Source organism: Amycolatopsis sp. NPDC114503 (genome assembly GCF_055633655.1).
The window spans coordinates 551,238-592,401 of record NZ_JBVKDT010000006.1 but is presented as its reverse complement, the minus strand read 5'-3'; the positions used below and the strand labels follow the sequence as shown (position 1 = coordinate 592,401).

General features: G+C 68.2%; 35 protein-coding genes. 22 read left to right on the top strand and 13 right to left on the bottom strand.

Features of this window, described 5'->3' with window-relative positions:
* The first annotated feature begins 476 nt into the window (after positions 1-476).
* Positions 477-2,456: a S53 family peptidase gene (locus ACZ7OI_RS28150; RefSeq protein WP_470267148.1), complete on the top strand. Its 1,980-nt coding sequence runs from the start codon at positions 477-479 to the stop codon at positions 2,454-2,456.
* A gap of 55 nt (positions 2,457-2,511) precedes the next feature.
* Here ACZ7OI_RS28150 and ACZ7OI_RS28145 read toward each other — a convergent pair whose 3' ends face one another.
* Complete coding sequence (locus ACZ7OI_RS28145; protein WP_470267147.1) at positions 2,512-3,732, bottom strand: MFS transporter; 1,221 nt, start codon at positions 3,730-3,732, stop codon at positions 2,512-2,514.
* Between the two features lie 101 nt (positions 3,733-3,833).
* On the opposite strand from ACZ7OI_RS28145, the gene ACZ7OI_RS28140 reads away from it, so the two are divergent.
* From ACZ7OI_RS28140 to ACZ7OI_RS28100, 9 genes are all read left to right on the top strand, one after another.
* The gene (locus ACZ7OI_RS28140; RefSeq protein ID WP_470267146.1) at positions 3,834-5,207 is read left to right on the top strand and encodes a purine-cytosine permease family protein; all 1,374 of its coding nucleotides are present in this window, start codon (positions 3,834-3,836) and stop codon (positions 5,205-5,207) included.
* A gap of 44 nt (positions 5,208-5,251) precedes the next feature.
* Complete coding sequence (locus tag ACZ7OI_RS28135) at positions 5,252-5,926, top strand: SDR family NAD(P)-dependent oxidoreductase (RefSeq protein ID WP_470267145.1); 675 nt, start codon at positions 5,252-5,254, stop codon at positions 5,924-5,926.
* A complete protein-coding gene (locus ACZ7OI_RS28130) occupies positions 5,923-6,948 on the top strand; it encodes an S-adenosylmethionine:tRNA ribosyltransferase-isomerase (protein ID WP_470267144.1) in 1,026 nt (341 codons plus the stop codon). Before ACZ7OI_RS28135 ends, ACZ7OI_RS28130 begins: the two co-directional genes overlap by 4 nt.
* Before the next feature lie 113 nt (positions 6,949-7,061).
* On the top strand, positions 7,062-8,117 hold the full coding sequence (locus ACZ7OI_RS28125; protein WP_470267143.1) for an ABC transporter substrate-binding protein: 1,056 nt from the start codon (positions 7,062-7,064) through the stop codon (positions 8,115-8,117).
* A gap of 25 nt (positions 8,118-8,142) precedes the next feature.
* Positions 8,143-8,919: an ABC transporter ATP-binding protein gene (locus ACZ7OI_RS28120; RefSeq protein ID WP_470267142.1), complete on the top strand. Its 777-nt coding sequence runs from the start codon at positions 8,143-8,145 to the stop codon at positions 8,917-8,919.
* Positions 8,906-9,790: an ABC transporter permease gene (locus tag ACZ7OI_RS28115; RefSeq protein ID WP_470230493.1), complete on the top strand. Its 885-nt coding sequence runs from the start codon at positions 8,906-8,908 to the stop codon at positions 9,788-9,790. The genes ACZ7OI_RS28120 and ACZ7OI_RS28115 overlap by 14 nt, the downstream gene beginning before the upstream one ends.
* 46 nt (positions 9,791-9,836) lie before the next feature.
* Positions 9,837-10,826 (top strand): YdcF family protein, encoded by a 990-nt coding sequence (locus ACZ7OI_RS28110; protein WP_470267141.1) that lies wholly within the window; start codon positions 9,837-9,839, stop codon positions 10,824-10,826.
* Positions 10,827-10,992: 166 nt separating this feature from the next.
* Entirely contained in the window at positions 10,993-11,385 is a 393-nt protein-coding gene (locus ACZ7OI_RS28105; protein ID WP_470267140.1) for a hypothetical protein, read from the top strand.
* Between the two features lie 41 nt (positions 11,386-11,426).
* Positions 11,427-11,708, top strand: a complete 282-nt coding sequence (locus tag ACZ7OI_RS28100; RefSeq protein WP_470267139.1) for a hypothetical protein — start codon at positions 11,427-11,429, stop codon at positions 11,706-11,708.
* 68 nt (positions 11,709-11,776) lie between these two features.
* Here ACZ7OI_RS28100 and ACZ7OI_RS28095 read toward each other — a convergent pair whose 3' ends face one another.
* Entirely contained in the window at positions 11,777-13,291 is a 1,515-nt protein-coding gene (locus ACZ7OI_RS28095; RefSeq protein WP_470267138.1) for a DEAD/DEAH box helicase, read from the bottom strand.
* 278 nt (positions 13,292-13,569) lie between these two features.
* Between ACZ7OI_RS28095 and ACZ7OI_RS28090 the strand changes: the two genes are divergently transcribed.
* Positions 13,570-14,898 carry a serine hydrolase domain-containing protein gene (locus ACZ7OI_RS28090; RefSeq protein WP_470267137.1) on the top strand — a complete coding sequence of 443 codons (1,329 nt, stop codon included), beginning with the start codon at positions 13,570-13,572 and terminating at the stop codon, positions 14,896-14,898.
* 12 nt (positions 14,899-14,910) lie between these two features.
* Positions 14,911-16,638, top strand: a complete 1,728-nt coding sequence (locus ACZ7OI_RS28085) for an acyl-CoA dehydrogenase (protein ID WP_470267136.1) — start codon at positions 14,911-14,913, stop codon at positions 16,636-16,638.
* A gap of 111 nt (positions 16,639-16,749) precedes the next feature.
* Here the strand turns inward: ACZ7OI_RS28085 and ACZ7OI_RS28080 are convergent, their stop codons facing one another.
* Together ACZ7OI_RS28080 and ACZ7OI_RS28075 are read right to left on the bottom strand one after the other, a co-directional pair.
* Complete coding sequence (locus tag ACZ7OI_RS28080) at positions 16,750-18,342, bottom strand: hypothetical protein (RefSeq protein WP_470267135.1); 1,593 nt, start codon at positions 18,340-18,342, stop codon at positions 16,750-16,752.
* Between the two features lie 144 nt (positions 18,343-18,486).
* Positions 18,487-20,862, bottom strand: a complete 2,376-nt coding sequence (locus ACZ7OI_RS28075) for a Tex family protein (protein ID WP_470267134.1) — start codon at positions 20,860-20,862, stop codon at positions 18,487-18,489.
* Between the two features lie 168 nt (positions 20,863-21,030).
* On the opposite strand from ACZ7OI_RS28075, the gene ACZ7OI_RS28070 reads away from it, so the two are divergent.
* On the top strand, positions 21,031-22,533 hold the full coding sequence (locus tag ACZ7OI_RS28070) for a chitinase (protein ID WP_470267133.1): 1,503 nt from the start codon (positions 21,031-21,033) through the stop codon (positions 22,531-22,533).
* On the opposite strand, the gene ACZ7OI_RS28065 is transcribed toward ACZ7OI_RS28070, so the two are convergent.
* Together ACZ7OI_RS28065 and ACZ7OI_RS28060 are read right to left on the bottom strand one after the other, a co-directional pair.
* Positions 22,505-23,980, bottom strand: a complete 1,476-nt coding sequence (locus ACZ7OI_RS28065; protein WP_470267132.1) for a flavin-containing monooxygenase — start codon at positions 23,978-23,980, stop codon at positions 22,505-22,507. The two genes, ACZ7OI_RS28070 and ACZ7OI_RS28065, sit on opposite strands and share 29 nt — an antisense overlap.
* An 81-nt stretch (positions 23,981-24,061) precedes the next feature.
* Positions 24,062-25,153 (bottom strand): winged helix DNA-binding domain-containing protein, encoded by a 1,092-nt coding sequence (locus ACZ7OI_RS28060; RefSeq protein ID WP_470267131.1) that lies wholly within the window; start codon positions 25,151-25,153, stop codon positions 24,062-24,064.
* Positions 25,154-25,233: 80 nt separating this feature from the next.
* On the opposite strand from ACZ7OI_RS28060, the gene ACZ7OI_RS28055 reads away from it, so the two are divergent.
* Positions 25,234-26,250 (top strand): AraC family transcriptional regulator, encoded by a 1,017-nt coding sequence (locus ACZ7OI_RS28055; RefSeq protein ID WP_470267130.1) that lies wholly within the window; start codon positions 25,234-25,236, stop codon positions 26,248-26,250.
* Here the strand turns inward: ACZ7OI_RS28055 and ACZ7OI_RS28050 are convergent.
* Positions 26,247-26,849, bottom strand: a complete 603-nt coding sequence (locus ACZ7OI_RS28050) for a TetR/AcrR family transcriptional regulator (protein WP_470267129.1) — start codon at positions 26,847-26,849, stop codon at positions 26,247-26,249. The two genes, ACZ7OI_RS28055 and ACZ7OI_RS28050, sit on opposite strands and share 4 nt — an antisense overlap.
* A 70-nt stretch (positions 26,850-26,919) precedes the next feature.
* Between ACZ7OI_RS28050 and ACZ7OI_RS28045 the strand changes: the two genes are divergently transcribed.
* Positions 26,920-27,303 carry a hypothetical protein gene (locus ACZ7OI_RS28045; RefSeq protein WP_470267128.1) on the top strand — a complete coding sequence of 128 codons (384 nt, stop codon included), beginning with the start codon at positions 26,920-26,922 and terminating at the stop codon, positions 27,301-27,303.
* Between the two features lie 257 nt (positions 27,304-27,560).
* On the opposite strand, the gene ACZ7OI_RS28040 is transcribed toward ACZ7OI_RS28045, so the two are convergent.
* Together ACZ7OI_RS28040 and ACZ7OI_RS28035 are read right to left on the bottom strand one after the other, a co-directional pair.
* On the bottom strand, positions 27,561-28,874 hold the full coding sequence (locus ACZ7OI_RS28040) for an MFS transporter (RefSeq protein ID WP_470267127.1): 1,314 nt from the start codon (positions 28,872-28,874) through the stop codon (positions 27,561-27,563).
* Positions 28,871-30,097 carry a M20 metallopeptidase family protein gene (locus ACZ7OI_RS28035; protein WP_470267126.1) on the bottom strand — a complete coding sequence of 409 codons (1,227 nt, stop codon included), beginning with the start codon at positions 30,095-30,097 and terminating at the stop codon, positions 28,871-28,873. Before ACZ7OI_RS28035 ends, ACZ7OI_RS28040 begins: the two co-directional genes overlap by 4 nt.
* Positions 30,098-30,216: 119 nt before the next feature.
* Here ACZ7OI_RS28035 and ACZ7OI_RS28030 point away from each other — a divergent pair, with 119 nt between their 5' ends.
* Positions 30,217-31,248 (top strand): Lrp/AsnC ligand binding domain-containing protein, encoded by a 1,032-nt coding sequence (locus ACZ7OI_RS28030; RefSeq protein ID WP_470267125.1) that lies wholly within the window; start codon positions 30,217-30,219, stop codon positions 31,246-31,248.
* On the opposite strand, the gene ACZ7OI_RS28025 is transcribed toward ACZ7OI_RS28030, so the two are convergent.
* Genes ACZ7OI_RS28025 through paaI form a run of 4 tightly spaced genes read right to left on the bottom strand, consistent with a single transcriptional unit; the run spans position 31,217 to position 35,116 of the window.
* Positions 31,217-32,818 (bottom strand): SMI1/KNR4 family protein, encoded by a 1,602-nt coding sequence (locus tag ACZ7OI_RS28025; RefSeq protein WP_470267124.1) that lies wholly within the window; start codon positions 32,816-32,818, stop codon positions 31,217-31,219. The two genes, ACZ7OI_RS28030 and ACZ7OI_RS28025, sit on opposite strands and share 32 nt — an antisense overlap.
* Positions 32,819-32,856: 38 nt before the next feature.
* Positions 32,857-33,447 (bottom strand): TetR/AcrR family transcriptional regulator, encoded by a 591-nt coding sequence (locus ACZ7OI_RS28020; RefSeq protein ID WP_470267123.1) that lies wholly within the window; start codon positions 33,445-33,447, stop codon positions 32,857-32,859.
* On the bottom strand, positions 33,444-34,724 hold the full coding sequence (paaK, locus tag ACZ7OI_RS28015) for a phenylacetate--CoA ligase PaaK (RefSeq protein ID WP_470267122.1): 1,281 nt from the start codon (positions 34,722-34,724) through the stop codon (positions 33,444-33,446). The genes ACZ7OI_RS28020 and paaK overlap by 4 nt, the downstream gene beginning before the upstream one ends.
* Complete coding sequence (gene paaI, locus ACZ7OI_RS28010; protein WP_470267170.1) at positions 34,721-35,116, bottom strand: hydroxyphenylacetyl-CoA thioesterase PaaI; 396 nt, start codon at positions 35,114-35,116, stop codon at positions 34,721-34,723. The genes paaK and paaI overlap by 4 nt, the downstream gene beginning before the upstream one ends.
* 200 nt (positions 35,117-35,316) lie before the next feature.
* Between paaI and paaZ the strand changes: the two genes are divergently transcribed.
* Genes paaZ through paaE form a run of 6 tightly spaced genes read left to right on the top strand, consistent with a single transcriptional unit; the run spans position 35,317 to position 40,994 of the window.
* The gene (gene paaZ, locus ACZ7OI_RS28005) at positions 35,317-37,347 is read left to right on the top strand and encodes a phenylacetic acid degradation bifunctional protein PaaZ (RefSeq protein ID WP_470267121.1); all 2,031 of its coding nucleotides are present in this window, start codon (positions 35,317-35,319) and stop codon (positions 37,345-37,347) included.
* A complete protein-coding gene (gene paaA, locus ACZ7OI_RS28000) occupies positions 37,344-38,285 on the top strand; it encodes a 1,2-phenylacetyl-CoA epoxidase subunit PaaA (protein WP_470267120.1) in 942 nt (313 codons plus the stop codon). Before paaZ ends, paaA begins: the two co-directional genes overlap by 4 nt.
* A complete protein-coding gene (gene paaB, locus ACZ7OI_RS27995; RefSeq protein ID WP_009073848.1) occupies positions 38,282-38,566 on the top strand; it encodes a 1,2-phenylacetyl-CoA epoxidase subunit PaaB in 285 nt (94 codons plus the stop codon). The genes paaA and paaB overlap by 4 nt, the downstream gene beginning before the upstream one ends.
* Positions 38,567-38,574: 8 nt before the next feature.
* Positions 38,575-39,432: a 1,2-phenylacetyl-CoA epoxidase subunit PaaC gene (gene paaC, locus ACZ7OI_RS27990; RefSeq protein WP_470267119.1), complete on the top strand. Its 858-nt coding sequence runs from the start codon at positions 38,575-38,577 to the stop codon at positions 39,430-39,432.
* Positions 39,426-39,917, top strand: a complete 492-nt coding sequence (paaD, locus tag ACZ7OI_RS27985; RefSeq protein WP_470267118.1) for a 1,2-phenylacetyl-CoA epoxidase subunit PaaD — start codon at positions 39,426-39,428, stop codon at positions 39,915-39,917. Before paaC ends, paaD begins: the two co-directional genes overlap by 7 nt.
* The gene (gene paaE / locus ACZ7OI_RS27980; RefSeq protein ID WP_470267117.1) at positions 39,918-40,994 is read left to right on the top strand and encodes a 1,2-phenylacetyl-CoA epoxidase subunit PaaE; all 1,077 of its coding nucleotides are present in this window, start codon (positions 39,918-39,920) and stop codon (positions 40,992-40,994) included.
* Positions 40,995-41,164: the final 170 nt, after the last annotated feature.

Below are 41,164 nucleotides of genomic sequence, written 5' to 3'. Positions count from 1 at the left end.
GTGCTTGTCAAGGCGGGAAAGATGCCTTGACAAGCACCCCCGAACCGCAGGGAGGCTTCGTATCGGGGTGCGGGGGAGGGGCTGGGTGCCTCGATTGTTGGGTGCGGCGGTGCGGTTGGTGCGTGGGGTGGTGGGGGCGTTGGTCTTGGTGGTGGGTGGGTGAGTGGTGTTTGGCAGATGGGTGAGTTTTGGGGGCGGTGATCGAGATTGTGCGACCTTCGTAGGTGGTGTTCGGGGGCGTCTAGTGCTGTGAGGGGAGGGCTGCGAAACGGGCGTTTTTCTGATTTCGGCACATTCCGCTGTGGACAGTGCGGATGAAACGGACTTTGGTCGCACTTGTCCCTTGTGTCGCGATGAGGAGGGCAGATAACGGTTCCGCACGGGAAAGCCGGACGCTTCCCCGGCGGGCGGGGGCAGTCCTAGTCTCGTTCCGGCGGCAGGCGGGGTCGAAGGCCGCGCAACACGAGGGAGTTGCTGTGCGTAGAAGCGTCACCATGTTTCTTTCGCTGGCGGTGGTGGGCGGCTTGGCCGCTTCGCCCGCCGTGGCGTCGGCTCAGGGGCGGGCGGACATTCCGCAATCGCATCCGGTTTGGGCCAATCCGCAGTCCAAGGTGGCCGACACGGCTGCGTCGTCCACAATGGACTTCCGGGTTTACTTGAACCTCAAGGACCAGGGCGCGGCGGAGGCGGCCGCGCAGTCGGTGTCCGATCCGAACAGTCGCGGGTACCGGCATTATCTTTCGCCGGATCAGGTGCGGGATCAGTTCGCCGCTTCCGACCAGACTGTTTCCGCGGTCAGGAATTGGCTGTCCGCAAGCGGATTCGCCATTGGCGAGGTGCCGTCCAACCGGGCGTATGTCGAGGCGACCGGCACCGCTGACCAGGTGCAGCGCGCGTTCGCCGTGAGCCTGGGCAAGTACCAGGTCAAGGGGCAGACGTTGCGGGCGGCGGACAAGGACCTGTCCGTTCCGGCTTCGCTGGCCAAGGACGTGCTCGGCGTCGTCGGCGTTGACCAGGCGACGAATCTGTTCAAGCCGGACCACACCGACGGTGCGGACGCTCCGGCGACGAAGCAGTCTCGCGTGCAGGGCAGCCCGTCGACCGCGCCGCCCAGCAAGGGATTCCGCAACTCGGGACCCTGCAGCGCGTACTACGGCGAGAAGACCGACACGACTGACCCTGCGTACAACGGGAAGCAGCTTCCCTACGCGCCGTGCGGTTACACGCCCGCGCAGCTGCGTTCGGCGTACGGCCTGGACCAGGCCGCGAAGTTCGGCGCGGACGGTCGCGGCACCACGATCGCCATCGTGGACGCGTTCGCCTCGCCGACGATCTACGCCGACGCGGCGGAGTACGCCAAGCGCAACGATCCGGCGCACCCGCTGACCCAGCAGCAGTTCAAGCAGCACATCTTCCCGCCCAACCCGGTGCTCGAAGGACCGGACCAGTGCGACGCTTCCGGCTGGTACGGCGAGGAAACCCTGGACGTCGAGGCCGCGCACGGGCTCGCGCCGGGCGCGAACATCCTCTACGTCGGCGGGCAGGACTGTGAAGACCTGTCGCTGGACACCGCGCTGAACTACGTCGTCGCGGGCCACAAGGCCGACATCATCTCCAACTCCTACGGCGACACCGGCGAGGACATCCCGGCCTCCGAGGTCAAGGTGTTCAACCACATCTCGCTGCAGGCGGTGCTCGAGGGCATCGGCGTGTACTTCTCCTCCGGCGACAACGGGGACGAGGTCGCGCGGCTGGGCACGCCGTCGCCGGACTTCTCCGCTTCGGCTCCGTGGGTGACCGCGGTCGGCGGCACGTCGCTGGCGGTCGGCCAGGACGGCAAGCGGATCTTCGAAACCGGTTGGGAGACCGGCAAGTCGACGCTGACCGGCGGCACGTACGCCCCGGCGTTCCCGGGTGCGTTCAACGGCGGCGCGGGCGGCGGCACGAGCCGGCTGTTCGGCCAGCCCTTCTACCAGAAGGGAATCGTGCCGGACGCGCTGTCCACCAAGAACCAGACCGGCGGCGCGAAGGGCCGCGTGGTCCCGGACATCTCCGCGGTCGCCGACCCGAACACCGGTTTCCTGGTGGGCCAGACGCAGACCTTCCCGGACGGCGTCTACTACGACCAGTACCGGATCGGCGGCACGAGCCTGGCGTCGCCGGTGTTCGCGGGCGTGATGGCGGTGGCCGACAGCCTCGACCACTTCCACCACGGGTTCATCAACCCGGTGCTGTACCAGCTGACGTCGCGCACGTCGGCGATCCACGACGTGCAGCACGTCGACGGCGCGGTGCAGCGTGTGGACTTCGCCAACGGGACCGACGCCTCGGGCGGGCTGAAGACCTCGGCCCGGGTGCTCGACTACCCGAACCTGACGATCCACACGACCAAGGGCTACGACGACGTGACGGGCCTCGGCTCGCCGAACGGAGTGGCGTTCCTGCTGCTGGTGTGACCGAGGGGTGAAAGGAAGGGCCTGCCTGGATTTCCGGGCAGGCCCTTCCTTGCGTTCACGGCACGCGGACCGGCGGGTGCCGCAGCGCGCGGACGGCGGGGGAGCGAAGCGGCGACAGCGCGGCGACGGCGATGAGGATCCCGCCGACGAGGACCACCTGCGGCGCGCCGAACGCGGCGGCGAGCGGTCCGGCCAGCAGCTCGCCGATCGGAATGCCCGCGTAGGAACCGAAATCGTCGAACGCGGCCATCCGCGACAGCAGATGCCCGGGGATGTTCTCCTGCAACGTCGTGTCCCAGGCGACGCCCATGACGCCCGCGCAGAACCCGGCGACGAACGTCGAGCCGGCCAGCAGGATGAATCCCGCGTGCAGGCCGAGCGCGATCAGCGGCAGCACGGTCAGCGCGGCGGCCACCAGTCCCAGCGGCAGCAGCCGTCGAGGCGCGAGCCGGTACATCACCAGCCCGGACAGCAACGCGCCCGCCGCGCGCACGCTCAGCACCACGCCCCATCCGGCCGCGCCGATGGTGTCCTGCGCGATGCCCGGCCCGAGCACCAGCCAGCCGCCGGTGAAGACGATGTTGTAGACGGTGAACGCCGTGACCACCCGCCACAGCCACGGGATCCGCCAGAACTGCCGCCAGCCGGCCCGCACACTGTGCAAGACGCTGGTCTGCTCGGAGCTTTCCGCCGGCGGCAGAGTAATCGCCTGGTAGAGCAGGGCGGCGAGGATGAACGACACCCCGTCGGCGGCGATCGCCCAGCCGCCGCCGACCGTGCCGACCAGCACCCCGGCGACGGCCGGACCGGCCACCTTGGTGATGTTCCGCCCGGTGGCCAGCAGCGAGTTCGCCTGGCGCAGCGACTCCGGCGGGACGATCTGCGGCACGATCCCGCGCAGCACCGGCGTGGTGAACGCGGTGCAGACCCCGCCGAGGAACTCGGTGACGGCGAGGGCGGCCAGCGAGTAGTGGCCGGTGATCAGGATGGCCGCGGCGATCAGCTGTGCCGCGCCCGCGCCGAGGTTCGACAGCCGCAGCACGCGGTTGCGCGGGAACTTGTCGCCGACCGCGCCGCCGACGAGCAGGAACGCGAGCAGCGGCACGATCCCGGCGGCGAGCACGATTCCGAGGTCGGTCGGGCTGTGGCTGCTGCCCAGCACCGCGAACGACAGGGCGACCGGGGTCATGGCGCTGCCCAGCAGCGAGACCAGCCGTCCGGTGTAGAAAATGGCAAATGCGCGATGGCGCAGCGGCGTGCGCGGTGCTTCCCCCACCCCGCGATCCTGCCGAGAACGGGTCGGGAACGCCACAGAGTATTGGCGAGGCCGGGCACCGCGGTTCAGACTCACGGGTCAGCCGGGAGAAAGGGCACGAAATGAGCGGGATCGACGCTGAGGTCTTCGGCGGGAGGATGCCGTCCGGAGCAGGGGATTTCGCGATCGAAACGCACGGAATCACCCCGATCCCGCACGCGAACCGGTTCGGACGGCCGTGGCGGCTCGCGGGCGTGTGGTTCGCGCCGAACCTCACCATGACCGCCGTGTTCACCGGCACCCTCGGCGCGACGCTCGGGCTCGGCTTCACCACCGGGTTCGTCATCGCGCTGATCGGCACCGTGGTCGGTTCGCTGCCGGTCGCGTGGCTGTCCACCTGGGGTCCTCGCACCGGAACCGGCCAGCTGCCGCTCGCCCGGCTCCCGTTCGGCCGCGGCGTCGTGCTGCCCGGCCTGGTGCAATGGCTCGGCTCGATCGCGTGGGACGCGCTGGTCGGCCTGTTCGGCGGCGAAGCGCTGGCCCAGCTCACTGGGCTGCCGTTCTGGGCCGCGGTGCTCGTGGTGCTGGTGCTGCAATGCACGCTCGGCGTGTTCGGCTACGCGGTGATCCACCGGGTCCAGGCCGTGATGAGCGTGGTGCTGGTTGTCGCATTTGTCGCGCTCGCCGTAAAGGTGGTGCTTGATCACCCGATTACGTTTGCCGATTCCGCGACCGGCGGCGATTTCGCCGGGGCCGTCGTGCTGTTTTCCACTATTACGCTCAGCCTCGCTATTTCGTGGGCTCCTTATGCGTCGGATTTCAGCCGTTACCTGCCTGCCGCGACGCGGCCGAGCGGTGTCTTCTGGTTCACGCTGCTGGGCCTGACCGCCTCGTACGCGCTCGGCGAGGGCATCGGCCTCGCGCTCGGCACTGCGTTGGGCGACCAGACCGCCGCCGGGGTGTCGACGCTGCTCGGCGGGGGTGTGCTGGGTGCGGTGGCGTTGCTGGTGATCGCGCTGGCGGCGGTGTCGTCCAACGCGATGAACGACTACAGCGGCTCGCTCGCGCTGCAGACCGTCGGCGTGCGGGTGCGCCGGCCGGTGTCGGCGGTGGTCGTGACGGTGCTGGCGTTCGCGCTGATTCTCTGGATGCACACCGGCGATCTGGCGGCGAAGTTCCAGAACGTGCTGCTGGTGGTGAGTTACTGGATCCCGCCGTTCCTCGGCGTCGTCGTGCCGGATTGGCTGCGGCGCACGCGTCGTGGCCGCGAGGTCGACGTGCTCGCTGAGCTGCAACGTCCGGTGCGCGGCTGGGCCGCGCTGGTGGCGTTCGTGGTGGGCTTCGCGGCGGCGGTGCCGTTCATGAACACGACTGTCTACACCGGACCGGTCGCCGCCGCGCTGCACGGTGCGGATCTGGCTTACTACGCCGGGTTCGTGGTTTCGCTTGTGGCGTACACGCTGCTGCGCGGCCGCCGGCCGGTTGACCTCCAGTAAGGTAGAGGTCGCACGCTGGCAGGTGCCTACTTCTGGAGGAACCCATGCCAGTAGCTGTTGTCACCGGAGCGTCCGCCGGTCTGGGCCGGGCGCTCGCCTCGGCTCTCGTCCGTCGCGAATGGACAGTGCTGGGCACCGGACGAGATCCGGGGACGCTGCGCGCCGCCGCGGCGGACCTCGGTTTTACCTCGGTGCCCGGAGACGTCACCGACCCCGAGCATCGCGCCCGGCTCGCCGAAGCCGCCGGACCCCGGCTCGACCTGCTCGTGAACAACGCCAGCACGCTCGGCGTCAGCCCGCTGCCGCCGCTGGCCGAGTATCCGCCGGGCGAGCTGGAAAACGTCTTCCGCACCAACGTTTTCGCCCCGCTCGCGCTCGCCCGTCTGCTGTTGCCCGCGCTCACCTCGGCTAAGGGAGCGCTGGTGAACATCAGTTCCGATGCCGCCGTGGAGCCGTACGAAGGGTGGGGCGGCTACGGCTCGGCGAAGGCCGCGCTGGACCACGTCAGCGCGGTGCTGGGCGTGGAAAATCCAGGCATCGCGGTGTACGCCGTCGATCCCGGGGATTTGCGCACGGCCATGCACCAGGCCGCTTTCCCCGGCGAGGACATTTCGGACCGGCCGTTGCCGGAGACCGCGGTACCGGCTTTCCTGCGGCTGCTGGAGGAACGTCCGCCGAGCGGCCGGTTCAAAGCAGCGGACCTGCAGGTGCAGTCATGACCGCGCCGCACACCCGGTTCGACCTGGCCGAGGACCGCAGTGCCTCCGCTCCGCCGGAAGCGCGCGGCCTCGCCCGGGACGAGGTGCGATTGCTCGCGGCCAGTCCGGAAGGCGTGCAGCACGCGACTTTCCGTGACCTGGCTGCCTTTCTGAATCCCGGCGATCTGTTGGTAATCAACACTTCTGGCACGCTCCCCGCTGCTGTTGACGCCGTCCGAGACGAACGCGTCATTACCGTCCACTTCTCCACTGAACTCGACGACGGCACCTGGGTGGTCGAGCTTCGCGCACCCGGAGGTCCGCTCCTCGACGGCCGCGTGGGGGAGCGGCTCGGCTTGCCCGCCGGGGCTGTCGTCACGCTGCGCGAGCCGCACGTCGCTGGTGCGCAACGATTGTGGCGCGCGAAGATCGAAGTAGAAGGCGAGGTCGCGCGGTATCTCGCGAAGGTCGGTCGGCCGATCCGCTACGGCTATGTCCCGCGCGCGTGGCCGTTGCCGAATTACCAGACGGTGTTCGCGCTCGATCCGGGTTCGGCGGAGATGCCGAGTGCGGCCCGGCCGTTCACTGCGGAATTGGTCACTCAGCTGGTCTCGAGAGGAGTGCTGTTCGCGCCGATCCTGTTGCACACCGGCGTCTCGTCGCCGGAAGCCGGGGAACCGCCGTACGGTGAGCGTTTTCGCGTTCCAGCGACGACTGCCGCGTTGGTCAATTGGGTGCGTGACCAGGGTGGACGCGTTATCGCAGTAGGGACTACGGCGGTGCGCGCGATCGAATCGGCGGCGAATCCCGGCGGACTCGTCACCGCGGCGGCGGGCTGGACCGAACTCGTGCTCGGTCCGGATCGGCCGGCCCGCGCGGTCGACGGTTTGCTCACCGGACTGCACACGCCCGAGGCGTCTCACCTGCTGCTTCTCGAAGCGGTCGTCGGTCCCGCGTTGGTGCAGCGGGCTTACGACGCAGCAGTGCGGCGGGAGTATCTGTGGCACGAGTTCGGCGACGTCTCGCTCCTGACAAGCAGGTGAGGCCAGGCCTGTCAAGTAATCCCACACAATTTCCCGGGATGCGGATGCATATGCAGTCTCGCGGGTGAACGTGTCATTCTCGCCCCGTTCCGCTGACCGCGAAAGGGCCATTTGTGCGTACATTTCCGCGAACCCGATTGCTCGCTTCCGCACTCGCCGCGCTGACGGTGCTCGGGGCGCTCGCCGGGTGTTCCCGCGCGGACCGCACCGAGGCCGCGACCAACGAGGGCGCCGCCGGGGAGGTGCGCGTCGGCTTCTTCCCGAACGTGACGCACACGCCCGCGCTCATCGGGGTCAAGAAGAACTTCTTCGCGCAGAACCTCGGCGGCACGAAACTCACGACACAGACGTTCAACGCCGGTCCGTCCGAAGTGAACGCGCTGCTCGGCGGTTCGCTGGACGTCGCGTTCATCGGCTCCGGACCGGCGATCAACGCCTTCACCAAGTCCAAGGGCGCGATCCAGCTCGTGTCCGGCGCGGTCACCGGCGGCGCGCAGCTGGTGGTGAAGCCGGGGATCACCTCGGTCGACCAGCTCAAGGGCAAGACGATCGCGACGCCGCAGCTGGCCAACACCCAGGACGTCGCGCTCAAGAAGTTCCTCGCCGACAAGCACCTGACCGGCCAGGTCAACGTGACCAACCTGGACAACCCGAAGACGCTCGACGCGTTCCGCAAGGGCGAGGTCGACGGCGGCTGGCTTCCCGAGCCGTGGTCGTCGCGGCTGGTCACCGACGCGGGCGCGAAGGTGCTGGTCGACGAGAAGTCGCTGTGGCCGGAAGGCCGGTTCCCGACCACCGTCGCGATCGTGCGCAGCGAGTTCCTCAAGCAGCACCCGGACACCGTCCGCGCGCTGCTGAAGGGCGAGCTGCAGGCGATCGACTGGGCCAAGAAGAACCCGGCGGAGGCGAAGACCGTGGTCAACGGAGCGCTCAAGGAGCTGTCCGGCAGCTCGCTCAGCCCGGCCGTGCTCGACCGCGCGTTCTCGAACATCGAACTGACCACCGACCCGGTGCCCGCGCAGTTCCCGCAGCTGGCCAAGGACTCGGTGACCGCGGGCGTGGTCGACAAGGTGGTGGACCTGAAGGGGTTCGCCGATTTCGGCCCGCTCAACGAGGTCCTCAAGGCACAGCAGCTGCCCGCCGTCAACGCGCCCGAACTGGCCAAGTGACGTCCCGACCGGAAGGCGATCCGCGATGACCACCACCCTGGCCCGACCAGTGACCGCCGCCGTGCACCTCGACCGCGTGGGCAAGGCGTTCGGCTCCGCCGGCAACGCGGTGACCGCGCTCGACGGGGTCGACCTCACCGTCGAACCGGGCGAGTTCGTCTGCCTGCTCGGCGCGTCCGGCTGCGGCAAGAGCACGCTGCTGAACCTCGTCGCCGGTCTCGACCAGCCGTCCGCCGGCGAGATCACTCTCACCACCTCGCGGCCCGCGGTGATGTTCCAGGAGGCCGCGCTGATGCCGTGGCTGACCGCGTCCCGGAACGTGGAACTGCCGCTGCGGCTCGCCGGGTTCGGCCGTTCCGAGCGTCGCGAAAAGGCCGCTGAGCTGCTGGACCTGGTGCGGCTGAGCGACGCCGCACGCAAGCGTCCGCACGAGCTGTCCGGCGGGATGCGGCAGCGGGTCGCGCTGGCCCGCGCGCTGGCCGCGACCCACCGGGTCGGCGGTGACGACGGCAACGCGTTGCTGCTCATGGACGAACCGTTCGCGGCGCTCGACGCGATCACCCGCGACGTCCTGCAGGGCGAGCTGCTGCGGGTGTGGCGCAGCACCGGTACTTCCGTGCTGTTCGTGACGCACGACGTGCGCGAGGCAGTCCGGCTTGGACAGCGCGTCGTGCTGCTGTCGTCGCGTCCGGGCCGCGTGGTCCGCGAGTGGGACGACGTCCCGTCCGCAGACGGTGAACTGCTGGCCGAGGAGATCACGGCCGATTTGCGAAAGGTGATCAGCACCCATGCCGCAGCCTGACCAGGCGGCCCCCGACCTCGACGAAGCCGTCGGCGCCGGCCTGGACCGGCTCGACACCCCCACCGGCGCGCGGCCCACGTCGCTGCGCCGTCGCTTTGTGCGCGGATTCCTGCCGCCGCTCGGCGCGCTCGTGCTCCTGGTGGTTATTTGGCAGATCCTGTGGGCCGCCGCGTTCTGGCCGGAGACCTCGCTGCCCGCGCCGCTGGACGTCTGGGCTGAGTTCTGGAGCACGGTCACCGACGGTTCGGTGTTCGGCTTCGTCTGGACTTCCGTGCACCGCGCCGCTCTGGGCTTCGCCGCCGGCGTGGTGATCGGGACGCCGCTGGGCATCCTGGTGGCGAAGGTCCGCGTGGTGCGCGCGGCGATCGGGCCGCTGCTGAGCGGGTTGCAGAGCCTGCCGTCGGTGGCCTGGGTGCCCGCCGCGGTGATCTGGTTCGGCATCAACGACGCCGCGATTTACTTCGTCGTGCTGCTCGGCTCGGTCCCGTCGATCGCGAACGGTCTCGTGTCGGGCATCGACCAGATCCCGCCGATCCTGCCGCGCGTCGGCAAGGTGATGGGCGCCGGACGCTTCGCCGCGGCCCGGCACATCCTGCTGCCCGCCGCGCTGCCCGGGTTTCTCGCCGGGCTCAAGCAGGGCTGGGCGTTCTCGTGGCGCTCGCTGATGGCCGCGGAACTGATCGCGCGCTCGCCGAGCCTCGGAGTCGGGCTGGGGACGTATTTGAACGACGGGTCCTCGTACAACTCGATGCCCAAGGTGATCGCGGCGATTTTCCTGATTTTGTTCGTCGGGGTGGCGATCGAGCTGATCGTGTTCCGTCCGCTGGAACGGTCGGTGCTGCGCGCGCGGGGCCTGACGGCGTCACTCTGAGTACCTGCCCGCGCGCCGCCCGGACGCGGCAGACAGAATGCCGACCATGACCTCCGGGCTTTTCGCGCTGGCTTCCGTGCTCGTGTTCGTCGTACGGTTCGCGCGCGAGCCGCGGCGGGTCGGCAACGCGGTGTGGTTCCTGGTCGCACTCGGCTTCACCGGGCTGTGGCTGCTGTCGTTTTTCAACCACGTCGAATGGGCCCAGATCGCGATCATCGTGGTGGTGGCGCTCGTCGGCGGGCTCGGCGCGCTGGCGCTGCCGTGGGCACTGATCGCGAACGGCGTCGTGATGCTGCGGAGGGAAGGGCGGCGGCTCGCGAACCTGCTGTCGCTGCTGGCCGGGCTGGGTTTGCTCGCGGTGTATGCCCTCGCGGTGAGTTCGCTGGTCTTCGACGATCAGCCGTTGCTGCGGGTGGCCGCGATGGCGGTGCTGCTCGTGACGGGATATTTGGCGTTCCTGTTCACGGCTTTGCTGCTGTACTCGATCCTCTACAGCCGGATCACCCGCCGCGCTAGCGCCGGCGCGGTGGTCGTCCTCGGCTCAGGGCTGCAGGGCGACCGGGTGCCGCCCCTGCTGGCCAGCCGGCTCGACCGCGCGGTGCAGGTGCAGCAGCGGTCGCCGGGAGCGTTGCTGGTGGTGTCCGGTGGGCAGGGAGCGGACGAACTGACGTCGGAGGCGGACGCGATGGCGCGCTACCTGATTTCGGCGGGGATTCCCTCGGAGCAGATCGTGCTGGAGGATCGTGCGACGACTACCGGCGAGAATCTGCGGTTCAGCGTCGCTTTGCTTGAGCAGCGCGGGTTTTCCGGTCCGATCCTGGCCGTGACGAACAACTACCACGTGTTCCGCACGGCGGTGCTGGCGCGGCAATTGGGGTTGCGGCTCAACGTGATCGGGGCGAAGACGGCGTCGTACTTCGTGCCCAGCGCGTTCTTGCGGGAGTTCGTGGCGTTGCTGCTGGAGTACCGGAAGACGAACGCGGCCGCGTTGTTGTTTTTGGGCGTGGGGCCGTTTTTGCTGTTCTTGCTCAGCTGATCAGACGGTGCGCACCCAGACCGGACTGTCGACGGCGGCTGATTCGATGACGCCCCAGCCCTCGTCGACTTCCCAGCGCACGACTTTCCCTCGGTGCTCCATGCTGCTCAGTCTAAGGAGGATCGCCAACCGCCGCCGCCGGTATTCTGATCGCGAGGGGGCGCACATGATCACGGCAGCGCGGGGCTTGATTCGACGAGACCTTCTTGAGTACGGCGAGGACGCCGCGGCGGAGTGGGTCGTTTCGTGTACCGACGACGAACTGCTTCGGCTGGGCTGCATCGCTGGCTGGGTCTCGCTGAAAGGCCCTTCGACGCCTTCCGGCGCGGGAATGATGGTCTGCAAGGCGCTGGCGATCGGCGCGGTGTGCGTATACGAGGGGAAGCCGCGGAAATTGGCGCGGGCTCGGCGGAAGAAGCTGCCGGAGTTGTCGGCGGAGGAGCTTCGCCGCATCCGTGCGGAGCCGTATCCGTACGCTTTGTCGTTCGAAATACCGCGGGATCACGGCATGACGGACGAAATCGCGGAGTTCTGGGCGGATCCGGGGCCCGCGCGGTGAAGGCGACGTTGCAGACGTCCAACGGCGTCCAGGTGAAAGGCGTGGCCGAGGACAACGTCGTTGCCGTGCTGGAAGCCATGGCGCGTGGCGGAAACGCGGTCGTGGCCAGCGATGCCGACCCGGAGAACGTCTTCATTCAGGTGTGGCTTCGCGATAATGGCGTGTACCAGCTGGAATACCGGGCTGGGAAGCCGACGAGGCACTATCAGACGCTGACTGTCTCGCGGGACAAGGTCGCCGCCGCGATCGCCGGATGGCTTGCCTGCGACGAATCGTGGAAAGAAGCTTTCCAGTGGAAGGACATCGGCGCCTGGTTCGCCTGACGTCCTCCGCACAGCAAAACGGGCCGAGGACTGAACAAACTCGTCCCCGGCCCGCCTAGAGCAAAAACTCAGGACTCCGACTGCCGCCGTCCGGCAGAACCGTTGCGGCGGTTTCGCGGCGGCTGGCCCGATCCGCGACGGCCAGCGCCCTCCGCGCCTCGGCGGCCGGCGCCCGTACCGCGGCGCTGGTCTTCCCGGCGAGCCTGACCTGGCTGCCGCTCCGCGGGACGAGCCTCGCCGCCCTGCCGAGGCCCGCCACGCCCGCCGCCGGAGCGGCGGGGCTGCGAACCGGTCCGAGCGCCGAGCCCGCCTCGGTTTTCCGAAGGCGCGCCTCGACGCCGACCGGTACCGGGTGCGGCGCCGGAAGCGGTCACCGTCTTGGGACGGTTGTCCACGACCGGACGGCGCGGCGACGCGGTGAACGTGCGGTCCCCCGGGGCCAGTTCGGCCAGCAGCGGGTGCGAGGGCGAGATCCGCGTGGTGGTCGGCGAGATGCCTGCCTTCCGGGTCAGCGCGCGGACGTCCGAGACCTGCTCGTCGGTCATCAGCGTCACCACCGTGCCGGACGCGCCCGCACGCGCGGTGCGGCCGGAGCGGTGCAGGTACGCCTTGTGCTCGACCGGCGGGTCGGCGTGGATGACCAGCGTGACGTCGTCCACGTGGATGCCTCGGGCGGCGATGTCCGTGGCCACCAGGGTTTTCGCGGTGCCCGAGGAGAACGCTTCCAGGTTGCGCGTGCGCGCGTTCTGGCCGAGGTTGCCGTGCAGCTCGACGGCGGGGACGCCGCTCGCGACCAGTTTGCGGGTGAGGGCCTTCGCGCGGTGCTTCGTGCGGGTGAAGACCAGGGTGCGGCCCGGAGCGGCGGTCAGGTCGACCAGCACCGGCAGGCGGTGGGTTTCCTCGAGGTGCAGCACGTGGTGCGTCATCGTCGAGACCGGGGACTGCGCCGAGTCGACGCTGTGCAGCATCGGGTCGTTCATGAAGCGCTTCGCGAGCACGTCGATGCCGTTGTCGAGCGTCGCGGAGAACAGCAGGCGCTGGCCGCGCTCGGGGGTCGCCGCCATGATGCGCCGGACCTCGGGCAGGAAGCCCAGGTCGGCCATGTGGTCGGCCTCGTCGAGGACGGTGATCTCGATCTTGTCCAGCTTCGCTTCGCCGGTGCGCATGTGGTCGGCGAGCCTGCCGGGGCAGGCGACGACGATGTCGACGCCGTCGCGCAGGCGGGTGATCTGCGGGTTCGCGCTCACGCCGCCGAAAATCGTGGTGGCCTTGAGGCCGAGCGGGCGCGCCAGGGGCACGATCGCGGCCTCGATCTGGGTGGCCAGTTCGCGCGTCGGGGCGAGGATCAGCGCCCGCGGACGGCCGGGGCGCCGCCGCGTCGGGCCGGCGGCCAGGCGGGCCAGCACGGGCAGCACGAAGCCGTAGGTCTTGCCGGAGCCGGTGCGGCCGCGACCGAGCACGTCACGGCCCGCGAGCGTGTGCGGGAGCGTGGCGGCCTGGATCGGGAAGGGCTCGGTGACGCCCTGCGCCGCGAGTGCGTCGACAAGGGGCTTGGGCAGGCCGAGTTCAGTGAAAGTCGTCATGGGTTGGTGCGGACGCGAAAGCGTCCCGTATCTCCGTACGTAGCGCGGTTGTCCTGCCCGGCGCGGCCTCGGGTGGCTGCGGCGCGTGGTCGTCGACAACAGTGAAACGCGGTCCGAGGCAGAACTGAGCGGACCGCATCGTCCACTATACCGTCCCAAGATCCAGCGGGCTACGTGATATCGCCCGCAGGCCGCCACGCGCGAACCGACGAAGCGGGTGGGCGATGTTCGTTCGTTTCCACCATCGACGGCGCGCCGGCGGGTGCGAGGCTGGCCGCATGAGCGCAGACGAACTCCGGGGACTGCTGGGCGAATGGGCGCGGGAAGCGGGGGTGCCCGGCGTCTCAGTCGGAATCTTCCACGAGGGCAAGGAAACTCTGCTCGCCGCGGGAGTGTCCAGTGTGGACACCGGCGCGCCGGTGGACGACGACACCCTGTTCATGATCGGCTCCACCAGCAAGACGTTCGCCGCCGCCGCGGTGCTCGTGCTGGTCGAGGACGGGGTGCTCGAACTGGACCGGCCGGTGGTCGAGTACCTCCCGGATCTGCGGCTCGCCGACCCGCTCGCGACCAAGACCGTGACGCTGCGCCACCTCCTCACGCACTCGTCCGGCTTCCTCGGCGACATCGAGGTCGACACCGGCTGGGGCGACGACGCGCTCGCCCGAGCCGTGCGGCAGTTCGACGAGCTGCCGCAGGTGTTCCCGGTCGGCGAGGTGTTCTCCTACTGCAACGCCGGATTCCTGCTGGCCGGGCGCGTCGCGGAGGCGGTGTCCGGCGGCACCTACGAGGACCTGGTCCGCACCCGGCTGCTGGAGCCGCTCGGCATGACGGACTCGTTCTTCCAGCCCTGGGAGGTGCTGACCCGGCGGCACGCGGTCGGGCACGCGCTGCGCGAGGACGGTCCGGCGGTCGCGCACACCGTCGGCATCGCCCGGGCGGACGCGTCGGCTGGCGGTCTCTGGTCGACCGCCCGTGACCAGCTGAAATGGGCTCGATTCCAGTTGACCGGCGCGGAGGTGCTGAGCGACGAGACCCGCCGCCTGATGCACGCCGCGCAGCGCGAGGGCGCGCTGCCGTTCGAGGAAGTCGGGCTGTCCTGGCTGCGGCTGAGCCACGGCGACGCGCAGCTGGTGCGGCACGGCGGGAACGTCAGCAACCTGCAGCTGTCGGAGTTCGTCATGGCGCCGAGCGAGAACCTCGCGGTCACCGTGCTCACCAACAGTGCGGGCGGCGGCGCGCTCGGCCCTCGGGTCGTCGACTGGTGTCTGGAGAACGTGGCTGACCTGCCGAAACTGGGCGATCGTCCGACCAGGGCGATCGCCCCGGGCGACTGCCCTGGGCGGTACCGGACGGGCTCGCTCATCTTCGAGATCACCGAACGCGACGGCTCGCTCTGGGCGCAGATGATCCTCGACACCGATGATCCGGACATCCTCTCGGCCCCGCCGTTCGAGGTCGCCTTCGTCGCCGACGACGTGCTCGCCCGCGCGTCGGACACCCGCAGGCCGAGCGCGCGTTTCCGGCGCGATGACCACGGCCGGGTGGACGCGGTGGAGTTCGGCGGCCGCACCGCGCTAAAGTTACCGGGCAGTAATATCGGCTGACCTGGAGATGCGATGAGCGAAACGGCGACAGCGCTGCTGAACCCGCGCGACTACGACGCCCGGAAGTTCGACCCGGAGACCCAGCGGCTGCTGCGGGCGACGATCGACTGGTTCGAAGCGCGCGGCAAGCGCCGTCTCGCGCAGGCGTATCACGACCGCGAGTTCTACTCCGACTTCCTGGAGTTCGCGGGCAAGGAAGGCTTGTTCGCGACCTTCCTCACCCCGGCCGCGGACTCGGCAGGGGATCCCGAGAAGCGCTGGGACACCAGCCGGATCGCCGCGCTGGCGGAAATCCTCGGCTTCTACGGACTCAACTACTGGTACCCGTTCCAGGTCACTGTTCTCGGCCTCGGACCGGTGTGGCAGAGCGGAAACGCCGCCGCCCGCAAGCGTGCCGCGGAAGCGCTCGCCGAGGGTGGCGTCGGCGCGTTCGGACTGTCCGAAAAGGAGCACGGCGCGGACATCTACTCGTCCGACCTCGTGCTCACCCCGGACGGCGAGGGCGGCTACCGCGCCAGCGGGTCGAAGTACTACATCGGCAACGGAAACTGCGCGCGCACGGTTTCGGTGTTCGGCCGGATCGAGGGCGTCGAAGGACCCGAGCAGTACGTGTTCTTCTACGCCGATTCCGAGCATCCGAGCTACCACGTCGTGAAGAACATCGTCCCGTCGCAGATGTACGTCGCGGAGTTCCGGCTCGAGGACTACCCAGTGCGCGCCGAGGACATCCTCCACACCGGACCGGAAGCCTTCAGCGCCGCGCTGAACACGGTCAACATCGGCAAGTTCAACCTGTGCTTCGGCGGCATCGGGATGGCGACGCATTCGCTGTACGAGGCGATCACGCACGCGCAGAACCGGATCCTGTACGGCAACCCGGTCACCGATTTCCCGCACGTGCGCCGCGAATTCGTCGAGGCCTACGCGCGGCTGACCGGGATGAAGCTGTTCTCCGACCGCGCGATCGACTACTTCCGCTCGGCGAACCAGCAGGACCGCCGCTACCTGCTGTACAACCCGATCACCAAGATGAAGGTGACCACCGAGGCGCAGAAGGTGATCGGGCTCGTCGCGGATGTCGTGGCGGCCAAGGGTTTCGAGGCCGACACCTACCTCGCGATGGCCAAGAACGACATCGACGGCCTGCCCAAGCTGGAGGGCACGGTCGCGGTGAACCTCGCGCTGATCGCGAAGTTCATGCCCGCGTACCTGTTCGCGCCGCAGGAATACCCGGCGGTGCCGACCCGCGACGACGCCTCCGACGACGACTTCCTGTTCCGTCAAGGCCCCGCGCGCGGGCTGTCCAAGATCCGGTTCCACGACTGGAAACCGGCGTACGAGAACGCGAAGCACCTGCCGAACGTCGCCCGGTTCACCGAACAGGCCGGCGTGCTGGTGCGGTTGCTTTCCGAGGCGACGCCGGACGAGGCGCAGCAGAAGGACCTGGACTTCGGCCTCGCGCTGACCGAGCTGTTCACTCTCGTCGTGTACGGCCAGCTGATCCTGGAGCAGGCTGAGCTGACCGGTGTGTCAGACGATGTGCTGGACCAGCTGTTCGCGGTGCTGGTGCAGGACTTCAGCGTCGCGGCGGTCGATCTGCGCGGCAAGCCGAGCTCCACCGAGAAGCAGCAGGAGCTGGCGCTGGCCGGGCTGAGGAAGCCGGTGGTGGACGCCGAACGGTTCGAGCGGGTGTGGGCGATCGTGCGGGATCTTTCCGGCGCTTACGAGATGAATCCCTAGTGCGGCTGTCTAGCGGTTGACGGGCCGCTCTAAGCCGTGTTCGTGCTCGCGGCGTCGTCCAGGCGGCGCGAGCACGAACACGATGTGGCTTCATCCGGACGTAGTCTCCCGTCAGTACAACTTTACGCCGACGTGGTCCACGATGATGCGTCCTTCTGCTGAGTCGAGCGCGAAATGGATCCTGCCTACCTCGTGCCGGGGCGCGGCGTCTCGGACCTTCACGTGCGGGGTTCTATCGTATTCTTGTCCCTCGAATTGAAACAGGCGCAGGACTTTGTTCTTCTGGATAGTGTCGTCCTGCATGGCGACTTTGAGGCCGAAATTATCGTGGATCCAGAGATCGAGATGGGGCATGCTCTCCGGTGAGCCGTCGTAAAGCTTGATTGCCACCTCGGCCAACTTGATGAGAGCGGTACGCATCTCCTCGGGATAGGGATACTTGCTCCTTTTCCAGGAAGCTTCTGCCCGTTCGGTGAAGACCAGTCGCTCTGAGGTCAGTTTTTCGATTTCCTTGAACAATGCCTTGGCGCTAGGTCTCGACCCAGTCTCAAGCGCGGACAGGGTTTCCCGGGGATTCTCGGTCGCGTTCGTCGCGGGTTCTTGCTGTCGAGCCACCAGGGCGATCTTGAGCTGTTCTATCTGTGCTTGAAGCGCGGGCACGCTTTCTGCTCTGCTTTCGAGTTCTGCAGCCCAGGAGAAAAGATAGTCATTCTCCTGTCGAAGTTCATGGATAGCAGACCGCAACGTTGCGGCCTGGTCGGCTGCATCGCCATGGGTATCCACGTCGTTGAGCCGTGCGTTTGCTGCTTCATGACGTGCGCGCGCCTGAGCCTTACGCGCGCGCCGGTGCGCATGGTCGGTGCCACGGGTCAGCGCGGTTATCGGTGCTACCCGCTGCATGAGAAGGTTCCTCAGCAAGTCCGTGTCCGCAGTGTTCACCACTGTCGCGTCGAAGGTCAGCGCTTGCGCCTTCAGTTCGCTCCAAAGCAACCGCGCTCCAGCATAAGGCGGCGCGCTCCCGGGAACGAGCTGGTCGAGCTTCGACAATGCCGCGTAGTTGAGGGTGACCGTTCTGACCAGGCCGATCATTTTCGCGGCCGTGGTCCGTGCGGTTGCATGCGCCTGCCAAGTCCTTGTGTGAATCAAGAGGATCGGAAGCCTGGTCGTGTTCTTGAGCACTTGCGCCAGGGTGGCTACTTGGACATCGGACCGGATCTGGATGTAGCGACCGTCCTGGCTCTGCTGCTCGATGCGCAAGGTGATCCGCTCATCGTCGATGAAGCTTCGGATGATGCCCGGTTGTCTTAGATCGGCAGGAGGAATAGGGGAAAGCCAGGCGGTTGGCACGTCGCGGGACATCGACACCCGCAGACCTGTCCGGCCAGCCTCCTCGCTCAGCGTGCCGCGAGTAAGGAACACGCCGCCGGACTCTTCGTCGCGATTTGTGACCTCTACCCGGAGGACTCTGATCTCGGCTGCCTCGATGACCTCCCAGGAGGCTCGCCGAGGACGACCGTCCGTGCTTTCTCGGAGTTCGATGGTGCCGTCGGCGCGGAAGCAACTTGCGTCAAACGGCGCCGCCGAGAGACGGTCGAGCCAGCGAGCGATGCATTCCATGCCGTACTCGAAGGCCTGCCCCGGGGAGGCCGTTGTGGTTTCCCCAACGGAGTCGATGTCGAAGTAGACCGCGTACAGCAATTGCACGGTAGCCACCGCCCTTCGGCGCGAGAAGACGACGAAGATAGGTCGGTGCGGGCTTGGGCCTTGTTACGATGCCGGGTTGTAGGCCGCCCCTGGTCAACGAAAAACGGCCTCCCGAACACTTCGGGAGGCCGTTTTCCGTCTGAGCTACTTGCCGAATCCGGCCCGCCGCAGCGCGTCCGCCATGGAGCCGTTGCCGCCGGAATCACGACGGTCCCGGCCGCCGCCACCGCGCTGCTGCGGCTGGTTCCGGCGCTGACCGCCGCCACCCTGACCGCCGCCCTGCCCGCGGTCCCGGCCGCCGCCACCGCCGCGGTTGTTGCCCGCGCCGGGCTCGTCGTCCAGGCGGAGGGTCAGCGAGATCCGCTTGCGCGGCACGTCGACCTCGAGCACCTTCACCTTCACGATGTCGCCCGGCTTCACGACGTCGCGCGGGTCCTTCACGAAGTTCTTCGACAGCGCCGAAACGTGCGCGAGGCCGTCCTGGTGCACGCCGACGTCGATGAACGCGCCGAACGCGGCCACGTTCGTCACCACGCCCTCCAGCCGCATGCCCGGCTTGAGGTCGCCGATCTTCTCGACGCCCTCGGCGAAGGTCGCGGTCTTGAACGCCGGACGCGGGTCGCGGCCCGGCTTCTCCAGTTCGGAGAGGATGTCGGTGACCGTCGGGAGGCCGAAGGTGTCGTCGACGAACTCGGTGGGCTTCAGCGCCTGCAGGGTCCGCGCGTTGCCGATCAGCTCGCGGATGCCGCTGCCAGTGCGGTCGAGGATCCGCCGCACGACCGGGTACGCCTCCGGGTGCACCGAGGACGCGTCGAGCGGGTCGTCGCCGTCCGGGATGCGGAGGAAGCCCGCGCACTGCTCGAACGCCTTCGGGCCCAGCCGCGCGACGTCCTTGAGCGCGGTCCGCGAGCGGAACGGGCCGTTGGAGTCGCGGTGCGCCACGATGTTCTCCGCCAGCGACGTCGTGATGCCCGAAACCCGGGTCAGCAGCGGCGTGGAAGCGGTGTTCACGTCCACGCCGACCGCGTTCACGCAGTCCTCGACCACCGCGTCCAGCGAACGCGACAGCGACACCTCGGACAGGTCGTGCTGGTACTGGCCGACGCCGATCGACTTCGGGTCGATCTTCACCAGTTCGGCCAGCGGGTCCTGCAGCCGGCGCGCGATCGAGACCGCGCCGCGCAGCGAGACGTCCATGCCCGGCAGTTCCTGCGAAGCGAACGCCGACGCCGAGTACACCGAAGCGCCCGCCTCGGACACGACGGCCTTGGTGAGCTTCAGCTCCGGGTGCTTCTTGATCAGCTCGATGGCCAGTTTGTCGGTCTCGCGCGAGGCGGTGCCGTTGCCGATCGAGATCAGGTCGACGTTGTGCTTCCCGGCCAGCACGGCCAGTTCGGCGATCGACTGGTCCCACTTGTTCGCCGGCTGGTGCGGGTAGATCACGTGGGTGTCGACGACCTTGCCGGTCGCGTCGACCACGGCCACCTTCACGCCGGTGCGGAAGCCCGGGTCGAGGCCCATCGTCGCGCGGGTGCCCGCCGGGGCGGCCAGCAGCAGGTCGCGCAGGTTGGCCGCGAACACGCGCACGGCGTCGTCCTCGGCCGACTGGCGCAGCCGCATCCGCAGGTCGATGCCCAGGTGCAGGAGGATCTTCGTGCGCCAGGCCCAGCGCACGGTGTCGCCGAGCCACTTGTCCGCGGGACGGTCCTGCTGGCTGATCCCGAACCGGGCGGCGATGCGCTGCTCGTACTCGGTGGGGCCGACGCGCGGCGGGGCGTCCTCGGCGACCGGCTCGGAAGGCTCCATCGTGAGGTCGAGGATCTCTTCCTTCTCGCCGCGGAGCATCGCGAGGATCCGGTGCGAGGGGAGCTTGGTGTAGGGCTCGGAGAAGTCGAAGTAGTCGGAGAACTTGGCCCCGTCGGTCTCCTTGCCCGCGCGGACCTTCGAGGTCAGGTGGCCCTCGGTCCACATTTTCTCGCGCAGTTCGCCGATCAGGTCGGCGTCCTCGGCGAAGCGCTCGACCAGGATGGCGCGCGCGCCGTCGAGGGCGGCCTGCGCGTCCGCGATGCCCTTGTCCGCGTCGATGAACACCGCGGCGGCGGCCTGCGGATCGGTCGACGGGTCGCTCAGCAGGCCGTCGGCCAGCGGCTCCAGACCGGCCTCGCGGGCGATCTGCGCCTTCGTCCGCCGCTTCGGCTTGTAGGGCAGGTAGATGTCCTCCAGCCGCGACTTCGTGTCCGCGGCGAGGATCTGCGCCTCGAGCGCCTCGTCCAGTTTGCCCTGGCTCCGGATGGACTCCAGGACCGCGCCGCGGCGCTCGTCCAGCTCTCGCAGGTAGCGCAGGCGCTCCTCGAGCGTGCGCAGCTGCGCGTCGTCCAGCTCTCCGGTGACTTCCTTGCGGTACCGGGCGATGAACGGCACCGTGGACCCCTCGTCGAGGAGGGTCACGGCGGCCTTGACCTGCCCTTCGCGCACCCCCAGCTCTTCGGCGATCCGCTGCTCGACCGACTGCACGCTCAAAACCAGGCTCCTGCTTCGTCTCGGGTTGCTCCGAGCCTGCATTGTGCCGCTGCCCGCCCGGCCCGCTGCGGATGGCCCGCCGAAGCACCTCCGTAAGTTCCTTGACATCCGTATTGGTCTAGTCCATTTTGAGGTGATCTGGCTCACTGCCCATGCGGAGGTCTGCCCGTGTCCCCACACCCGTCCCCCCGGCGGCTGCCTGCCCTGGTGTCCCTGCTGGCCTCGGTCGCGCTCGCGCTCGGCGTCACGCTCGCGCTCGGCACCGGCAGCGCGTCGGCCGCGAACATCCTCGCCAATCCCGGCTTCGAGAGCGGCGCGCTCTCCGGCTGGACCTGCAGCGGAACCGCGTCGGTCGTCTCGACCCAAGCGCACGACGGCAGCCACTCGCTGAGCGCGGCGCCGTCCGGCTCCGACACCGCGCAGTGCTCCCAGCAGGTCACTGTGCAGCCCAACACCGCGTACAAGCTGTCCGCGTGGGTCCAGGGCAGCTACGTCTACCTCGGCGTCTCCGGCTCCGCGGTGCAGAACACCTGGACGCCCGGCGCGACCGGCTGGCAGCAGCTCAGCCTGAGCTTCACCACCGGATCGTCCACGAGCCTCACGGTGTACCTACACGGCTGGTACGGCCAGCCGGCCTACCTCGCCGACGACGTGAACCTCGACGGCCCGGGCACCCCGCCCACCACGTCCACGACGCCGACTTCGCCGACGTCCACCACTCCGACCACGCCGACGAGCCCGACGACGACCACCACGACCAGCACCCCGCCGCACAACGGCGACCTGCCGAAGCACATCCTCACCGGCTACTGGCAGAACTTCGACAACGGCGCGAAGACGCTGAAGCTGGCTGACGTGCCCACGACGTACAACGTCATCGCGATCGCCTTCGCCGACGCCACCACCACGCCCGGCGCGGTGAGCTTCACGCTCGACCCGGCTCTGTCGTCGAAGCTCGGCGGCTACACCGACGCGCAGTTCCGCGACGACATCAAGACCGTGCAGGCTCGCGGCCAGAAGGTGATCATCTCGGTCGGCGGCGAGAAGGGCACGATCAGCGTCGGCGACAGCTCGTCGGCGAGCAACTTCGCCAATTCGGTGAAGCAGCTGATCTCCACGTACGGCTTCGACGGCGTCGACATCGACCTGGAGAACGGCATCAACGCCACCTACATGGGCCAGGCGCTGCGCAGCATCCACGACGGCGGCGGCTCGGTGATCACCATGGCGCCGCAGACGATCGACATGCAGTCCACCCAGGGCGGCTACTTCCAGCTGGCGCTGAACATCAAGGACATCCTCACCGTCGTCAACATGCAGTACTACAACTCGGGCGCGATGAACGGCTGCAACGGGAACGTCTACTCCCAGGGCACAGTCGACTTCCTCACCGCGCTCTCGTGCATCCAGCTGCAGGGCGGCCTGCGGGCCGACCAGGTCGCGTTCGGGCTGCCGTCCTCGGGCTCGGCGGCGGGCGGCGGATACCAGTCGCCGTCGAACGTGGTGTCGGCGATGAACTGCATGGCCAAGGGCACCGGCTGCGCTTCGTTCAAGCCGTCGACGACGTATCCGGAGTTCCGCGGCGCGATGACCTGGTCCATCAACTGGGACGCGTCCAACGGGTACTCCTTCGCCAACACGGTCAGCGCGGGCTTGAAGAACCTGCCCTGATCGAACGCACCAGGTAGTCGGCCGGGTCGAGTGCCCTGGTCCGGCGGTCGTATTCGGTGACCAGCCCGGGCCAGTTGGTGCTCACCCGGCCGTTTTCCTGCCGGTACCAGCTCGTGCAACCGCTCCAGACGCTGTGCGAGAGCCGTGCTTGCACCTCGCGGTCGTAGCGTTCTTCGACGTCGGCGCGCACTTCCAGCGACGCCACGTCCGGCCGGGCGAGGTGTTCGACAGCCTGGCGGAGGTAGCGGGCTTGCCGCTCGATCATGTAGATGATCGAGCCCGCGCCGAGGTTGGTGTTGGGGCCGTAGACGCAGAACAAGTTCGGGAATCCCGGCACCGTCATGCCGAGGTATGCCCGCGCGCCGCCGCGCCACGTCTCCGCCAGCGACCGGCCGTCGCGGCCGAGCACCTTCATCGGGCCGAGGAATTCGGTCGCCTTGAAGCCGGTGCCGTAGATCAGCACGTCCACTTCGTGTTCCACGCCGTCCGCGGTACGCACACCGCGCGGGGTGATCTCCTGGATCGAGGACGTTTCGACAGAGACGTTCGGCTGCGCGAGCGCGGGCAGGTAGTCGTTGGTGAACAAGATCCGCTTGCAGCCCAACGGATAGTCCGGCTTCACGCGGCGGCGCAGTTCGCGGTCTTTGAGATGACGGCGGCGCAGCTGGGCTGTGCGCAGCTCGAAGATCTTGGTGAGCAACGGGTACCGCGTCATGCCGTAGGTCGCGTACTCGGCGAGCAGGAAGATCCGGGCGCGACCGAACAGCTGTGTCTTCGGCAGGCGGCGGAAAAGCCGTTTCTGCCAGGCTGCGTACCGGCCGTCGTTCTTGCCCATGATGTAGGGCGGCGTGCGCTGGAAGACGGTGACGTGCGCGGCTTCTTTGCGGATCTCCGGGACGAACTGGATCGCGCTCGCGCCGGTGCCGATCACCGCGATCCGCTTGCCCGCCAACGGGATTTCGTGGTTCCACTCAGCGGAGTGGAATGCCGCGCCAGCGAAGGTCTCGCGGCCGGGGATCGACGGCCAAGCCGGTCGGGAAAGCTGGCCGACGGCGGGCACGAAGACGTCTGCCTCGAAGGTTTCGCCTTGCGCGGTCTCGACCCGCCAGCGGCCGTTGTCGTAGGTCGCGGACGTGACCTCGCGGCCGTAGCGGATGTGCGGTCCGATGCCGTACTTCGCGATCACGCGCTTGAGGTAGGCGTGGATGTCCGGCTGCATCGCGTACCGCTTCGGCCAGTCCGGATTGGGCTCGAAGGAGAACGAGTACAGCGGCGACGGGATGTCGCAGGCCGCGCCGGGGTAGGTGTTCTCGCGCCACACGCCGCCCGGTTCGGCCGCCCGCTCCAGGATCGTGACGTTCGGGAAACCGGCGCGCTTCAGCTCGATCGCGGCGCCGATTCCGCCGAATCCGGTGCCCACTACCAGCACCGACGGGGTGTCGTCCATAGGCCGAAGCTACGCAGGCGGCTGCCGGTGCGGAAGGGCAGCGGCGGCCACTCGATCGAGAATTCCGGCCAGCGGACGCGGCTACTCGCTCATCATCCGAACCTCGTGCGTCTTGCCGGGCTCGGCCCACGCGAGAAGCTTCCGCCCGGCGCTCTCCAAAGCTGCGGTGTCGCGTTTCGAGATGCGCTCGAACGGCGTGAGGACCATCGTCGCCGACTCGCGCGTGGTCTTCGTTTCCCAGCTCCCGCGGACCCGGCCGTCTACTAGGAGAGTGCCTTTGACCAGGCCGTTGATGGTGATCACGCGTTTGCGATGCTCGTCGCTGATCATCCGCGTGCGGTCGGCGTAGGACAGCAGCGTCTGGTCGAACGGACCGAGCAGCCGCGGCGGAACGGGCGTGTCCTCGTCGGGCAGCGTGGCGTCCGGCAGGTCGTAGAGCGTGCGGCCTTCGGGATCGAGATAGGTGCGCAGGTCCATCTCCTCGATCACCTCGCCGAGCTTCGTGACGCCAGCCCAGGCCTGCACGTCCGCCACCGTCGCCGGACCGAACGCGGCGAGATAGCGGCGGACCAGTTCGGCGGCGGACGGCTCCGGCGCGGCGACGCCGTCGAGCCAGTGGTCCGCGACCTGATACGTCGGCTGCCCGGCCTTGCCCCAGACCCCGCGCGGCGGGATCTGCACGAGCGGCAGGATGGCGCGGACCAGGAACATCAGCGACGCGGCCGGGGTCTCCGGATAGTGCTCGACCAGCGCTTTGCCGAGCTGGTCGCTCGAATACGGCCGCTCGCGCAGGAGTTCGCCGGTCGTCTTCGCCACGGCGTCGTGATCGAGCTTGGACAGCGGCTCCCGGTGCTGGTTGGCCGCCGTCAGAGCGCGGTCCATGACGATCTGGACCAGCGGACGCCAGGCGAGCGCGTCGGCGGCGGGGACGAGATGCACCGTGCCGCGCATCAGCACCATCCGCACCACGCTGCGGTCGAGCAGCAGGCTCGCGAGATCGTCCGGCCGGAAACCCGCCAGCCGGCACCACAGCGCGTAATACGGCGGGAACGGCGCTTGCGCTTGCAGTCCGGCGAGGTGGGCGACGGCGTCGAGAACCGCCATCTTGGCGGGCTTCAGGAGCAGCTGCCGGTCGAGGGTCGCGCGGTTGAGGAGGCGGTGGGAAAGGTGCACGGCGGGAGCTTAACGAGCAACCCGGACAGTTTTGGCCCTCGATCGGCACGCGGCCCGGCGGTTGATCCATAATTCCGGCCATGGCCGAGCTAGCCGCACCCGCCATCCGCGACTGGGACTACCCGCGCGGCACGGCGAGCGTGCTGCTCATGCACCGCTTCGCCGAGGAACAAGGCGTCACGCTGCCTGGCGTGCCAGCCGAGGAATTGCGCGCACCGGACCGGCAGCTGGACGCTCGGCAGGAATTGGCCGTCGTGCGCGCGTTGCTGTCGACGGTCGGGTCGGGCGACGACGTCGCGCTCAGCCTCGGCTGCCGGTATCGCGCGACGACGTTCGGGATCTTCGGCTTCGCGTGCATCAGCAGCCCGACGATGCGCGACGCGATGGTGTTCGCGCTGCGGTATCTGGATTTGTCGTTCACCTTCTGCATTCCGCACGTCGAGCTCGACGCCGCCGGACTCCGTCTGGTGCTGGACGATTCGCGGGTTCCCGAAGACGTCGCGCGGTTCCTCGCGCTGCGCGACCTGTCCGCGATCTGCACCGTCATGCGGGACCTCTTGCCGGAGATTTCCTTGGAACGGCTGGAGTTCCGTTTCCCGTCATCGTCCTTTGTGGACTCCTATCGGACCGCGTTCGGGATTAGCCCGATTTTCGGGGCGGCCGAGCATCAGGTCACCCTTGATCCGGAGCTGTTGAACCTTCCGTTGCCGCAGGCCAACGAGCAAACCGTCGCGTTGTGCGCCGCGCAGTGCGACGCCCTCGTCGCCCGTCGCCGCACGCGATCGGGAGTCCCGCAGCTGGTGCGGGAACGACTGGTACGGCTCGGCGGAGCGGACGCCGGGATGGACGAGATCGCCCGCCAGCTCACGCTCAGCGCGCGAACCCTGCGGCGTCGGTTGACCGAGGCGGGCACCGGCTACCGCCAGCTCCTGGACGAAGTTCGCCAGACGCTCGCCGAGGAAATGCTCGACACCGGCGTGCTGTCCGTCGACGACGTCGCGCTCCGTCTGGGCTACGCCGAAGCGTCGAGCTTCATCTACGCGTTCAAACGCTGGACCGGCACGACGCCCGCCGCGTACGCGCGCCGCAACCGTTAGTTCTTTTGCGCCACTACCGCCGGATAGGTGACTTCCAGCAGCTGCACCAGCGATTCCACCAGGAACGCGCGCAGTTCGGCCCGTTCCAGCGTGCCGCGGACCAGCCACTCCCGGGACGCGGCGCGCAACATCCCGCCGTACGCGCGGATCATCGCCCGCAGCTGCGGATGTCCGTTCGCGGGCAGCAGGGCGGCGGCCAGCACGCGGTCGGCGGCGATCTCGTCGGCCTCGCGCATGATCCGCTCCACCTCGGGGTCGTGCGCCGCGTCGATCACCGTGAGCCAGGCGTCGCGGTTGCGTTCCACGACGTCGATCCATCGGTCGATGCCGACCTCCAGCCGCAGCCGGGGCGGGCCGTCGGGCAGCGCGTCGACGACCGGGGCGGGCACGATCGTCATCTGCCGCACCACTTCGAGATACAGCTCGCGTTTGCCGCCGAAATAGTGGTTGATCAGCGGCCGGGCGACCCCCGCGGCCGCCGCGATGTCCGAAGTGGACACCGAGGAGTAGCTGCCCGCGCCGAAACACCGCCGGGCCGCGGCGAGGATCTCGGCGCGGCGCTGCGCGGGGTCCAGCCGCCGCCGGGGTCCGCTGCTCACCGCGCCAGCCTCGCCGCCGGGCGAGGTCGTTGTCAACACGTTGCCGACCGCGCGGCGGTGCTGTCACCGGATGCCGTTACCCAACCGGAACAACCGGCAGGTAACTCCGGCCGCCCCGTCCGCGACCTTCAGCCGGGGGACGTGGGGCGAGCGGGAGCGGGCGATGAACGGCACGGATCAGCAGCCGCGGCCGTCCGGCCGGTGGGTCGGGGTGCGGTTGCACTACCGGCACGTCCGGATGGACGACCGGCCGTGCGCTACCGGCTGCCCGGAGGACGAGCTGACGGTGTCGTATCCGGGGATACTGATCAGCAGCTACGACGACGGCGACCTGGTGGGGGAGCGGTGGATCCCGCTGGGAGCCGAGCCGAGCGAGGAGGACGACGAGGCGCTGATCGAACAGCTGCGGGCGGCCCTGTGGTGGCAACTGGGCGAAACGCAGCCGGACAGCTGACCAGCGGTCCGTGAAGGGAATCCTGGGGGAATCAGATTCCCTCAGGGTTCCCCTCACGGACTTCCCAGCCGCCGTTGGGTCTGGTGCGTCCAGGCTGTCGACTGCCGGGAGAGTGCCAGTCAGCGGCGGCCAGCATCTACTCGGAGTCGCTTCTTCGCCAGTGAACTGTCCACTATGGATGATCCGCGAACCGGGAACATCCATTCGGCGGGCTTCAGCGCTCGGCGAATGCCCTCACGCTGAAGCCCTACCCGGCGTTACGCTCCTGATCCGGTGACCGCCCGGTCGGCAGTCTCCGTCTTCTCGCGCAGGTCCACGCCCCGGGTTTCCGGAAGCGTGAACACGACCAGCGCGCTGATCACCATCAGCACGATCCCGTAAATGATGAACAGCGACGGATGTCCGTTCCCGGCGAACAGCGTCTGCAAATACGGTGCGGTACCGCCGAACGCCGCGACCGCGATCGAGTACGGCACGCCGACGCCGACCGCACGGATGCGGGTCGGGAAGATCTCCGCGTAGACCGCCGGGCCGATGGAGGAGAAGCCGGCCATGAACAGCAACGCGATCGACATCGCCACGAACAGCTGCCACGGCTCGTGCCCGACCATCGCGTTCAGCGGGAAGCTCAGCACGAGCAGGCCAGCGATCGCGATGAACAGCACCGGTTTGCGGCCGATGCGGTCGGACAGCATTCCCCACAGTGGCAAGGCGATCAGGAACACGACGTTTGCGAACACACCCGCCCACAGCGCACCGGTCGGGGCGACGCCGCGCACGGTGATCGCGTACGACGGCGCGGCGACGGCCCACATGTAGTAGATGACCGTCGCGCCGACCGTCAGCCCGATGACCTGCGCGAGCAGCTTCGGGTTCTGCTTGAGCGTCTGCCAGATCTGCCCCTTCTCCTTCGAAGCGTTCTTCTTCGCGGCCTGGAACACCTCGGTCTCTCGCATGCGAAGCCGCACGTAGAGCGAGTAGATCCCGAAGACGCCGCCGAGAATGAACGGGATCCGCCAGCCGAAGGACAGCATCTGCTCGTGGGTCAAAACGCCGGAGAGGACCGCGCCCAGCAGGGTGCCGACGAGGACGCCGCAGGTGCCGGAGAAGTAGATCAGGCTCGACCACAACCCGCGGCGAGCCGGCGGAGCGACCTCGGCGATGTAGGTCTGCGCGGACGGCAGCTCGCCGCCGTGCGCGAGGCCCTGGGCCAGCCGTGCGACCACGAGAATGACCGACGCCCACACGCCGATTTGGCCGTACGTCGGGGAAAGGCCGATGACCAGGCTGCCGGCGGCGGCGATCGCGACGGTCAGCGACATCGCCAGCTGACGGCCTTTGCGGTCGGCGATCCAGCCGAACACCCACCCGCCGACCGGCCGCGCGGCGAACCCGACCGCGAACACGGCCAGCGTGCTCAGCAGCGCCGAAACCGCGCTGTGGGCGTTGAAGAACTGCGCGGCGAAGAAGGACGCGAAGGTGGCGTAGACGTTCCAGTCAAACCATTCCATCGCGTTGCCGGCACCGAGCCCGAACAGGGTGCGGCGACGGTCTGGGACCACAGAAGTCATCGCAGTGCTCCTTCGGCGAAACGGTCCAGACGGCGGACGGCGAGCTCGGCGTAGACGGTGGCGGCGCGGGACAGCACGGACGGATCGAAATCGGCGTACGGGCTGTGGTTGTTGGGCGCGGTGTGCGGTTCGAGGCCCGGCATCAGCGCGCCGAGGCCGAGGAACGTGCCCGGCACCGCGGCGAGCACGCGGGAAAAGTCCTCGGAACCGGCGACCGGGTTGGGCAGCTCGGTGTAGTACTGCTCGCCGATCGTCTCGCGGACGACCTCGGCTCCGAACGCCGTCTCGTCGACATCCGTTACGGTCACGGGATATTCGTTCTCGAACACGACGTCCGCGGTGACGCCGTTCGCCCGCGCGACACCGTCGATCGTCTCGCGGATGGTGGTGTCCAGCAGGGCGGCGGTGTCGTCGGAGAAGCAGCGGACGGTGGCCTCGAACTCGGCTGTCGCGGGGATGACGTTGCGCTTGGTACCGCCGCGGATGACGCCGACGGTGAGCACCGCCGGGTCGAAGATGTCCAGCCGGCGCGTGATCATCGTCTGCAGTGCGGTAATCATCGCTGCCGCAGCCGAGATCGGATCCTTGGCGCGGTGCGGCATCGACCCGTGACCGCCCTCGCCATGCACAGTCACGAGGAGCTTGTGCGAAGCGGACATCAGCGTCCCGGGGCGGCTCGCGAACTGGCCGGTGGGGAGCATCGACGAGAAGACATGCATTCCGTACGCGGCGTCCACGCGTCGGCCGGCAGCGTCGAGCACGCCTTCCTTCAGCATCACGCCCGCGCCGTCCCAGCCTTCTTCGCCAGGCTGGAACATCAGGACGACGTCGCCGTTGAGCCGGTCTCGATGCGTGTGCAGCAATCGAGCCGCACCGACCAGCGACGTCGTGTGCAGGTCGTGGCCGCACGCGTGCATCGCGCCGTTGGTGGCGGCGAAGTCGAGCCCCGTCGCCTCCTGCACCGGGAGCGCGTCCATGTCGGCGCGCAACAGGACTGTGCGCGGCTGAGCCGAATCCCGGGCCGAGCCTTCGCCGCGAAGCACCGCGGTCACCGACGTCGTGCCGGTTCCGGTGGACACCTCCAGACCGAGCCCGTCGAGTTCGCGCAGCACCCGTTCCTGAGTGCGGGGAAGGTCGAGGCCGATCTCGGGCTCGCGGTGCAGGTCGCGGCGCAGCCGGGCCAGGTCGTCCTGCTGGCTGCGGGCGTCTTCGTGGAGGTCCACCGGCTCGGCTCCTCTTCGTCGGGGAACGGCGTCTTGGTGGTCGAGTGTGCGAACTGACGCCCGATATCGGGTTAGAGTTGTCGGAATCGCTCGCAGATTGGCCCTCTGGAGAAGAAACAGTGATCGACTCGCTGGAGGAGGAAGACTTTTCGCTCATCCACGCGCTGCAACTGCGCCCCCGCGCCACCTGGACGCAACTGGCCGCGGCGCTCGACTCCTCCCCGGTGACGCTGGCGCGGCGCTGGGAGCGGCTGCGCGACGGGGGAGCGGCCTGGGTGACGGCGTATCCGCACGTGCCCGGGCTGTACCAGGTGCAGGCCGCGTACGTGGAAATCCGCTGCGCGAGCGGCCAGGTGCGGGAGCTGATCCGGGAGCTGTCGACGTGGCCTTCGGTGGCCAGCATCGAGGAGGCTTCGCGCGAGTACAGCCTGGTGCTGACGGTGTTCGGTCTCGGCCTGCGCGACCTGTCCGCCCTGCTGCTGGACGCGATCCCCAGCCTGCCCGGAGTGCTCAACACGCGCTCGCATCTAGCGTCGCGCCTGCACGTCGAGGGCAGTTCGTGGCGAGTGGGCGCTTTGGATAGGCGACGCGTGCAGGCTCTCTCGCAACTACCGTCCATCGGCGGCGGGCGGCTGGCCAAGCTGCAGCCGTGGGAAGAGCCTTACGCCCCGCTGACCGTCGCCCTGGGCGAAGACGGCCGACGCAGCGCCGCGGACCTCGCTCGGATCACCGGACGCCCCGTGTCGACTGTGCGGCGTCAGCTCGGACATCTGCTGAACGCCGACGCGCTGACGTTCCGCTGCGAGATCGCACAGGGGCTGACGCCGTCGCCGATCGTCGTGAACTGGTGGTGCCAGGTTCCGGTGGCGCATGTGTCGACGTGCGTGGACCGGTTGCGCGCCAACCCGACTGTGCGGCAGATGGCGAGTTTGCCGGGGCCCGCGAATCTGTTGGTGACTACGTGGATGCGCTCGATCGAGGAGTCGATGCGGATGCAGGAGCATCTGGAGCAGGACCTGGCTCCGCTGTCGGTGGTGGATTCGGCGCTGATCCTGCGGACGGTCAAGCGGATGGGATGGCTGCTGGACGATTTGGGGCGGAGTACGGGGTTTGTGGTGACTATGCCTGCGCCTGCTCGGGAGGAGCGCTGAGCGAGCCGGTGAACTCCTCGAGGTGGACGTCGGTGCCGCGTAGCTGACGGAGAAATTCGACTACGTCGGGGAGCAGGACCCGGCCGGAGATGGTCAGCGCGGCCAGTTGGGGAAGGCGGTTGCCGGAGGCCAGGAGGCGGGTGAGCTGGCCGGCGTCGAGGGTGAGCACGCGGAGGGCCGGTAGGTGGGCTAGTTGGCTGATTGCCGGGATGTCCAGGCCGCTGACGGTGAGCCGGGTGAGGTTCGGGAGGGTGGCCAGCGGCGCTAGGTCGACGGGGTGGGCGAGGTCGCTGAGGGTGAGGTCCCACAGGGTCGGATGACCGGCGAGCGCCTTGAGGTCGGTCTGTTCGGCGGCGATGGTGAGGGATTCCAGGAGCGGAAGGTTCGTCACGGTGGGAGTCACGGTTTTCGCGCCGCGCACGCCGATGTCGCGCAGCGAGCCGAGCGGCTCGAACTCTGTCAGGTCGAGGTCGCCGTCGTGGCGGAGATAGCAGGCCTGGACCAGCTCCGGATGTTCGATACCGAGGATCGCTTCAGGCGGGGCAGCACCGTTGCGGACGCTCTCAACGGGGCCTCGGACCGGAAGCCCGGCGAAGGACGCGTGGACTTCGATCCGCTGATCGCCTTCGTGGAGGGTGTATCGGCCCGCGCGCAGCGCCTTCAACACTTCCTCGATCATCTCGGTGACTGAAGCGCCGACCAGGTGTGGTGTTTCGGAAGAGCCGTACGCGAGCACCTGCCCCGACTGGCCCTCGACGTCCGGGTCGAGATCGACAGCGAGGTACTCGTCGCTGTGGTCGCCGCCGAAGGTCACCCACCAGTCGTTGCGGAAGACGCGTTTGAGCCGCCCCGGCGGGTTGGCGCCGAACACCGGGCGGATGTCTTCCAACGGGCTGTCGCAGTGGACATCGGCGCACGAACCGGGCAGGTCATCGTAGTAGTACTCCTTGACGAGAGTTTCCAGCGAATCATGGGCGTAGTAACTGAGCAGTCCGGTTTCGCCGGTATCCTGGCCGACCAGGCGGAAGAGCGCGCGCAGGTCTTCCGGCAGCCGAACCCCGATCTGGGCTTCGGCGGCGGAGATCTCCTCCTCGCTGGCTCCCGGAGCCCAGTAGGGGGCGTGTCCCATGATCGCGGTGTACCGCTCCGCGAATTCCTCGACGAGAGCACCGACTTCCCGCAATACCGCCGGATCAGTCGGCGCCCCGGTCGGCTCGATGCCCGCCGGTCGCGGCATGCCGTGCAACGGGTGTCCGGGGTACCGGAAATCCGGGTCGAACACGAAGCCAGCCCGCTGGGCCAGCAGATCGACGTCAGGGCTGAACGAGGACCGGTAACTGCCGTCCTGGCGCAGCCGCGTCTCGTACACCCCGCGCGGTGAGTCGGACGAGAGCACTCCATGGGTGCTGACGTGCACGTACGGATCGTCCGGCGGCTCCTCGTCCAGCCAACCCGAAGTCCGGGTTCCCCAGTTGTGCCACGAGATCTGCAGCACCGCGTCCGACCGGCGGTCGCCGACCGCGTCGCGGAGCCGTTCTGCCAACGCCTGCCCGATCTCCCCCAAGTCCACAAAGCCAGCCTAGCGAGAAATGCCCACCGGCAGAGGCGTCAAGCACGCAACCCGTCGAACGCCATCTTGCACACCGCGTCCGCCAGCTCCTCCGGAGACGACCCCCGCCGCGGCCGGTACCACTCAATCAGCGAGTTCACCGTGCCGAACAGCAGCCGCGCCGCGATCGCCGGGTCGATGTCCGGCCGGACATCCCCCTCCGCCTCGGCCTGCTTCACCAAATCCGTCACCAGATGATCGAACTCGCGCCGCCGCGCCAACGCCGCCCGCTCAGCCTTCGTATTGCCACGCACCCGCAGCAGCAACGTCACGAACGGCAGCCGATCCGCCAGCACCAGCACACTCCCGCGCACCAGATGCTCCAGACGGTCGATCGCCCGCCCGTCGAGAGCTTCCGTCGCCTCCGCGACCTCGAACAGCCCGTCCAGAGCCCGCCCCACCGCCAGCCGCAGCAGCTCTTCCTTGCTCGGCACGTGGTGGTAGATCGCGGATTTCGTGATGCCGAGCTTGCGCGACAGGTCCTCCATGCTGGTCCCGTCGTAGCCGCGGTCGTTGAACAGCTTGACCGCGACCTGGAGCAGCGACTCCAGGTCGTAGCCGGGACGGCCGCGGCGGGCGGGGGTCGTCACGAGCGTTCGTCCAGCACGCGGCGCATTTTACCGAGCGAACGCTCGAGGGTGTCCGGGTCCACGACCTCGACCGAAACACTCACGCCGACGCCGTCCTTCACCCCGGCGGCGACCGCGGAGGCCGCCAAGGACCGGCCCTCGGCGGTCGTGTCGGCGCGGGCTTCGACGCGCACGGTGAGGTGGTCCAGGCGGCCGCGGGTCGAGCGGACCAGCTGGAAGTGCGGGCTCAGCCCCTCGGTGCGCAGGACGATTTCCTCGATCTGCGTGGGAAAAACGTTGACCCCGCGCAAAATAATGAGATCGTCGCTGCGGCCGGTCACCTTCTCCATCCGGCGGAAGGCGGGACGCGCGGTGCCGGGAAGCAGGCGGGTCAGGTCGCGGGTGCGGTACCGGATGATCGGCAGCGCCTGTTTGGTCAGCGACGTGAACAGCAGTTCGCCGCGTTCGCCCTCGGGCAGCACCTGCTCGGTGAACGGGTCGATCACCTCGGGGAAGAAGTGGTCCTCCCAGATGTGCAGGCCGTCCTTGGTTTCCGCGCATTCCTGCGCGACACCCGGACCCATCACCTCGGACAGGCCGTAGATGTCGACCGCGTCCAGCGCGAACCGTTCTTCGATCTCGCTGCGCATCTGCTCGGTCCACGGCTCGGCGCCGAAAATGCCCACCTTCAGCGAACTGGCTCGCGGATCCACGCCCTGGCGCTCGAATTCGTCGAGCAGCGTCAGCATGTACGACGGCGTGATCATGATGATCTCCGGCTTGAAATCGGTGATCAGCTGGACCTGCCGGGCGGTCATCCCGCCGGACGCCGGAATCACTGTGCAGCCGAGCTTTTCCGCGCCGTAGTGCGCGCCGAGCCCGCCGGTGAACAAGCCGTATCCGTACGCCACGTGCACCTTGTGCCCCGGCCGCCCGCCCGCCGCGTGGATCGAGCGCGCCATCACCGTGGCCCAGGTGTCCAGGTCCTTCTCGGTGTAGCCGACGACGGTCGGCTTTCCGGTGGTGCCGCTCGACGCGTGGAGCCGGCGGATCTGGTCCTGTGGCACGGCGAACATGCCGAAGGGGTAGTTGTCGCGCAGGTCTGCCTTGGTGGTGAAGGGGAACTTCGCCAGGTCGCCCAGTTCGCGACAGTCATCCGGGTGTACGCCCGCGTCGTCGAACTTCTTGCGGTACAGCGGGACGTTCTCGTACGCATGCCGCAGGGTCCACTGCAGCCGTTCCAGCTGGAGCGAGGCCAGCTCGTCGGCGCTGACGTTTTCGGCGAGGTCTGCAGTCACTGTGTTTCCCGGGTCTTCTCGATGACGCGGCTGCGGCCGCGGAATTCGGCGACGACTTCGGGCCCTTCGGGGGTCTCCCGGTGCACCGTGACGTCGTAGATGCCGTTGCGGCCGTAGCGGGTGCGCTCGGCGGCCGTCGCGACGAGGTGGTCGCCCAGTTTTCCGGCGGCGACGAACGAGATCTCCGCGCCCGAGGCGACGGTGACCGGCCCGTACGTGTTGCAGGCGAGGGCGAAAGCGGTGTCGGCGAGCAGGAACACGTAACCGCCGTGGGCGATGTCGTGGCCGTTGACCATCGTCTCGGTGACCTTCATCGTGGCCACCGCGCGGCCGTCGGCCGCCTCGACGAGTTCGATGCCGAGCGAGCGGGACGCTTCGTCGGTGTCGAACATGGTGTGCGCGGCGTTGCGGGTCACGAATTCGCCCTCCGGAATGGTGACTTACTGACCGAACGGCCGGTAATCCTGACGGGAGCCCAGTAAAGGCCGCGACTCGGGCGGTGTCAAGCAATGCGGGGGTTCCGATCAGCGGGGAGAACGGCTATCCTGCGAATTACTGAACGTCCGGTTGGTAATTCGGCGAGAGGGTCGGCATGGTTCTGCTCCGCAGCTACGTCTCCGGGGGATGGCACACGGCGCCTGGCGAGGGCGTCCCGCTGCACGACGCGGCGACCGGGGAGGAAGTGGCCCGGATTTCGTCGGAGGGGATCGACTTCGCCGCCGCGCTCGACTACGGCCGCACTGTCGGCGGTCCGGCGCTGCGGAAGCTGACGTTCCATCAGCGGGCCGCGCTGCTTAAGGCGCTCGCTTCGCATCTGCGAGAGCACCGCGAAGAGCTGTACGCGTTGTCGGCGCGCACGGGTGCGACGCTCGGCGACTCGAAGTTCGACATCGACGGCGGCATCGGCGTTCTGTTCAGCTACGGCTCGAAGGGCAAGCGCGAGCTGCCGAACGACACCGTGTACGTCGACGGCGCGGTCGAGCCGCTGAGCCGCGGCGGCACGTTCGTCGCGCAGCACATCGCGACGCCGCTGCAGGGCGTCGCGGTTCAGATCAACGCCTTCAACTTCCCGGTCTGGGGTCCGCTGGAGAAGTTCGCGCCCGCGTTCCTCGCCGGCGTGCCGAGCCTGATCAAGCCGGCCAGCCAGACCGCGTATCTGACCGCGCGGCTCGTGGAGCTGATCGTCGAGTCCGGCATCCTGCCGGAGGGCACGGTGCAGTTCGTCGCGGGCAGCGTCGGCGATCTGCTCGACCACGTCACCGCGCAGGACCTGGTGTCGTTCACCGGCTCCGCGTCCACCGCGCAGAAGCTGCGCGCGCACCCGGCGATCGTGCGGAACTCGGTGCGCTTCAACGCCGAGGCCGACTCGCTGAACTGCTCGATCCTCGCCCCGGACGCCCGTCCGTCGACGCCGGAGTTCGACCTCTTCGTCAAGCAGCTGACCACCGAGATGACGGTGAAGGCGGGCCAGAAGTGCACCGCGATCCGCCGTGCGTTCGTCCCGGCGGAGATGCTGGACGACGTCGCCGAGGCGGTCAGTGCTCGGCTCGCCAAGGTGACCGTCGGCAATCCGAATGCCGAGGGTGTCCGGATGGGCGCGCTGGCCAGCCTGGAGCAGCGCGAGGAGGTACGCCGTTCGCTGAAGGCCCTGCTCGACGCGGGCAGCATCGTCTTCGGCGACCCGGAGCACGTCGACGTCGTGGACGGCGACGAGGCGACCGGCGCGTTCATCTCGCCGATCCTGCTGAAGGCGGACCCGGAGCGCGCGGAGCCGCACGAGGTCGAGGCGTTCGGCCCGGTGTCCACGCTGATGCCGTACACGTCGGTCAAGCAGGTCATCGAGTTCGCGGCACGCGGCGGCGGCAGCCTGGCCGGCTCGGTCGTGACTGGTGACCCGGTGTTCGCCCGCGAGATCGTGCTGGGCGTCGCGCCGTACCACGGTCGGCTGCTCGTGCTGGACAGCGAAGACGCGAAGGAGTCCACCGGGCACGGTTCGCCGATGCCGCAGCTGGTGCACGGCGGCCCCGGTCGCGCGGGCGGCGGCGAGGAAATGGGCGGTATCCGCGGCGTGCTGCACCACATGCAGCGCACGGCCGTGCAGGGCAGCCCGACGGTGCTCGGCGCGGTCACCGGCCGGTGGGTCGAGGGCGGCCCGCGGATCGAGGACGACGTGCACCCGTTCCGGAAGTCGCTGGCCGAGCTGAAGGTCGGCGACTCGGTGGTGGCCGGTCCGCGCACCGTCACGCGCGCCGACATCGACCACTTCGCCGAGTTCACCGGCGACACCTTCTACGCGCACACCGACGAAGCGGCGGCAGCGGCGAACCCGCTGTTCGGCGGCATCGTGGCGCACGGCTACCTGGTAGTCTCGTTCGCCGCGGGCCTGTTCGTGTCGCCCGAGCCGGGTCCGGTGCTGGCCAACTACGGCCTGGAGAACCTGCGCTTCCTCACGCCGGTGAAGGAGGGCGACGCGCTGACGGTCACCTTGACGGCCAAGCAGATCACGCCGCGGATCGACCAGGAATACGGCGAAGTCCGCTGGGACGCCGACGTCACCAACTCCGACGGCGACTCGGTCGCGAAGTACGACGTGCTCACTCTCGTCTCGAAGGAGCAGCCGTGACCGCTGTGGCAGAGCCCGAATTGGAAGCCCTGTTCGAGCACACCATCGAACGGGACCAGCGCATCGAACCGCGCGACTGGGTTCCCGAGGGCTACCGCAAGACGATGATCCGCCAGATCGCGCAGCACGCGCATTCGGAGATCATCGGCATGCAGCCGGAAGGCAACTGGATCACCCGCGCGCCTTCGTTGCGGCGCAAGGCGATCCTGCTCGCGAAGGTCCAGGACGAGGCCGGGCACGGGCTGTACCTGTACTCCGCGGCGGCGACGCTCGGCGCGGACCGCGCGGACCTCACCGACAAGCTCATCACCGGCAGGCAGAAGTACTCGTCGATCTTCAACTACCCGACGCTGACCTTCGCCGACGTCGGCGTGATCGGCTGGCTGGTGGACGGCGCGGCGATCTGCAACCAGGTGCCGCTGTGCCGGTCGTCGTACGGGCCGTACGCGCGGGCGATGATCCGGATCTGCAAGGAGGAGTCCTTCCACCAGCGGCAGGGCTACGAGCTGCTGATGACCATGATGCGCGGCACTTCTCAGCAGCAAGAGATGGTGCAGGAGGCGGTGAACCGCTGGTGGTGGCCGTCGCTGATGATGTTCGGCCCGCCGGACGCGGATTCGCCGAACACCGCGCAGTCGATGGCATGGAAGATCAAGCGGCACACCAACGACGAGCTGCGGCAGCGCTTTGTCGACATGTCCGTGCCGCAGGCCGAGGTGCTCGGCGTGACCTTCCCGGACCCCGAGCTGAAGTGGAACGCCGAGCGGGAGCATTACGACTTCGGCGCGGTCGACTGGGACGAGTTCAAGAACGTGCTCAAGGGCAACGGCCCGTGCAACGCGGCCCGGATCGCGCATCGTCGGCGCGCGCACGACGACGGTGCCTGGGTTCGAGAAGCTGCTGCGGCGCACGCGGCCAAGAAAGAGGTTTCGGCATGAAGCACGACTGGCCGCTGTACGAGGTGTTCGTCCGCGGGAAGCGGGGCCTGAACCACGTGCACGTGGGTTCGCTGCACGCGGCGGACGACGAGATGGCGCTGCACCACGCGCGCGATCTCTACACGCGTCGCAACGAAGGCGTGTCGATCTGGGTCGTTCGCGCCTCGGACATCACCGCGTCGTCGCCGGACGAGAAGGACCCGTTCTTCGCGCCCAGCGGGGACAAGGTGTACCGGCACCCGACGTTCTACGACATTCCCGACAACGTTCCCCACATGTGAGGTCTGGGATGTCTTTCGACAACGTCTACGAAGCCATCACCGAGGACAACGACGCTCGGTGGGCGTTCGGTACTGGGTTCGCCGACCCGCTGTCCGGTGTGGACACTTCAGTTCCGTCCGGAGTGGACAGTGCGCAGCTGGCCGCGTATTGCCTGATGCTGGGCGACGACGCGTTGATTTTCTCGCATCGGCTGCAGGAGTGGGTCAGCAATGCGCCGGAGCTGGAGGACGAGGTCGCGATCGCGAACATCGGCCTCGATCTGCTCGGCCAGGCGCGGTTGCTGCTGGCTCGGTCCGGCAAGGCGGACGGCACTGATCGGTCTGAGGACACGTTCGCGTTCTTGCGCGCGGAGAACGAGTTCCGGAACGTGCGGCTGGCTGAGCTGGGTGGCGGGCACTTCGGGCACTTGATCGCGCAGCTGTTCGTGTTCTCGACCTGGCGGCTCGCGTTGTTCCAGCAGTTGGAGTCCAGTGTGGACCCCGTGCTGGCGGCTATCGCGGCCAAGGGTGTGAAGGAATTGGCCTATCACCGGGACTATGCCGCGCAGTGGCTGGTTCGGTTGGGCGACGGGACGCCGTTGTCGCACGAGCGGATAGCCGAGGGCTTGGCCGCGGCTTGGCCGTATGTCGAGGAGCTGTTCTCGACGCATCCGGCGGAGCTGGTGGACGCTGCTTCGTTGCGGCCGGAGTTCGACGCCGTGGTGGATCAGGCGTTGGCCGCGGCGACCTTGGAGCGGCCGGAGGTCGGGGCTATTGCTGGGGTTTCCGGTCGCACCGGCCGAGACGGTGTCCACACTGAACAGATGGGCTTCCTTGTGGCTGAGCTGCAGAGCGTGGCTCGGGCGATGCCTGGAGCGTCGTGGTGACCGCGGTCGCGGTGGCTTCTACGGTCACTGATCCGGAGTTGCCGATGCTGACGCTCGCGGATCTGGGAGTGTTGCGCGAAGTGTCCGAAGAGGACGGTCGGGTTACGGTGTCGATTACGCCGACGTACACCGGTTGTCCGGCCATGGACACCATGCGGGACGACCTGGAGCACGCGTTGCGTGGTGCGGGGTATGTCGAGATCGACATACGCACTGTGCTGGAACCGGCTTGGACGTCGGATTGGATCAGCGAGGACGGGCGGCGGAAGCTGGCTGAGGCCGGGATCGCTCCGCCGGGGTCTGCTCCTCGCCGGGCGGCTGGGCCGATTCCGTTGACACTGGGGCCTTCCCTGCGTCGCGTCGCGTGTCCCCACTGCGGCTCGCTCGACACTGAAGAACAGTCCCGGTTCAGTGCGACCGCATGCAAAGCCTTGCGGCGCTGCCGGTCCTGCTGGGAGCCGTTCGAACACGTCAAGGAGATCTGAGTGACTGCCACCGTTTCCCGCCGCACCGGGTTCCACCCGCTGCGGGTGGCCGACGTCGAACGGCTCTGCGACGACGCCGTGGCCGTCACCTTCGACGTGCCCGAAGAACTGGCCGAAACCTATGCCTTCGCGCCCGGCCAATCGCTTACGCTGCGCCGGATCGTGGACGGCCGGGACGAGCGCCGGTCGTATTCGATCTGCGCCGCGGCGGGGGAGCGGCCCCGGGTCGGGGTGCGGCTCGTGCCGGACGGGATGTTCTCCTCGTGGCTGGTCAATGAGGTTCGCCCGGGGGACACCGTCGAGGTGTCCGCGCCGACTGGATCGTTCACGCCGGACCTTGCCGCTGGCGGCCACCACGTGCTGATCGCTGCCGGTTCCGGGATTACGCCGGTGTTGTCTATTGCGGCTTCGTTGCTGGCTACTCCGGATGCTTCGGTGACTGTCCTCTATGGAAACCGTCGCACCGATACGGTGATGTTCGCCGACGATCTGGCTGATTTGAAGGATCGCTATCCGGCTCGGCTGGAACTGGTGCATGTGTTGTCCCGTGAACCTCGCGAGGCCGAGTTGTTCACTGGGCGGTTGGACGCGGACAAGCTGAGTGCGTTGTTCGGGTCGATCGTGCCGGTCGAGGAGGTGGACCATTTCTGGTTGTGCGGGCCGTTCGGGATGGTGACTTCCGCGCAGGATCTCCTTGGGGCGTTGGGGGTTCCGGGGGAGCGGGTTCATCAGGAACTGTTCTATGTGGACGATGTGCCGCCGGAGCCGGTCAAGCATGTTGATCCTGCTGTCCCCGGGGCTTCGTCTGAGGTGACGCTGGTGCTGGATGGTCGGTCTACGACGATGAACTTGCCGCGTGAGTCCTCGGTGTTGGACGGTGCGCAGCGGTTTCGGCCGGATTTGCCGTTTGCTTGCAAGGGCGGGGTTTGCGGGACTTGCCGCGCGCGGGTGACTGAGGGGGCGGTGGATATGCGGCGGAATTTCGCGTTGGAGAAGGCTGAGGTGGAGGCTGGGTTTGTGCTGACCTGTCAGTCGCATCCGGTTTCTGAGCGGGTTACTGTGGATTTTGATGCTTGAGGTGGGTTTTTGGTCGGTTAGCGGTTGCGTGGGGGCACCCCGAAGCTGAGTGTGACTACGGCGCGGAGGGGGTTTTGGAGGGGGGGAAGAAGGCCTTCCAAACAACCCCCCCCCACGTTTTTTTTTTCCGCCCTGAAAAAAACACCCCCGAAACCCCCCCCCCCAAACCC

Coding starts and splice junctions, on each gene's coding strand:
- ACZ7OI_RS28105 (WP_470267140.1), top strand. CDS start 10,993: ATGATCACGGCAGCGCGGGGCTTGATTCGACGAGACCTTCTTGAGTAC.
- ACZ7OI_RS28085 (WP_470267136.1), top strand. CDS start 14,911: ATGAGCGAAACGGCGACAGCGCTGCTGAACCCGCGCGACTACGACGCC.
- ACZ7OI_RS28130 (WP_470267144.1), top strand. CDS start 5,923: ATGACCGCGCCGCACACCCGGTTCGACCTGGCCGAGGACCGCAGTGCC.
- paaC (WP_470267119.1), top strand. CDS start 38,575: ATGTCTTTCGACAACGTCTACGAAGCCATCACCGAGGACAACGACGCT.
- ACZ7OI_RS28055 (WP_470267130.1), top strand. CDS start 25,234: ATGGCCGAGCTAGCCGCACCCGCCATCCGCGACTGGGACTACCCGCGC.
- ACZ7OI_RS28095 (WP_470267138.1), bottom strand. CDS start 13,291: ATGACGACTTTCACTGAACTCGGCCTGCCCAAGCCCCTTGTCGACGCA.
- ACZ7OI_RS28115 (WP_470230493.1), top strand. CDS start 8,906: ATGCCGCAGCCTGACCAGGCGGCCCCCGACCTCGACGAAGCCGTCGGC.
- paaI (WP_470267170.1), bottom strand. CDS start 35,116: ATGTTCGACACCGACGAAGCGTCCCGCTCGCTCGGCATCGAACTCGTC.
- ACZ7OI_RS28065 (WP_470267132.1), bottom strand. CDS start 23,980: ATGGACGACACCCCGTCGGTGCTGGTAGTGGGCACCGGATTCGGCGGA.
- ACZ7OI_RS28040 (WP_470267127.1), bottom strand. CDS start 28,874: ATGACTTCTGTGGTCCCAGACCGTCGCCGCACCCTGTTCGGGCTCGGT.
- ACZ7OI_RS28090 (WP_470267137.1), top strand. CDS start 13,570: ATGAGCGCAGACGAACTCCGGGGACTGCTGGGCGAATGGGCGCGGGAA.
- paaB (WP_009073848.1), top strand. CDS start 38,282: ATGAAGCACGACTGGCCGCTGTACGAGGTGTTCGTCCGCGGGAAGCGG.
- ACZ7OI_RS28110 (WP_470267141.1), top strand. CDS start 9,837: ATGACCTCCGGGCTTTTCGCGCTGGCTTCCGTGCTCGTGTTCGTCGTA.
- ACZ7OI_RS28120 (WP_470267142.1), top strand. CDS start 8,143: ATGACCACCACCCTGGCCCGACCAGTGACCGCCGCCGTGCACCTCGAC.
- ACZ7OI_RS28140 (WP_470267146.1), top strand. CDS start 3,834: ATGAGCGGGATCGACGCTGAGGTCTTCGGCGGGAGGATGCCGTCCGGA.
- paaZ (WP_470267121.1), top strand. CDS start 35,317: ATGGTTCTGCTCCGCAGCTACGTCTCCGGGGGATGGCACACGGCGCCT.
- ACZ7OI_RS28135 (WP_470267145.1), top strand. CDS start 5,252: ATGCCAGTAGCTGTTGTCACCGGAGCGTCCGCCGGTCTGGGCCGGGCG.
- ACZ7OI_RS28045 (WP_470267128.1), top strand. CDS start 26,920: ATGCCGTTACCCAACCGGAACAACCGGCAGGTAACTCCGGCCGCCCCG.